General features: G+C 65.0%; 50 protein-coding genes (2 of these 50 running past the window's edge). 23 read left to right on the top strand and 27 right to left on the bottom strand.

Annotated elements, in window-relative coordinates; translation table 11 throughout:
- The 4 genes from H9639_RS13580 to H9639_RS13565 form a co-directional block, all read left to right on the top strand.
- Positions 1-150: the 3' portion of a heparan-alpha-glucosaminide N-acetyltransferase domain-containing protein gene (locus tag H9639_RS13580; protein ID WP_318242093.1), read on the top strand. It extends 1,134 nt beyond the left edge of the window; only the last 150 of its 1,284 coding nucleotides appear in the window; its start codon lies off the left edge, out of view; its stop codon occupies positions 148-150.
- A 125-nt stretch (positions 151-275) separates the two neighbouring features.
- Positions 276-1,250 (top strand): hypothetical protein, encoded by a 975-nt coding sequence (locus H9639_RS13575; protein WP_191808609.1) that lies wholly within the window; start codon positions 276-278, stop codon positions 1,248-1,250.
- 69 nt (positions 1,251-1,319) lie between these two features.
- Complete coding sequence (locus tag H9639_RS13570; protein WP_191808608.1) at positions 1,320-1,538, top strand: hypothetical protein; 219 nt, start codon at positions 1,320-1,322, stop codon at positions 1,536-1,538.
- 78 nt (positions 1,539-1,616) lie between these two features.
- Positions 1,617-2,972 (top strand): M1 family metallopeptidase, encoded by a 1,356-nt coding sequence (locus H9639_RS13565; RefSeq protein WP_191808607.1) that lies wholly within the window; start codon positions 1,617-1,619, stop codon positions 2,970-2,972.
- A gap of 13 nt (positions 2,973-2,985) precedes the next feature.
- Here the strand turns inward: H9639_RS13565 and H9639_RS13560 are convergent, their stop codons facing one another.
- The 3 genes from H9639_RS13560 to aceA all read right to left on the bottom strand — a co-directional run bounded on the left by H9639_RS13560 (position 2,986) and on the right by aceA (position 7,675).
- Positions 2,986-4,410 carry an amino acid permease gene (locus H9639_RS13560; protein ID WP_191808606.1) on the bottom strand — a complete coding sequence of 475 codons (1,425 nt, stop codon included), beginning with the start codon at positions 4,408-4,410 and terminating at the stop codon, positions 2,986-2,988.
- 231 nt (positions 4,411-4,641) lie between these two features.
- A complete protein-coding gene (gene aceB, locus H9639_RS13555; protein WP_191808605.1) occupies positions 4,642-6,273 on the bottom strand; it encodes a malate synthase A in 1,632 nt (543 codons plus the stop codon).
- Between the two features lie 91 nt (positions 6,274-6,364).
- Positions 6,365-7,675: an isocitrate lyase gene (aceA, locus tag H9639_RS13550; protein ID WP_191808604.1), complete on the bottom strand. Its 1,311-nt coding sequence runs from the start codon at positions 7,673-7,675 to the stop codon at positions 6,365-6,367.
- Between the two features lie 121 nt (positions 7,676-7,796).
- On the opposite strand from aceA, the gene H9639_RS13545 reads away from it, so the two are divergent.
- Complete coding sequence (locus H9639_RS13545) at positions 7,797-9,320, top strand: helix-turn-helix transcriptional regulator (protein WP_191808603.1); 1,524 nt, start codon at positions 7,797-7,799, stop codon at positions 9,318-9,320.
- A 26-nt stretch (positions 9,321-9,346) separates the two neighbouring features.
- Here the strand turns inward: H9639_RS13545 and map are convergent, their stop codons facing one another.
- Entirely contained in the window at positions 9,347-10,120 is a 774-nt protein-coding gene (map, locus tag H9639_RS13540; protein WP_191808602.1) for a type I methionyl aminopeptidase, read from the bottom strand.
- A 60-nt stretch (positions 10,121-10,180) separates the two neighbouring features.
- On the opposite strand from map, the gene H9639_RS13535 reads away from it, so the two are divergent.
- From H9639_RS13535 to H9639_RS13495, 9 genes are all read left to right on the top strand, one after another.
- Positions 10,181-10,477, top strand: a complete 297-nt coding sequence (locus H9639_RS13535) for a helix-turn-helix domain-containing protein (protein WP_191808601.1) — start codon at positions 10,181-10,183, stop codon at positions 10,475-10,477.
- A 52-nt stretch (positions 10,478-10,529) separates the two neighbouring features.
- On the top strand, positions 10,530-11,417 hold the full coding sequence (locus H9639_RS13530) for a DNA-formamidopyrimidine glycosylase family protein (protein WP_191808600.1): 888 nt from the start codon (positions 10,530-10,532) through the stop codon (positions 11,415-11,417).
- A gap of 117 nt (positions 11,418-11,534) precedes the next feature.
- A complete protein-coding gene (locus H9639_RS13525) occupies positions 11,535-12,554 on the top strand; it encodes a VOC family protein (protein WP_191808599.1) in 1,020 nt (339 codons plus the stop codon).
- Between the two features lie 4 nt (positions 12,555-12,558).
- Positions 12,559-13,545, top strand: a complete 987-nt coding sequence (locus tag H9639_RS13520; protein WP_191808598.1) for a fumarylacetoacetate hydrolase family protein — start codon at positions 12,559-12,561, stop codon at positions 13,543-13,545.
- Between the two features lie 68 nt (positions 13,546-13,613).
- Positions 13,614-14,555, top strand: a complete 942-nt coding sequence (locus H9639_RS13515; RefSeq protein ID WP_191808704.1) for a cyclase family protein — start codon at positions 13,614-13,616, stop codon at positions 14,553-14,555.
- Positions 14,556-14,587: 32 nt separating this feature from the next.
- On the top strand, positions 14,588-15,715 hold the full coding sequence (locus H9639_RS13510) for an FAD-dependent monooxygenase (protein ID WP_191808597.1): 1,128 nt from the start codon (positions 14,588-14,590) through the stop codon (positions 15,713-15,715).
- A 71-nt stretch (positions 15,716-15,786) separates the two neighbouring features.
- On the top strand, positions 15,787-16,851 hold the full coding sequence (locus H9639_RS13505) for an amidohydrolase family protein (RefSeq protein WP_318242092.1): 1,065 nt from the start codon (positions 15,787-15,789) through the stop codon (positions 16,849-16,851).
- A 22-nt stretch (positions 16,852-16,873) separates the two neighbouring features.
- Complete coding sequence (locus tag H9639_RS13500; RefSeq protein WP_191808595.1) at positions 16,874-17,899, top strand: fumarylacetoacetate hydrolase family protein; 1,026 nt, start codon at positions 16,874-16,876, stop codon at positions 17,897-17,899.
- On the top strand, positions 17,896-18,696 hold the full coding sequence (locus tag H9639_RS13495; RefSeq protein ID WP_318242091.1) for an SDR family NAD(P)-dependent oxidoreductase: 801 nt from the start codon (positions 17,896-17,898) through the stop codon (positions 18,694-18,696). The genes H9639_RS13500 and H9639_RS13495 overlap by 4 nt, the downstream gene beginning before the upstream one ends.
- A 104-nt stretch (positions 18,697-18,800) precedes the next feature.
- Here the strand turns inward: H9639_RS13495 and H9639_RS13490 are convergent, their stop codons facing one another.
- The 6 genes from H9639_RS13490 to H9639_RS13465 form a co-directional block, all read right to left on the bottom strand.
- The gene (locus H9639_RS13490) at positions 18,801-20,018 is read right to left on the bottom strand and encodes an MFS transporter (protein ID WP_191808594.1); all 1,218 of its coding nucleotides are present in this window, start codon (positions 20,016-20,018) and stop codon (positions 18,801-18,803) included.
- 101 nt (positions 20,019-20,119) lie between these two features.
- Entirely contained in the window at positions 20,120-20,929 is an 810-nt protein-coding gene (locus H9639_RS13485) for an SDR family NAD(P)-dependent oxidoreductase (protein WP_191808593.1), read from the bottom strand.
- A 49-nt stretch (positions 20,930-20,978) separates the two neighbouring features.
- Positions 20,979-21,953, bottom strand: a complete 975-nt coding sequence (locus H9639_RS13480) for a LysR family transcriptional regulator (RefSeq protein ID WP_191808592.1) — start codon at positions 21,951-21,953, stop codon at positions 20,979-20,981.
- 81 nt (positions 21,954-22,034) lie between these two features.
- Entirely contained in the window at positions 22,035-23,105 is a 1,071-nt protein-coding gene (locus H9639_RS13475) for an ABC transporter permease (RefSeq protein WP_191808591.1), read from the bottom strand.
- On the bottom strand, positions 23,105-24,766 hold the full coding sequence (locus H9639_RS13470) for a sugar ABC transporter ATP-binding protein (RefSeq protein WP_191808590.1): 1,662 nt from the start codon (positions 24,764-24,766) through the stop codon (positions 23,105-23,107). The genes H9639_RS13475 and H9639_RS13470 overlap by 1 nt, the downstream gene beginning before the upstream one ends.
- Positions 24,766-25,959, bottom strand: a complete 1,194-nt coding sequence (locus H9639_RS13465) for a substrate-binding domain-containing protein (RefSeq protein WP_191808589.1) — start codon at positions 25,957-25,959, stop codon at positions 24,766-24,768. The genes H9639_RS13470 and H9639_RS13465 overlap by 1 nt, the downstream gene beginning before the upstream one ends.
- Before the next feature lie 311 nt (positions 25,960-26,270).
- Here H9639_RS13465 and H9639_RS13460 point away from each other — a divergent pair, with 311 nt between their 5' ends.
- Entirely contained in the window at positions 26,271-27,476 is a 1,206-nt protein-coding gene (locus H9639_RS13460; RefSeq protein WP_191808588.1) for an MBL fold metallo-hydrolase, read from the top strand.
- 111 nt (positions 27,477-27,587) lie between these two features.
- Here the strand turns inward: H9639_RS13460 and H9639_RS13455 are convergent, their stop codons facing one another.
- The 4 genes from H9639_RS13455 to H9639_RS13440 form a co-directional block, all read right to left on the bottom strand.
- Positions 27,588-31,223, bottom strand: a complete 3,636-nt coding sequence (locus H9639_RS13455) for a S8 family peptidase (RefSeq protein ID WP_191808587.1) — start codon at positions 31,221-31,223, stop codon at positions 27,588-27,590.
- 375 nt (positions 31,224-31,598) lie between these two features.
- Positions 31,599-32,432: a bifunctional hydroxymethylpyrimidine kinase/phosphomethylpyrimidine kinase gene (gene thiD, locus H9639_RS13450; RefSeq protein ID WP_191808586.1), complete on the bottom strand. Its 834-nt coding sequence runs from the start codon at positions 32,430-32,432 to the stop codon at positions 31,599-31,601.
- Between the two features lie 63 nt (positions 32,433-32,495).
- On the bottom strand, positions 32,496-32,975 hold the full coding sequence (locus tag H9639_RS13445) for a hypothetical protein (protein WP_191808585.1): 480 nt from the start codon (positions 32,973-32,975) through the stop codon (positions 32,496-32,498).
- Positions 32,968-33,747 (bottom strand): TetR/AcrR family transcriptional regulator, encoded by a 780-nt coding sequence (locus tag H9639_RS13440; RefSeq protein ID WP_191808584.1) that lies wholly within the window; start codon positions 33,745-33,747, stop codon positions 32,968-32,970. The genes H9639_RS13445 and H9639_RS13440 overlap by 8 nt, the downstream gene beginning before the upstream one ends.
- 228 nt (positions 33,748-33,975) lie before the next feature.
- Between H9639_RS13440 and H9639_RS13435 the strand changes: the two genes are divergently transcribed.
- Positions 33,976-34,707, top strand: a complete 732-nt coding sequence (locus H9639_RS13435) for a queuosine precursor transporter (protein WP_191808583.1) — start codon at positions 33,976-33,978, stop codon at positions 34,705-34,707.
- Positions 34,708-34,757: 50 nt separating this feature from the next.
- On the opposite strand, the gene tgt is transcribed toward H9639_RS13435, so the two are convergent.
- Positions 34,758-36,023 (bottom strand): tRNA guanosine(34) transglycosylase Tgt, encoded by a 1,266-nt coding sequence (gene tgt, locus H9639_RS13430; RefSeq protein WP_318242090.1) that lies wholly within the window; start codon positions 36,021-36,023, stop codon positions 34,758-34,760.
- Between the two features lie 237 nt (positions 36,024-36,260).
- Between tgt and H9639_RS13425 the strand changes: the two genes are divergently transcribed.
- The gene (locus tag H9639_RS13425) at positions 36,261-37,310 is read left to right on the top strand and encodes an FUSC family protein (RefSeq protein ID WP_191808582.1); all 1,050 of its coding nucleotides are present in this window, start codon (positions 36,261-36,263) and stop codon (positions 37,308-37,310) included.
- 46 nt (positions 37,311-37,356) lie between these two features.
- Here H9639_RS13425 and H9639_RS13420 read toward each other — a convergent pair whose 3' ends face one another.
- Together H9639_RS13420 and H9639_RS13415 are read right to left on the bottom strand one after the other, a co-directional pair.
- Positions 37,357-38,229 (bottom strand): DUF6707 family protein, encoded by an 873-nt coding sequence (locus H9639_RS13420; protein WP_191808581.1) that lies wholly within the window; start codon positions 38,227-38,229, stop codon positions 37,357-37,359.
- Between the two features lie 58 nt (positions 38,230-38,287).
- Positions 38,288-38,827, bottom strand: a complete 540-nt coding sequence (locus H9639_RS13415) for an NUDIX hydrolase family protein (RefSeq protein WP_191808580.1) — start codon at positions 38,825-38,827, stop codon at positions 38,288-38,290.
- 116 nt (positions 38,828-38,943) lie between these two features.
- On the opposite strand from H9639_RS13415, the gene H9639_RS13410 reads away from it, so the two are divergent.
- On the top strand, positions 38,944-39,537 hold the full coding sequence (locus H9639_RS13410; protein ID WP_191808579.1) for a YdeI/OmpD-associated family protein: 594 nt from the start codon (positions 38,944-38,946) through the stop codon (positions 39,535-39,537).
- A gap of 9 nt (positions 39,538-39,546) precedes the next feature.
- On the top strand, positions 39,547-40,419 hold the full coding sequence (locus H9639_RS13405; protein ID WP_191808578.1) for a class II glutamine amidotransferase: 873 nt from the start codon (positions 39,547-39,549) through the stop codon (positions 40,417-40,419).
- A gap of 133 nt (positions 40,420-40,552) precedes the next feature.
- On the opposite strand, the gene H9639_RS13400 is transcribed toward H9639_RS13405, so the two are convergent.
- On the bottom strand, positions 40,553-41,692 hold the full coding sequence (locus H9639_RS13400; RefSeq protein WP_191808577.1) for a glycoside hydrolase family 76 protein: 1,140 nt from the start codon (positions 41,690-41,692) through the stop codon (positions 40,553-40,555).
- Between the two features lie 143 nt (positions 41,693-41,835).
- Here H9639_RS13400 and H9639_RS13395 point away from each other — a divergent pair, with 143 nt between their 5' ends.
- Positions 41,836-42,612, top strand: a complete 777-nt coding sequence (locus H9639_RS13395) for an SDR family NAD(P)-dependent oxidoreductase (protein ID WP_191808576.1) — start codon at positions 41,836-41,838, stop codon at positions 42,610-42,612.
- Between the two features lie 9 nt (positions 42,613-42,621).
- The gene (locus H9639_RS13390; RefSeq protein ID WP_191808575.1) at positions 42,622-43,845 is read left to right on the top strand and encodes an acyl-CoA dehydrogenase family protein; all 1,224 of its coding nucleotides are present in this window, start codon (positions 42,622-42,624) and stop codon (positions 43,843-43,845) included.
- Positions 43,846-43,898: 53 nt separating this feature from the next.
- Here the strand turns inward: H9639_RS13390 and H9639_RS13385 are convergent, their stop codons facing one another.
- The 4 genes from H9639_RS13385 to H9639_RS13370 are packed head-to-tail and all read right to left on the bottom strand — an operon-like array spanning position 43,899 to position 49,289.
- Positions 43,899-45,791, bottom strand: coding sequence for an IucA/IucC family protein (locus H9639_RS13385; protein ID WP_404799759.1), 1,893 nt, complete (start codon positions 45,789-45,791; stop codon positions 43,899-43,901).
- Positions 45,788-46,375, bottom strand: coding sequence for a GNAT family N-acetyltransferase (locus H9639_RS13380; protein ID WP_191808574.1), 588 nt, complete (start codon positions 46,373-46,375; stop codon positions 45,788-45,790). The genes H9639_RS13385 and H9639_RS13380 overlap by 4 nt, the downstream gene beginning before the upstream one ends.
- Positions 46,372-47,739 (bottom strand): lysine N(6)-hydroxylase/L-ornithine N(5)-oxygenase family protein, encoded by a 1,368-nt coding sequence (locus H9639_RS13375; RefSeq protein ID WP_191808573.1) that lies wholly within the window; start codon positions 47,737-47,739, stop codon positions 46,372-46,374. Before H9639_RS13375 ends, H9639_RS13380 begins: the two co-directional genes overlap by 4 nt.
- A 5-nt stretch (positions 47,740-47,744) precedes the next feature.
- Positions 47,745-49,289 carry a pyridoxal phosphate-dependent decarboxylase family protein gene (locus H9639_RS13370; RefSeq protein ID WP_191808700.1) on the bottom strand — a complete coding sequence of 515 codons (1,545 nt, stop codon included), beginning with the start codon at positions 49,287-49,289 and terminating at the stop codon, positions 47,745-47,747.
- Between the two features lie 464 nt (positions 49,290-49,753).
- Here H9639_RS13370 and H9639_RS13365 point away from each other — a divergent pair, with 464 nt between their 5' ends.
- Together H9639_RS13365 and H9639_RS13360 are read left to right on the top strand one after the other, a co-directional pair.
- Complete coding sequence (locus tag H9639_RS13365) at positions 49,754-50,200, top strand: hypothetical protein (RefSeq protein ID WP_191808572.1); 447 nt, start codon at positions 49,754-49,756, stop codon at positions 50,198-50,200.
- A gap of 90 nt (positions 50,201-50,290) precedes the next feature.
- Positions 50,291-50,596 carry a hypothetical protein gene (locus H9639_RS13360; protein WP_191808571.1) on the top strand — a complete coding sequence of 102 codons (306 nt, stop codon included), beginning with the start codon at positions 50,291-50,293 and terminating at the stop codon, positions 50,594-50,596.
- Here H9639_RS13360 and H9639_RS13355 read toward each other — a convergent pair.
- The 5 genes from H9639_RS13355 to H9639_RS13335 all read right to left on the bottom strand — a co-directional run.
- Positions 50,538-51,233, bottom strand: a complete 696-nt coding sequence (locus tag H9639_RS13355; RefSeq protein WP_191808570.1) for a hypothetical protein — start codon at positions 51,231-51,233, stop codon at positions 50,538-50,540. The genes H9639_RS13360 and H9639_RS13355 overlap by 59 nt on opposite strands.
- Positions 51,234-51,970: 737 nt before the next feature.
- Positions 51,971-52,888, bottom strand: a complete 918-nt coding sequence (locus tag H9639_RS13350; protein WP_191808699.1) for an RluA family pseudouridine synthase — start codon at positions 52,886-52,888, stop codon at positions 51,971-51,973.
- Positions 52,889-53,049: 161 nt separating this feature from the next.
- A complete protein-coding gene (locus H9639_RS17290) occupies positions 53,050-54,990 on the bottom strand; it encodes an HNH endonuclease signature motif containing protein (RefSeq protein WP_191808569.1) in 1,941 nt (646 codons plus the stop codon).
- Between the two features lie 409 nt (positions 54,991-55,399).
- Positions 55,400-56,209, bottom strand: a complete 810-nt coding sequence (locus H9639_RS13340; RefSeq protein WP_191808568.1) for an Fpg/Nei family DNA glycosylase — start codon at positions 56,207-56,209, stop codon at positions 55,400-55,402.
- Positions 56,210-56,250: 41 nt separating this feature from the next.
- Positions 56,251-57,491, bottom strand: the 3' end of a protein-coding gene (locus H9639_RS13335) for a DNA glycosylase AlkZ-like family protein (RefSeq protein ID WP_191808567.1). The gene runs 3,853 nt beyond the window's last position; only the last 1,241 of its 5,094 coding nucleotides appear in the window; the start codon falls outside the window, past its right edge — the gene reads right to left on this strand; it ends in the stop codon at positions 56,251-56,253.

Below are 57,491 nucleotides of genomic sequence, written 5' to 3'. Positions count from 1 at the left end.
CGTGCAGGCACCCAGGCCACCAACCGTGCGGGCGCTCCGGCCACTGACCGTGCGGGCCGCGCTAAGCACAGCACCGGCACACGTACCCCTGAACCCGGCCAGCACCGGACCGGCGACGGGGATCCCGACCCACCCCTCCCCGGTCCGTGAAAGCGGAACTGCGCGGGATTCCGCGCATCAGTGCGGCCTTGAGTGCCGCTGCGGCGCTGCTCCTTCCGGGGGCGGCGCCGGTTCTTGCGCTGCCCCCGGAGAAAACAGCAACGGCCACTGCTGGTGTGACAACAACGGCCACGGCGGGCGCCGCAGCAACTGCACCAGCGGCTGTGCCGTCCCCGACAGCAGCCGCAATCAGCGGTGTGTCGCCCAATCCCTGTGCCCGGCTGGCTGCAGATGAAGTGAAGTTCGACGTCGGTACGGCCGACAGGGTCACGTTCGCCACCGCCCGCGCCTACGGTGAGTCGGAGGTGCTGATCACCGGGTGCGTTGCAGACGGGGACGGAGGGTATGAGCAGGAGTGGCAGGCCACCGGGTTCGCCGGCCGCAGCGGGTTCGCCCCTGCAGGCCGGATGTGGGAGAACACGCTGTACTCGCCCACCGGGACCTTCACTGTTACCGAGGCACTTGGCCGGAAGAATCCGGGAACCGAACTGGCGTACTACACCGTAAACGAATCATCACGCTGGGGCGGTGAAAAAGGGCCAACGTACAACCAGTATTTTGAGGGCACTGGAGGTCCGGCAGATGAGAACCTGTGGCGGTATATGAACAGCGGGCTCTACGAGCAGGCGGCGGTCATCAACTGGAACCGGCCGCCGGACATGCCCGTCACCCAGGGAGCCTCCTTCGCCATTTTTCTGCATGCCGGCAACGCCAAAACCTGGGGATGCATCTCCACCGATCTTGCGACGGTGACAACCTTCCTGCGCAGCGCTGTCCCGGGGGACCGGATGGTCATGGGAATCCAGGACGACGTGTTTATCGCCTCCACCGCACGCTCCGACGCCGCTGCAGCAGCCCGCGAGGCAGCGAAACAAGCAGCGGAAGAGCGGGCAGTGGAGGAACGCGCAGCGGCCAAAGCCGCTGCGGCACGGGAGGCCGAAGCGGCAGATCCTCACTGGGAACCGTACGCCGTCGCCGGGTTCTCCGTTGCCCTCTTCGCGGCTTACCTCGTTGCCAAGCTGCGCTCGTCACGGGCGGAACGGGCGGAACGGGCTGAAGCAGCCGAACGGGAAGCCCAAGTGCCCCAATAGCTTCCTTCTGTGACCCACCCGCAACCGACCGGTTCGGCACCGGCAGCGGCACGGCTAGACTTTTACATCATGGGAAACAGCTTCGGAGACCTCCCGGGAACGGGCCAGAGTGACTCTTCGGCAGGTTACCCGGAGGGAAAAGCCTTGTACGAGGAACGGATGCAGCTGCTTCCGGGACTCTGGATGCCCCCGGCTCCGCCGTGGGAGGAGCTCCCGGAGGCGACTCAGGCGCGCTGGCAGCGCACCGCTGAAGACGCAGATAAAACCGCCGAAGACGCAGATAAATAAGCGCCGGCGTTGGAACCGGGGCAACCAGTCAGTTACTACGGCTGACAAAAGCCCGCTGGGCTGGCAGGATCAGGCCCCATGCGCGCCGCCGACCCCTCCCTTGAACATTTTCAGCAGGCACAGTCCGCTGACATCGACTATGCGCCCGGCCACGGGCACACTGAATATGCTGTCACCAGGTACAGCCTTGATCTGGACTACTCAGTAACCGCCAACCTCCTGACCGGGACAGCCGATCTTGAGCTGGTGGCGCGGGAGCCGCTGGCCGGCGTCGTCCTTGATCTCCAGGCCCAGCTGGCAGTCAGCCAGGTCGAAGCCGGCGGTATGCAGCTCCCCTTCACCCAGAACAGGCAGCACCTGCAGATCACGCTGCCGGCCCGGCTCACCTCCGGCGCGGTATTCGCGCTGCGGATCCGCTACACCGGATTTCCCCAGCCGCTGGACGGTCCGTGGGGGAGCATCGGCTGGGAGGAACTGACCGACGGCGCGCTGACCGCCGGCCAGCCGGCAGGCGCACCCACCTGGTTTCCCTGCAATGACCACCCGGCAGACAAGGCGTCCTACCGGTTTGCGGTAACGGTGGAGGAGGAATACCGGGTGATTGCCAACGGCACCTGCAGCGGTGAAACGGCGCAGGCCGGGCGGCGGACCTGGATCTTCGATCAGCCCGAGCCTATGCCCGCGTACCTCGCCACGGTGCAGATCGGTAGATATGAGCAGGTGCGCCTTGGCACCCCGGGCCCAGAACTGACGAGCCCGGTGCAGCTGCTCGCCGCTCCAGACCGGCTGTTATCCAAAGCCCGGGCAGCTTTGGCGGAGCAGGACCGGATGTTCGCGGCCTTCGAGCACTGGTTCGGGCCGTACCCATTCGGCAGTTACACGGTGGTGGTCACCGAGGACAAGCTGGAAATCCCCTTGGAAGCGCAGACCGTCACCGTCCTGGGACGGAACCATCTTGGCCGCAAATCCCGGCGGCTGCTGGCCCACGAGCTGGCTCACCAGTGGTTTGGCAACTCGGTCACTGCGGCTGGCTGGCAGGACATCTGGCTGCACGAGGGGTTTGCCACCTATGCGGAGTGGCTGTGGTCTGAAGCGGCCGGACGGCAATCCGCGGACGAGCTGGGCATGGAGGCCTGGCAATGGCTCTCACGCCGGTCGGAGAACCTCTGCCTGGTCTCTCCAGGACCGGAGCGGATGTTCGATGACCGTCTGTATGTCCGCGGGGGACTGGCACTGCACGCGCTGCGGCGCTCGGCTCCGGACAGCCTGTTTTTTGGGCTGGTGCGTTCCTGGACCGAAGAGTTCCGGTACGGGAATGCCTCTACGACCGAGTTTCTGGAACTGGCCGGCCGGAGATATGCCGGAACCGGAATAGATCCCGCTGCGGTGCTGGCGCCTTGGCTGGTGGACAAGGCGCTGCCGCCCTGTCCCTGACACGGCCGGTACGTCAGCCGTGCAGGTCCGCCGCGTCCAGCTCCACTCCGGTTTCATCGGCCAGCACGGCGCGTTCGCGGCCGGCGCCGCGGATCCAGAGCCGGTAGGCCGCGAAGAGCAGCACGATCCAGCCCAGGCCGACAACCAGTGCGATCCGGGTATCCGGCATAACGCCGAGCAGCACCACGATGAAGACCATAAACCCCAGCGCGGCGTAGGACGCCACAGGCCAGAACGGTACGCCGAATTCCGACGCCGGCAGGTTGCGCCGCTTGATGTCGCGTTTCATCGCGATGTGGGAGAGCAGGATCATCAGCCAGACCCAGACGGTCGCGAAGGTCGCGATCGACGCGATCACCAGGAACAGCGACTCGGGCAGCACAGCATTAAGCACGACGCCGACGAGCAGTACGGCTGCCATCACCAGGACCGTCATCCAGGGCACCCCGTGCCGGGAGATCCGCGCAAATCCAGCCGGTGCCTGGCCCTGTTTGGCCAGGGCGAACATCATCCGGCCTGCGCCGAAGGTATCTGAGTTGATGGCAGAGAGTGCGGCGGTGATGACCACGGCGTTGAGGATGTGTGCCGCCGCCGGAATGCCCAGGGCATCGAAAATCTGCACAAAGGGGCTGGTCTCGCCATTAATGTCCTGCCACGGGAAGATCATCATCAGGACGGAGAGCGCGCCGATGTAGAAGAGCAGGATGCGTACCGGCACGGTGTTCACCGCGGCCGGGATGGCTTTCTTGGGGTTGTCTGCCTCACCCGCGGTGATGCCGATCGTCTCGATGCCGCCAAAGGCAAACATCACCACCGAGAAGGAGGCCAGCAGACCCCAGAACCCATTGGCGAAGAAGCCGCCGGAGCCCAGCAGAGTGTCCAGGCCCGGGTTCGCCCCGCCCGGCAGGCCAAAGCCGAAGATGATAATCACCGCACCGCCGGCGATCATCGCGATGATCGCGGCGACTTTGATGATTGAGAGCCAGAACTCGGTCTCCCCGAACACCTTCACCCGCATCAGGTTCAGTGCTGCAATCAACAGCACGACGGCGAGGATCCAGATCCAGCGTGGAACATCCGGGAACCAGAACCCCATGTAGATGCCGAAGGCCGTGACGTCCGCGATGGCGACGATGGCCATTTCAAAGGCGAACGTCCACCCGGTGATAAAGCCGGCGAACGGGCCAAGGTAGCGGCTGGCGTACTGGCCGAAGGATCCGGAGACCGGATGCCGCACTGCCATTTCCCCGAGCGCCCGCATGACCAGGAAAACGGCTGCTCCGCCGATGATGTAGGCGAGGAGAACTGCGGGGCCGGCGGCCTGGATGGCTGCGGCGGATCCATAAAACAGGCCCGTGCCGATGGCCGAGCCGAGTGCCATAAAACGGATGTGCCGGACGTTCAGCCCGCGGGCCAAAGCCTGGGCAAATGAAGACATGCAAGAACACCTTGGGGGTGGGGGAGGCGCCGGAATGGCGGCGCACCCATTCTACGCCTTGCCACCGGGGTGTTCTGATGCTGCCGGTCCGGGTCCTGATGCCGCAGGACCCGGCACGCACTGGTGCCGGACCCCGCAGCCTGCACAGCAAAGAAGCCGGGGCTGGACGCCTGTGCGTCCAGCCCCGGCCTCGTCGCGGGAGATCCTGCCGTGCCCCGCCTTGGAGACCGGTTACGCAGCCGCCGGTTCACGCGATTCATGCAGGAACCGTGCGTAGGCGGGGACGGTCAGGAAGGTGGGGAAGTGTTCCCCGCAGGCCACTTCCTCGAACAGCTCCAGGGCGTCGTCGAACCGGTCGCCGGGGAAGCGCTCCAGCTGCCCGAACTCTTCCTCCAGCAGTTCCTGCACCCAGTGCGCGGTGATGATCTCGCCGTCACTGGTCACGGCGGAGGAGTGGATCCACTGCCAGATCTGGGACCGGGAGATCTCCGCGGTCGCAGCGTCCTCCATCAGGTTGTTGATGGCGGCCGCTCCGTTGCCGCGCAGCCAGGACTCGATGTAGCGGATGCCTACCTCGATGTTGCTGCGGATACCGGCCTCGGTGATCATGCCCGGGGTGGCGGCGATGTTCAGCAGGTCCTTGTCATTCGGAATCACGTCCTCACGCAGGCGTTCGCGCTGGTTCGGGCGGTCACCGAGGACGCCGTCGAACACCTCAAGGGCCACGGGCACCAGATCCGGATGCGCCACCCAGGAACCGTCAAAACCGTCTGCGGCTTCGCGGGTCTTGTCCGCGCGCACCCGCTCCAGGGCGACGTCGTTCGCTGCCTTGTCCCGGCGGTTGGGGATAAACGCGGCCATGCCCCCGATCGCGTGGGCGCCGCGGCGGTGGCAGGCCCGCACCAGCTGCTCGGTGTAGGAGCGCATGAACGGAGCCGTCATGGTCACCAGGTTGCGGTCCGGGAGGATAAAGCGCGGCCCGCGGGTGCGGAAGTTCTTGATCACCGAGAAAATGTAGTCCCAGCGCCCGGCGTTCAGTCCGGCGGCGTGGTCGCGCAGTTCGTAGAGGATCTCCTCCATCTCGAACGCGGCGGTGATCGTCTCAATCAGCACGGTGGCGCGGATGGTGCCCTGCGGAATGCCGAGCAGATCCTGGGCCAGGATGAAAATGTCATTCCACAGCCGGGCCTCGAGGTGGTTCTCGATCTTCGGCAGGTAGAAGTACGGGCCGCGGCCTTCGGCGATGAGCCGGTGCGCGTTGTGGAAGAAGTACAGGCCGAAGTCCACGATTCCGCCGGCGATCGGGGTGTTGTTCACCAGCATGTGCTTCTCCGGCAGGTGCCAGCCGCGGGGCCGGACCACAATGGTGGGCAGCTCGGTCAGGGTTGAGCCGGTGACCCGGTACTCCTTGCCCTCGGGGGAGGTGAAGGTGAGCCGGTTGTCCAGGGCGTCGCGGAGGTTCAGCTGCCCGTTGATCACGTTGGACCACGACGGCGTGGAGGAGTCCTCCATGTCCGCCAGCCACACCTTGGCGCCGGAGTTCAGGGCGTTGATGCTCATTTTCCGGTCCACCGGGCCGGTGATTTCCACCCGGCGGTCTTCGAGGCCCGGGGCAGTGGGCGCCACGCGCCAGGAGTCGTCCTCGCGGATGTGCCGGGTTTCGGGCAGGAACGCCGGGTCGGCGCCGTTGGAGATCTGCTTCCGGCGGGCCTGGCGGTCCTGAAGCAGTTCCTGACGGCGGGTGTGGGTGGCCTGGTGCAGCGCCTTGACGAAGTCCAGGGCCTGCGGGGTGAGGATTTCCTCCTGGCGCCGGATCGGCGCTGCTGTGAGGGAAATGCCGTTCAGGGTGATCGGATCATTCATGGCGTGCTCCTTGGCGGGTGTCAAAACTCTGGGGTGCTGGCTGGTCCGGGTACCGCGGGTAAACCGCGGCACCCGGACCGGCCCGGTGGGTTTAGTGGAACTGGGCGGTTTCGGTGGAACCGGCCAGTGCCAGGGTGCTGCCCTCGGGGTTCAGGGCGGTGGCGATGGCGTCGAAGTAGCCGGTGCCGACTTCGCGCTGGTGCTTGGTGGCGGTGTAGCCGCGGTCCTCGGAACCGAACTCGCGTTCCTGCAGTTCCACGTAGGCGCTCATGCCGTTGCGGGCGTAGCCGTGGGCGAGGTCGAACATGGAGTAGTTCAGGGCGTGGAAGCCGGCGAGGGTGATGAACTGGAACTTGAAGCCCATGGCACCGAGCTCGCGCTGGAACTTGGCGATGGTGTCATCGTCCAGGTGCTTCTTCCAGTTGAACGACGGCGAGCAGTTGTAGGCGAGCATCTGGTCCGGGAACTCGGAACGGACGGCTTCGGAGAACTTACGCGCCAGTTCCAGGTCCGGGGTGCCGGTCTCCATCCAGATCAGGTCGGAGTACGGTGCGTAGGCCTTGGCCCGGGCGATGCAGGGCTCGATGCCGTTGCGGACCTTGTAGAAGCCTTCAGCGGTGCGCTCGCCGGTGATGAATTCCTGGTCCCGCTCATCGACGTCGGAGGTGATCAGCGTGGCCGCTTCGGCGTCGGTCCGGGCGATCACCACGGTGGGTGTGCCCGCGACGTCGGCTGCCAAACGGGCAGCGTTCAGGGTGCGGATGTGCTGGCTGGTGGGGATCAGGACCTTGCCGCCGAGGTGGCCGCACTTCTTCTCCGAAGCGAGCTGGTCTTCCCAATGAACGCCGGAAGCGCCGGCCTGGATCATGGACTTCATCAGCTCGTAGGCGTTCAGCGGGCCGCCGAAGCCGGCTTCGGCGGCGGCGGCGTCGGCCACGATCGGCACCAGGTAGTCGTCAACGGACTGGATGCCCTCGGCGAATTCGATCTGGTCTGCGCGGAGCAGGGCGTTGTTGATCCGGCGGACCACGGTGGGCACCGAGTTGGCCGGGTAGAGCGACTGGTCCGGGTAGGTGTGGCCGGAGTTGTTGGCGTCGGCGGCGACCTGCCAGCCGGAGAGGTAGATGGCCTTCAGCCCAGCCTTGACCTGCTGCACGGCCTGGTTGCCGGTGAGGGCACCCAGCGCGTTGGTGTAGCCCTCGTCGCCGGCATTCCGGAGCTGGTCCCAGAGCTTCTCCGCGCCGCGGCGGGCCAGCGTGTGCTCTTCCTGGACCCGGCCCCGGAGCTTGACGACGTCCTCGGCGGTGTAGTCCCGTTCGATGCCGTCCCAGCGGGGATCGGTGGCCCATTCCTGGGCGAGCTGCTCGGCGGTGCGTGCTGCGTTGCTCTGTTCCTGCGTCATGGCCGTTGGTCTCCTCGGTTGCGGTGCGAGCTCCGGGCTAGGTGAATCCGGCGCTTCCTTGCTGTGGAATCAACACTCCGGCAATAACAACCCCCTTTCTAGGGGTTTTCTCTGGAAAGAAATGCACTTCTTCGCTTATTGTGAATTTGTGACCAGCGCAACATGGAACCGGCCCGTTCCCGCCGGCAGAACAGAGGACGACGGCGGTGCGGAGCCCGCCCTGGACGTCATCAGCCTGGGCCGCCGGGTCCGCCACCTGCGCAAGGGCAAAGGCATGACACTCGATGACCTGGGGGCCGCCGTCGGGACCGTGGCCTCCCAGCTGTCGCTGATTGAAAACGGCAAGCGGGAGCCGAAACTGGGGCTTTTGCAGTCCCTGGCCAAGGCACTGGATGTGAGCATCGACCAGCTGCTGGGGGCGGAGCCGCCGAGCCGCCGGGCAGCCCTGGAAATCGAACTGGAACGCGCCCAGCGCGGCCCGCTCTACCAGTCCCTGGGCCTGCCGAAGGTTCGCGTTTCTTCGCGTTTGCCCCTGGACGTGCTCGAGTCCCTGGTGGGTCTGCAGTCCGAACTGGAGCGCCGGCTCAATGAACAGGTGGCCACGCCGGAGGAGGCCCGGCGGGCGAACGGCGAACTGCGGGCCATGATGCGGGAGCGGGACAACTACTTTCCGGAGTATGAGCAGGCGGCCCAGCAGGTCCTGGATTCAGTGGGCCACACCACCGGGCCGCTGTCCCAGCACGTGATTGCGGATATCGCCGCGCACCTGGGCTTCAGCCTGCACCACGTCTCCGACCTGCCGCACTCCACCCGCTCCGTCACGGACCTGAAGAACAAGCGGATTTACCTCACCCAGTCACAGCGCTCGGAACATGATCCCCGCTCGGTGCTGCTGCAGGCGCTGGGGCACTTTGTGCTGGATCACCAGACGCCGCGCAGCTACGGTGAGTTCCTCAGCCAGCGGGTGGCCACCAACTATTTTGCCGCTGCGCTGCTGCTGCCGGAAAAAGCCACGGTGGAGTTCCTGCAGCGGGCCAAGGCCGCCAAGGAAATCGCCGTCGAGGACATCCGCGATGCCTTCGCCGTCTCCTATGAGACCGCCGCGCACCGCTTCACCAACCTGGCGACCCGGCACCTGGACATCCGGACGCACTTCCAGAAGGTGCACGAGAGCGGCATTGTCTACAAGGCCTATGAGAACGACGGCGTGACGTTTCCTTCCGATCACACCGGCGCCATCGAGGGCCAGCCGATCTGCCGGTACTGGACCAGCCGCGAAGTGTTCTCCGTGCCGGATAAGTTCAGTGCCTACAACCAGTACACGGACACCCCGGCCGGCACCTTCTGGTGCACCGCCCGGACCGAGCGCAGCTCCGGTGGACTCTTTTCGCTGAGCATCGGGGTGCCGTACGCGCATGTGAAGTGGTTCCGCGGCCGGGACACCACCGAGCGGTCCAAGTCCCGCTGTCCGGATCCGGACTGCTGCCGCACACCGCCGCAGGAGCTGGCCTCGGAATGGTCGGGGATGGCCTGGCCGAGTGCCCGGGCGCACTCGCATCTGCTCGCGGCGCTGCCCCCGGGTGCGTTCCCCGGCGTGGATGAGACCGAGGTGTACTCGTTCCTTCAGGCGCACGCCGGGGACTGAGTCGGCCCCAAATCTCCCGGAGCGGTTTACCGGGACGGAAGGGTGAGGATCTCCGCGCCGTCCTCCGTGATGGCGATCGTGTGCTCGCTGTGCGCACTGAGGGCACCCGTTGCGCTGCGGAGCGTCCATCCATCCGGGTCCATGGCGAGCGTGGCGGTATCCGCCATGACCCACGGTTCCAGGGCGAGCAGCAGTCCCGGGCGCAACTCGTAGCCCCGGCCGGGCCGTCCGGTGTTCGGTACGTGCGGGTCCTGATGCATGGTGGAGCCGATGCCGTGCCCGCCGAACTCGGTGTTGATGGGGTAGCCCGCCTCGGCCAGGACCGACCCAATGGCGTAGGACAGATCGCCGATCCGGGCACCCGGCTTGGCGGCAGCGATGCCCGCGGCCAGCGCACGCTCGGTCGCGCTGATCAAAGCGAGACTCTCCGCCGGCTGGGAATCTCCCACGACGAAGCTGATGGCCGAGTCCGCCGCGATGCCGCCCTTCAGGACCGCGAGGTCAAGGGACAGCAGGTCGCCGTCGGCCAGGGTGTAGTCATGGGGAAGTCCGTGGAGCACGGCGTCGTTCACGGCTGTGCAGATGTAGTGGCCGAACGGACCCCGGCCGAAGGACGGCTCATAGTCGACATAGCAGGAGGTGGCGCCGGCGTCGTGAATCATCTCTTTAGCCCAGCCGTCGATGTCCAGGAGATTCGTCCCGACCACCGCCCGCTGCTTGAGGGACTGCAGGATGTCAGCAACCAGGGCGCCCGTGACGCGTGCCTTGGCTACTTCGGCTGGATTCAAGATTTCGATCATGCGGTACCTTCCGGTTTCCAATAACTATACCGGCCATATTATCCCGGTAGAGTGGGCGCTATGGTCAGACTGCCGCTTACAGCAGAAGAGGTCCAGCGCGGACAGCGTTTAGGGGCCCTGCTGCGCCGTGCCAGAGGTGGGCGCACGATGCTCGAAACCGCCCTGGACGCCGGGATCTCCCCGGAAACGCTGCGGAAGATCGAATCCGGCCGCGTGGCAACGCCGTCCTTCCCAACCATCGCGGCGCTCGCCGAAGTCCTGGGGCTCTCTCTCGACGAGGTATGGGCTGAAGTCCGTCAGCCCGAGCCGGGCTTAGATCCCGCAGATCGCCTCGGGCGTGGACGGCTGGTCTCCTAGCATCCCAGCCCGGGTCCTGCCCTGAGCCCACCGCAGCGTCTAGGGTGTAGCCATGCCTGAGATGCCCGAGGTGCAGGGACTCGCCGACTTCCTGCGGAGCAAGCTGATCCCGGAGGATGCGCCGCCTGCGGTCATTTCCGACGTCGAGGTGCTGTCCTTTTCGGTCCTGAAAACCGCCGGCGTGCCGCTGGATGCTTTGAAAGCCGGTCCGGTGACCGCCGTCGAGCGCCGCGGAAAGTTCCTGATCATCACCGCTGGGGGAGTGTGCCTGGTGATGCACCTGGCCAAGGCGGGCTGGCTGCGCTGGTCTGATGCACTGAAACCCGGTCGGCTTCGGCCGGGCAAGGGCAGGATGGCGCTGCGCGTGCGGTTCGAACCGCGGGAACCCGGCGGTGACGAGCCCGGCTTCGATCTCACCGAGGCGGGCACCAAAAAATCCCTGGCCGTGTACGTGGTCAAGGAGCCCGGTGAGGTGCCCGGTATTGCCCGGCTGGGACCGGAAGCGTTCGACGTCGACTTCGACACCTTCGCCGGGCTGGTTGCCGCGCACCGGGGCCAGATTAAGGGCCTGCTGCGGGACCAGTCGGTGATCGCCGGCGTCGGGAACGCCTACAGCGACGAAATCCTGCACGCTGCGCATCTTTCCCCCTTCGCCAATGCTGCCAAGCTGAAACCGGAGGAAGTCCAGCGCTTATTCGAAGCCATGGGGGCAGTGCTGGAATCGGCCATGGCTAACGCCAGCGGACGCCCGGCTGCCGAGCTGAAGGATTCCAAACGGCGGGCAATGAATGTCCATGGCCGGACCGGCGAACTCTGCCCGGTCTGCGGCGACACCGTCCGGGAGGTGTCCTTTGCCGACTCCTCACTGCAGTACTGCCCGACCTGCCAGACCAACGGGAAGCTGCTCGCGGACCGCAGGATGTCGAGGCTGCTGAAGTAGCTCCGATATCGGTTACGCAAATACCTGACATCAAAAAATACGCCTTCCCCGGATAGGTGACACGCGCCACAGTTATCTCAGATCAACTTGGCAACTACTCGAAGGCGAGCATCCACCGTGGAAAAACTCCTCTCCCACCTGGCACACCTGGAAATCACCACCCCCGACGTCGAAGCGTCCACCCGTTTCTACGTGGAGAAATTCGGCATGCGGCTGGTCGATTCCATTGACGGCGCGTCCTACCTGCGCTGCTGGGGTGATCACTACCGTTACAGCCTGGTAGTGCGCCACGGGGACGAACCGTCGCTGGCGAACATGGCCTGGCGCACCGCTTCCGCCGAGGCCCTCGACGCCGCGGCGGCGAGCATTGAAGCTGCCGGTGTTCAGGGCGAATGGGTCCCCGGCGGACACGCCCACGGCAAGGCCTACCAGTTCACCGGCCCCTACGGACACTCGATGAAGCTGTTCTACGAGGTGGAGAAGTACGTGGCGGAACCCGGCTTCGAATCCGTCTACCCAGACCGCCCCGAACGCCGCAGCAGCCATGCCGCGGCACCCCGCTTCCTGGACCACGTCACCGTGGCCACCAGCGACGTGCGCGGCTTCGCCGACTGGTACAACCGGGCGCTGGGCTTCCGCATCATGGCATTCACCGATCTGGACGAGGCTCCGATCACTGTGTTCTCCGTGCTGACCACCAACGAGAAGTCGCACGACCTCGGGGTTGTCCTGGACACCTCGGACCGTGCCGGCCGCGTCAACCACATCGCGTTCTGGGTTGATACGCATGAAGACCTGCTGCGGACCGCTGACGTGATGATGGAAAACGGCACCCCGATGGAATACGGTCCCTCCATCCACGGCATCGGCGAGCAGAACTTCCTGTACTTCCGTGAGCCGAGCACCCTGCGGGTTGAGCTGAACTCCGGCGGCTACCGCAACTACGTGCCGGACTGGGAAGCCAAGACCTGGAAGCCGTCCGAGGGCTCCAACAACTTCTACCGCAACGGTGCCATGCCGCACTCGATGACCGAGTCCTTCCCGGCCGCGGAAGGATTCACCGCCACCGAAGAGGGTGCCTCGGAAGAAATGAAGCAGGCCCTGCTCAACCCGTACGCCGAGCAGGGCCGGGGCTAATCCGATGACCTACGCACTGATTACCTTCGCCGACCCCGCCAGCGGGGAGTCCCTGACCGGCCTGGAAACCGGCGGCCGCGTCCTGCCGCTGACAGCGGAGAACCTGGCCCTGCCCGGAAGCATACCGGTCAGCATCGAAACCATCATTGAACACTGGGACACGGCTGAGCCTCAGCTGGACCGACTCGCGGGAGAGGCCGGACAAGCCGGCACCGCCGCGGCGGGCTGGCTCGATTTCGCGGAACTGAAGGTACTGGTCCCGCTGCGGCCGCAGCAGATCCTGCAGGCCGGCGCCAACTACCGCAAGCACGTGATCGACCTGGCGGTGGCGCACCGCGACGGCGGCGGAACCGATGAGGAAATCCGCGAACGGACCGCCGAGATCATGGACAAGCGGGCAGCCGAGGGCACACCCTACTTCTTCATCGGGCTGCCGACGGCCATGGCGTCAGCCACCGAGGACCTGATCCTGCCCGCCTCCGGCAAGAGCCACGACTGGGAACTGGAAGTTGCCGCCGTCATTGGCAGCCGCGCCTTCCGGGTCAGCCCGGAGGAAGCCCTCGACCACGTTTTCGGTTACACGATGGTCAATGACATCACCACCCGGGAGTTCGTCTTCCGGAAGGACATGCCCGCCATTGGCAGCGACTGGTTCCGGGCCAAAAACGCCCCGGGCTTCCTGCCGACCGGACCGCTGGTGCTGCCGGCGAAGTTCGTTGAGGACCCGCAGGATCTGAAGGTCACCCTCCGGCTCAACGGCGAAACCATGCAGGACGAGTCGACGTCGGACATGATCTTCACCGTCGCCCAGCTGGTGTCCCACGCCTCGCAGCAGATGCCTCTGCTGCCCGGGGACCTAATCCTGACCGGCAGCCCGGCCGGTAATGGCGCGCACTGGGGCCGGTTGCTCCGCGACGGCGACGTGATGGAAGGCGAGATCACCGGACTCGGCACGCAGCTGGTCCGCTGCAAGGACGAGGTGGCCCAGTGACTGAAATCCAGGACCAGGCCGGCGAGACGGTGATCCAGCGCGGTAACGCCCTGGCCAGCATCGAAGCCATGGCTGCCGCGCACAACAACTGGGGCCGGTGGGGTCCGGACGACGTGCTGGGCACGCTGAACTTCATCGACGAGGCCAAGCGCGTCGAGGCAGCCCGGCTGGTCCGCTCCGGCCAGAGCTTTTCCCTCTCCCAGCCTTTTGACACCAACGGTCCGCAGAAGGGCTGGCGCCGCCGTACTAACCCGGTGCACACCATGACCGATACCGGCACAGATGCGGAATTCGGCGACCAGGGTTTCCCGCACGGCATTGGCGGCGCGGATGACGTCATCTCGATGCCGCTGCAGTGCTCCACCCAATGGGACGGGCTGGGCCACATCTTCGACCGCGGCAAGGCCTGGAACGGCCGCCGCGCCGGCCAGGTGGTAACCAGCGAGGGAGACCAGGTCACCGGCATCCAGACCGCGGCCTCACGGATCGTGACCCGGGGCGTGCTGCTCGACGTCGGCCGTGCGCTGGGACCTGAACTGGGCAACGGCGACGGCGAGCTGCCGGACGGATTCGCGATCACCGCCGAACACCTGGAGGCAACGATTCAAAAACAGGGAGCCAGCTCAGCGGTCCGCCGCGGGGATGTCATAGTGCTGCGCACCGGCCAGTATGCCCGTACGCTGCGGGAAGGCTGGGGCGACTACGCCGGCGGAGCCGCACCCGGGCTTTCCTTCACCACCGCGCCCTGGCTGCACCGCAGTGAAATTGCCGGGATCGCGACTGACACATGGGGCTTCGAAGTCCGGCCGAACGAATTCGACACCGCATTCCAGCCGCTGCACCAGATCGCCATCCCCAACCTTGGGCTGTTCCTCGGGGAAATGTGGGACCCGGAAGAGCTGGCGGCGTCCTGCGCCGCTGACGGGCAGTACGACTTTCTGCTGACCGCGGCACCGCTGCCCATCACCGGGGCAGTCGGATCACCGGTCAACCCCATTGCCGTCAAATAATCCGCCGGACTGAAAACAAAGGAGTTTGCACCATGGCAGCTGTGAGCAAGGTAGGCATCGTCGGCTCGGGCGCGGCAGGATTGACGGCGGCCGCGCTGCTGGCTGATGCCGGCGTCGACGTCGAAATCCTGGAAAAGGCGGATGGTCCCTCCCCGCTGGGTTCCGGCATCACCTTGCAGGGGAACGCCCTGCGGATCTTCCGGCAGCTCGGCATCTGGGATGAAATCGCGGCAAAGGGCTTCGCCTTCAGCGAGCTGGGCCTGCGTGCCCCGGACCCGGCCGGGACGGTACTGGCGGTAATGGATGATGCCCGCACCGGCGGTGCGGACCTGCCCGCGACGCTGGGTATGTACCGCCCGGACCTGGCCGAGGCACTCCGGCGCCGTGCCGAGAGCGCCGGAGCACGGATCAGCTACGGCCGGACGGTCAAGGGGGTGGAGCAGGACAGCGGTTCGGTCACCGTGATCACCGACGACGGCGACCGGCTCAGCTATGACCTGCTGATCGGCGCGGACGGACTCCACTCGGTGGTGCGCTCCGCCATTGGAATTGACGTGGCGCCGGAACCCACCGGGATGGGTATCTGGCGGGCATTCGTGGAGCGCCCCGCAGACGTGGTCCGCACGGACCTGGTGTACGGCGGCCCCTGCTTCATTGCCGGCTACTGTCCCACCGGCCAGGACACCATGTACGCCTACCTGGTGGAAAATGCCCAGGAACGCAGCGTGGAAGACGGCCCCCGCATTATGGCCGGTCTTGCCGCGGCCTACGGCGGTCCGTGGAAGGAGATTCAGTCCAGCCTGGACCACAGCGCCCGGGTCAACTACACCCGGTTCACCAAGCACTTTGTGGATGGGCCGTGGAACCGCGGCCGGGCAGTGATCATTGGCGACGCCGCCCACAGCTGCCCTCCCACCATCGCCCAGGGTGCTGCCATGGCCGTGGAAGACGGTGCCGTGCTCGCAGAACTGCTGGTGGAGCATGAGCGGCTGGACGACTCGCTGTGGGAAGAGTTCACCGAACGCCGGCTGGAACGCGCCCGGGTTGTCGTTGAAAGCTCGGTCCAGCTGGGCCAGTGGATGCTGGACGGGCAGATCCGGGACGCCGATGTACCGGGTCTGATGGGCAAGGTTGCCGCCACTGTGAGCTCTCCGGCATGACCGATACTCAGTCTGCTCCCGTGCCTCAGTCTCAGCCAACGTCTCAGTCTCAGTCAGCGTCTCAGTCCCCGGTGGTTGACGTTCATGCGCACGTTCTGCTGCCCGCGCTGGCACAGTACGCTGCCGAGTCCGCGCCGGAGGAATTTGCCGCCGCGCAGGCACTTGATGCCCGCCGCCAGGGCCCGGAGTCACTCGCGGCCTCCGGCGCCATGATCAAGCAGCGCTGGCCGCAGCTGGTGGATCTTTCCCGCCGGCTGGCGGACATGGATGCTGCCGGCGTTGACGTGCAGCTGGTCTCGCCGTCGCCGTCCCACTATTACTACTTTGCCGAACCGGAGCTCGCAGCGGACATCGCCCGCCGTGCCAATACGGCCGTGCAGGAACTGGTGGCTGCCGCTCCAGACCGGCTGGCAGGGTTGGGACTGGTTCCCCTGCAGCACCCGGACCTGATGGTGGCTGCGCTGGAGCACGCGGTGCTGGAGTGCGGGCTGCTGGGTGTGGGACTGGGTTCCTACGCCCCGGGCAGTTCCGGCACCGGAACGGATACCGGACCGAATGCCGGAACGGTGGAACTCTCGGACCCACGGCTGGAGCCGTTCTGGGCCCGTGCCGAAGAACTTGGGGCGCTTGTTTTCCTGCATCCCTTCGGATGCTCGCTCGATGAACGGCTGGACCGGTTCTACCTTTCCAACACCGTGGCCCAGCCGGCGGAAAACGCGGTGGCACTGTCCCACCTGATTTTCGCCGGGGTCCTGGACCGGTACCCCGGGCTCAAACTGATTGCCGCCCATGGCGGCGGTTACCTGCCCACCACGCTGGGGCGCTCCGACCGGGCCTGGAAGGTCCGTCCGGAAGCGCGCGGATGCGCCGCACCGCCGTCGTCCTACCTGCGGAAGATCTGGTTCGATTCGCTCATTCACAGCCCCGCGGAACTCCGGGTACTGGCGGAGACCGCAGGGGCCGGCCGGGTTTTGCTCGGCTCCGACTACCCGTTCGATATGGGCACGGAAGACCCGGTGGGTGAAGTCCGTGCTGCCGGCCTGACCGGTGAGGACGAGCACCTCATCCTCGCCGGCAACGCCGCTGCCCTCGGCATCCGCGCCGGACTGGCCGCTGAACACACCCCGGCTTCCTGAGCCGGGAAGGAAAGGAATCACCATGGTCAAGATTGCACGCTGGAATGACGACGGCGAGGTCCGCTCCGGCTTTATCCACGGGGACCGTGCATACCCGCTTCCTGACGGGCAGACGACCAACGATCTGCTGGCCGCCGGGCTGGAGGAAACCCTGCGGATCGCCGAGCGCACCGTCGCGGGCGTGGCCAGCGCGGCTGGAGGTGCCCTTGCACCCAAGCCGCTTTCCGCCGTCGTGCTGCTGGCGCCGTTGGTTCCCGGCACTCTCCGCGATTTCGTGGCGTTCGAAGAGCATGTGGAGGGCATGCGGATCAGCATCGATGGTGCAGCCGGGGTAGTGGAGGAGTGGTACCAGGCGCCCACCTTCTACTTCACCAACCCGCACACCATCCGGGCCACGGGCGAGGACATTCCCATCCCCGCCGGCTGCAGCCAGCTGGACTTCGAGACTGAGGTGGCGGCCGTCATCGGCCACGTGCCGGGAAGCTCCGGCAGCAACCTCACCGTGGAGGAAGCACACCGGCACATCTTCGGGTACACCATCTTTAACGACTGGTCCGCCCGTGACCTGCAGCGCCGCGAAATGAAGGTCAGCCTGGGCCCGTGCAAGGGCAAGGACTTTGCCGGCACGCTGGGCCCGTGGATCGTGACGGCAGACGAATTCGAGGACCGGCACGACGCCGAGGGGTTCCTGGGCCTGGGGATGAGGGTGGAGGTCAATGGAGTCCGGATCGGGGAGGACCTGCTTTCCAACATGGGCTGGCCGTTTGCCGAGCTGGTGGCCTACGCCTCGCAGGACTCGCGCGTGGTCCCGGGCGACGTCCTGGGTTCCGGCACCTGCGGCAGCGGCTGCCTGGCCGAGTTGTGGGGACGCAACGGCGCGCAGACCCCGCCGCCGCTGCAGACCGGCGATACCGTCACCATGACAGTGGAGGGAATCGGCAGCATCACCAACACCATCGGCGCCCGCCGTGAGGCCCAGACGCTGGTCCGGGCCCGCCCCCGGCCGCGGCTGCAGCGGAACTACGCCGCCGCGGTGGCTGGTCAGTGAACCCATCCGACCCGCTGCATCCGGCCGTCCGGGCCAACCCTTTCGGCCTGGACGGCCGGGTTGTGGTTGTTACCGGTGCGGCGCAGGGGCAGGGTGCAGCTGCCGTGCGGCTGCTTTCTGCCTGCGGTGCGCAGGTGGTGGCCACCGACCTGGCTGCCGGGCTGGCCGCCGCACCCTCACCGGGACCCGGCACACTGGACTACCACCAGCTGGATGTGGCCGACGAGGGCGGGTGGGCGGCGCTCGCCGGGCACCTGCGGGAGAAGTACGGCCGGGTGGACGGCCTGGTGAATAACGCGGGCATCACCGAACGCAAACGGCTGGGGGAACTGTCCCCGGCGGATCTGCACCGGGTTTACGACGTCAACGTGGCCGGAGCGCTGCTGGGAATCCAGGCGCTGGCACCGCTGATGGAAAGCGGCAGCTCAATTGTTAACGTGGGGTCCGCCGCCGGCCTGACCGCGCACTATCCGCTGGCCTACACCGCCAGCAAATGGGCGCTTCGCGGAGTGTCCAAGGTGGCAGCGGGGGAGCTGGGGGCGCGCGGCATCCGGGTGAACATGGTCCACCCCGGCTTCATCGAAACGCCCATGACTGCCAGTGCCAAACCGGCGTTCCGGGAAGCAAACTTGGCCGAAACTCCGCTGGGCCGGACCGGGCAGCCGGACGAGGTGGCCAGCGTGGTCGCCTTCCTGCTCAGCCCGCTCTCCTCTTATGTCACCGGAGCTGAAATACCGGTCGACGGCGGCCAGACCTCCCATGGCGGCGCGAAGTCCATCTCGGACGCGCTGCGCTGAACTGGTAGAGGGTCGCTGAACCCCAGCCGCCCGGCGTAACCGGGAAACCCGAAAAGCGTGGGCCCGTCCCAAAGAGGGGCGGGCCCACGCTTTTCGAATCTGTTCTATGAACCGCTGGCCACTGCTGCCTGATCCTCGCGCCCGGCGACGGTGCCGCCGTCCGGAACGCGGTCAAACCGCGGCAGCGTCAGCAGTACCGCTGATCCGAGCACCAGGAACGCTGCGGCAATGATCAGGGGAATGTTGTAGGACTGCCGGGCATCGAACAGGTAGCCGGCCGTAACCGGCCCGAAGGCGCTGCCGATCATAAAGGCACTGTAGACGTAGCTGTAGAGCGCCCCGAAGTCCCGTTGACCGAAGTACCGGGAGCTGAGATAGGACATCAAATCGATTTCCGCGCCAAAGCCGATTCCAATCAGCACAGCAGTCAGGGGAGCGAACCCGGCACCGCCGAAGAGGAGCAGCAGGCACCCGGCTGCTGCTGCCAGGAAGAGCGGCACTGCTACATAAGTGGCATAGAACCGGTCCAGGAGCCAGCCAACAATGGGCCGGCCGATAACCGTTCCCACGCCGATGAGTGAGGACAGCAGTGCTGCCTGCACCGGGGCGACGCCGTTGTCGATGAGCATCGGCACGAAGTGCGGCACCATGGTCAGCAGCGCCCACCCGAGAACGAAAAACGCGGCGATCAGCGTCCAGAATTCCCGGTTGCGCAGCGCCTGACCGCGGCTGAGCCCTGGCAGGTGACCAGCGGAAACGGCCGACGGGGTGGAACCGGCGTCGGAGGGGGTGAGCCGGATAACCGCCAGGATGAGCAGCGGCGCGAGGGCCAGGACGCTCATGGTGAGGTAAGCGCCGCGCCAGCCGTAGGCTGCGATCACGGTTCCCATGAGGGGCGGCAGGAGCAGCCCCGCGGCCCCCAGCCCGGTTGCCATGATGCCCAAAGCCAGTCCGCGGTGCTTATGGAAACGCTCCACTACTGCCTTGGAGTAGGTCACTGCCGAGGTTCCGACGCCGATGATTCCGGCCAGCGCGTAGAGCGTCAGGAAGAGCAGCAGCGTCGAATCGAACCGGCTGAGCAGGAACAGCACTGCGGCGAAGAGGGGCAGCGAGATCCAGGCAATCCGCCGGACGCCGTAGCGGTCCAGGAGCCGGCCCAGCAGCGGGAGGGCAGCGGCCATGCCCAATGAACTCCACAGGCTGGTTTGGGTGATCTCTCCGCGGCCCCAGCCGAACTCCTCCTGCAGCGGGACCACCAGCGGGCCGAGGATATAGCCCAGACAGCTGAACCCGACACCTGCTCCCACGGTAGCGAACAGCAAGGCCGGCCAGCCCCTGGTAAATTCAGGCCGCGCGCTATCGGTGCGCGGAAACGCTGGTTTCATCCTTGAAACCCTCTCTTTTAATGGAAAGCCGCCCGGCGTCAGCCGGGCAGCACTGCCGACCAGCCGCCGTCCACCATCAGGTTTACCCCGGTGACGTAGGAGGCCTCATCCGAGGCGAGAAACAGCGCACAGCTGGCAACCTCCTCCGGGGAGCCGATGCGGCCCAGCGGAATGTGCCCGGCGATCGCGTTCATCGGGTGGTCTGCACTGAGCAGGTCCCCCTCGGTGGCGGGCGTGCGGATCATGCCGGGGCTGACGGTGTTGACCCGGATGCCCAGCGGTGCGCCTTCCGCCGCAAGCTGTTTGGTAATGGCGACGACGGCGCCCTTGGTGGCGGTGTGCGCCAACCGGCCGTTGGTCACGGACCCGGTGACTCCTGCGGTGGAGCCGACCAGGACAACCGCGGCATTCCCGGAGGACGCAAGGTTCCTCCAGAAGTATTTGACCGGAAGGAACACCACATCCATCTCGTGGGCAACGTTCCATTTCCAGTCGGCGAACGTGAGATCCTCGACCGGTGCGAACCGGGTGGCCGCCGCATTGGCGTAGAGAATATCCACGGCCGGGTGCTCCGTGGAGACCTGCGCGGCCCAGGCGGCCACGGCGTCCTCGCTGGTGAGGTCCACCGGGTGGGTGCTGCTCATCCGGCCGCCTGCCTGGTGCACCTGCCGGACGGTCTCTTCGGCGCCGTCGGCGTCAATATCGCAGCCGATAACGACGGCGCCTTCCGCGGCGAAGGCCAGAGCCGCGGCGCGGCCCTGACCGCTGCCGGTACCGGTGATGATGGCGGTTTTACCGGTCAGGCGGCCACGGCGTTCCGGTCTGCCGGAACGCAGAAAATCGGTCATGTGCGCAACTCTGCCAGCACTCAGGCATCCGGTGAACGCCGTTTTTGATCTACCGGGTATCGACGCCGTCGATAGTCGCGGAACGAATGACTGACCTGTCCCGGTGGGAGATTGCCAGGTTTTCGTGCAGCTGCGCGCAGGCCCGCTGGACCACCGAACGGAGCCACAGGTTGGCTGGATCTTCGGTGCGGCTGGGATGCCAGAACATGGCTTCGACCAGCACTGGTTCGGATTCCACCGGGAACTCGATCAGGGAGATGTTCGCTCCGCGCTGCGCTTTCAGGGCAAGCATTTTGGGCAGCAGAGCCACCAGGTCCGTCCCCTCGACCAGCAGCGGCAGCGCCAGCAGTCCGGAGACATGCGCGGCGACCTTCCGCTCGATCCCCAGGGTTTCCCAGAAGAGGTCCGCCGGGGTTTTGATGGACTCCCCGAAGTAGCCCACCGCGTGCGGCAGTCCGCCCAGATCCGCTGCGTGCAGCGGGTCCCGGTCCAGGACCGGGTTGCCGGAATCAACCACCGCCACAAAACTGTCGCGGAACACTGCTTTTTTGCTGCCGGGAAAGGAGTACCCGGTGGGGCCCACAATCAGATCCCAGCGGGTGAAGTCGGACTGGTCCACCCGCACCATGGAGGTGGGGATGATGTCCACGCTGACCCCCGGCGCCTCAAGCTGCAGGACCCGGCGCAGCGGCTCGGCCACCATGGCGGCAACATAGTCCGAGGCGGCGATGACGAATTCCCGGTCGCTGGTTGCCGGTTCGAACCGGTTCCGGATGCCGGTGACCCGGTCCAGGCTCAGCAGCGCCTCATCCACCAGGGGAACCAGGTCCTGGGCCAGCGGCGTCAGCTCGTAGTGCCTGCCGGAGCGGACCAGCAGCTCGTCGTCGAAATACCGGCGTAGCCGCGAGAGCGCAGCACTGGTAGCCGGCTGGCTGAGCTGCAGATGTTCCGCGGTCCGGGAAACGTTGCGCAGCCGGAGCAGGATCTGAAGTGTCGGCAGCAGGTTCAGATCGATGGACTTCATGTCTGCCAGCTTAGGTGAGCAGCTGCCGGGTTCCTCCAGTGTTGCGCCGGTGGGCGGGACCGGACTGATCCGGGCAGCCAGTTACGTTCCCTGCCCGGACCTGCGCCGGCCAAGGTAGCTGGAGAGCCCGACGGCGACGAGCAGCGCCGCGCCGTTGAACACCTGGTCCACCCAGTTCGCCGCGCCGCTCAGGGTCAGTCCGCTGACGCTGACGGCCACAAACAGCACCCCGAAGACGGTGCCGACCACGTTGAAGCGGCCGGGCAGGATCGCCGTCGCGCCCAGGAAGACGGCAGCCAGTGCGGGGAACAGCAGGTAGGTGCCGTTGTCCGCGTTGGCGCCGCCGGTGCGTGCCGCCAGAATTACTCCCGCTAGTCCGGCCAATGTTCCGGAAAGGATGAAGGCGGTCTGGGTGTACCGGCGCAGCGGCAGGCCCACCAGCACTGCCGCGCGGTTGTTGGAGCCAATGGCGTACAGCGAGCGGCCGAAGGGGGTGTGGGTGAGCAGGTACCAGGCCAGGAACACCAAAACCGCGACGACGAACACCACCCGGGGCAGGCCCAGCCAGGTGCTGCTGCCGAAGGTGGTGAAGGCCGGATCGACACCAATAATCGCCAGTCCGCCCGTGTACCACTGGATGAGTCCGCCCAGCAGCGTAGCCATGCCCAGGGTGGAGACAAACGCGTTCATTTTGAACCGGGCAACCAGCAGTCCGTTGACGGCGCCCACCACCGCGGCGGCGGCCACCCCCAGCAGGCAGGAAAGCCACAGTGGAAGCGAAAAATGTGCCATCGCGGCGGCAGTGACCACGCTGCTCATCACGGCGATGCCGCCCACGGAGAAGTCGAAGTGACCGGCTACCAGGGGAAAGATCAGGGCGACGGCGACCAGCGTCACCACGGACTGGTTGGCCAGGACCACCGAGACGTTGGCTGTGCTGAGGAACAGGGCGGAACTGGCCGGAAAGACACCGAAGAACACGATGATCAGGACCAGCAGCAGGGGCAGGGCGAACCGTTCAAGCTGCGAGCCCAGCGGGGTGCGGGCTGACCTGCGCCGGTCCGGTGCGGGACGGGAATTTTCCGCAGCACCGGGGTGTGGGACCTGCCGGGTTTCGGGGGACTGGGCCGGGGGCGTGTGGGTGGCGTCCATCAGTTTTGAGATCCTTCGTGAGGGGCAGGGCGGGCAGGGGCTGCGGACATCACGGCCGTTGCCAGTTCGCCGCGCCCGGCTTGATCGGGGCTGAACTCTGCGGTGATCCGGCCATCAACCAGGACCAGCACGCGGTCGCAGAGTTCGACGAGTTCATCCAGGTCGCTGGAAGCCACCAGAATTCCGCAGCCCTGCCCGGTCAGGCCGCGCAGGGTGCGGTAGATGTCCTGCCGCGACATCACATCCACCCCCTGGGTCGGCTCATCCAGCAGGAGCAGCCTGGGGTTCCGGCGCAGCCAGCGGGCGAGGATCACCTTTTGCTGGTTGCCGCCGGACAAACGGCCGATCGGAGCTTCCGGTCCGTCCGTCCGGACGGAGTGCTCGGTGATGAGATGCTCGGTGTCGGACCGTTCCAGCCGCAGGTTCATAACGAGCCTGCGCCAATACCGCCCGATCACGGTGGCGGACGCATTCTCCCGCACCGCAAGGTCCAGGAACGCGGCGTCGCGGTGGCGGTCTTCCGGCACAAAGGCGATTCCGGAGCGGATGGCGTCCGCCGGTGAGGACGGGGTGTGCGGTGAGCCGTCCAGGGTCATGCTGCCGGAGGTGAGGGAGGTGTCGCCGAAAATGGCGCGGAGCACAGTGGAACGTCCCGAACCTGCCAGCCCGGCCAGCCCCACGATTTCCCCCGATTCCACGGTCAGGTCCACTCCCGCCAGCGGATGCCGGGTCAGGTTGCTGCCCGTAAACACGGGGGCGCCGGTGGCATCGGACGACGACGGCGGCGCCGCCGGGCGGGTATCGGTGCCGGCCGCAGGGGTGCCGGGAGCGGGCGGGCGCGAAGGATCGGTCCCGGACATCATCGAGATGATGACAGGCGTGGTCATTTCTGCCACCGGCCCCAGCCCCGCGACGGAGCCGTCCCGGAACACCGTCACGTCGTCAGCGACTTCGGCTATCTCACCGAAGCGGTGCGTCACCAGAACGATCGTCTGGCCAAGATCTGCCCTGGTGCGCAGGGCCGCCATCAGCTCCCGGGACTCGTCCTCCGGCAGCGACGCCGTTGGCTCGTCCAGCAGCAGAATAAATTCGCTGTCCCGCTGATCCGCCAGGGCGCGGGCCACGGCAACCATGGTTTTCTGGCTCGGGCGGAGGGATCCCAAAGGATCACTGGCCCGCGCCGAAATGCCGTAGAAATCCAGGAGTTCATCCGCACGGCTGCGCAGTTCCCGCCAACGGATGCCCTGAACCGGGTTCGTGGGGAAGCCGGAATCCAGCGCAAAGTTCTCGGCGACGGTCAGCGAATCGAACACCGCAAGGTCCTGGTGGACAAAGCGCAGTCCGGCTTCGCGGGCCCGGCGCGGAGTCATCTGGCGTGCGGGAACGCTTTCCCCGTGCACGGATATGGTTCCGGCGTCGGCCTGGTAAACCCCGGCGAGGCACTTGATCAGGGTGGATTTGCCGGAGCCGTTGCCGCCCAGGAGGGCGTGGATGCTGCCGCGTTCCACGGTCAGGTCCACTCCGGCCAGGGCCGGTGCACCGGCGAAGGTTTTGGTGATTCCCTGCGCCGCCAGAGCGGCTGCCGTCTGTGGGGTCCGCGCACCTCCCGTGCCCGCGGAAGCCGCGGACACGGGAGGACGGAACTTGTTTGTTGCGCTCACTACTTGCCCCATGCCTCCAGGTAGGCCTGCTTGAAGTCGATGACCGGGTTGTAGGCGAATGCGGCGCCGTCTGCCGGCATGTTCGTCTTCGCATCGATTGCCTGCATTCCGACGCCGGACGGCAGGATTTCCTGGTCAGCCAGCAGGCGCAGGGCGGTATCCACGCCCGACCAGCCGTTCCATTCCAGGCTGAAGGCCACCGAGGCGTCCTGGCCCTGGCCGGCGGCAATCAGATCCAGGTTGCTGCGCTGGCCGAAGGCGCCGACGACGGCGAGGTCGTCAGAGCGCTGGGAGGAGACGATTGCCTGGGAAAGTCCGGCCATAAACCAGCCGTCCAAGGGAACGGAAATGGCGTTCGCATCCGGGGCCTGGAGGAGTGCGGTGGAGAGCTTCTGTGCCATCGCGCCGCTGGCAGTATCCTGGTTGCTCAGCTGGAGGGTGCCAACCACTTCACAGGTTTCGCAGTCTTCGAGTGCCGCGTTCAGGCCGTCACTGATCCAGGGGCCGAACCGGGTGTCGGCAAAGGTGACTTCCAGCAGCTTCAGGTCGCCGTCAGTCTGTCCGATCAGCCAATCGGCCTGCAGCCCGCCGAGCGTGTTCCACCACTGCTCGTTATCCATGCCCTCGAGCTGCTTGGTGATGCCGGTGAACAGCGGCTCGCCGCCGTCGACGTCGCAGTCGTTGGCTCCGACACCAACGGTGGTGATTCCGGCTGTGCGGGCTTCCTCGAGCGGACCCTGGAAGCTGGAGCAGTCCTGACCGATCACGAAGATGACATCTGCGTTGGCGGCGACACCCTGACGGATGCAGTTGGCCCAGCCATTGGGGTTGAGCTGGCCGTCGCAGATGTTGCTCTCCCAGCCGATGGCTTCGGCGGCATCTGCGGCGCCCTGGGCCGGAGTGGAACAGGTGACCTGGGACTGTCCGCAGGAGACGACCCAGGCCGAGAGGCCTTCGGGAACCGCCACAGACTCGGTGGGCGGGGCTCCGACGATGCCTTCGTATGCTGCGGCGAGGGCTTCGGTGCCGCCTGCGGGAGCGGACGCTGCCGCCGAAGCCGTACCCGACGAGGCGGAGGCTTCCGGGCTGGGGGTGTCCGCGGGGGAGGAGCTACAGGATGCCAGTGCAAGGCTGGCAATAAACAGGGCGCAGAGGGCGCCCCGGGCCTTGGTGCTCGAAGTTCTGCTTCTCATCAGGTCTCCATTGACAGTCAAAGGGTGCGGCGAGTGCTGTGATTCACATCACGCTGCCTCCACTCTGAGGTGGACTGAATATTTGGGGAAGCGAGTAATTGGGATAGTTGCTATCCATGCCGTTGATACCCGGCTGGGTTGGCGCGGTATCACCGTGGTGGATATGGGGTATATGAATCTTCCGCGTTCTGCAGCTGCGGCTCATCGCATACTTGACCCGATGGGCCGTGCTGGACGCCGATGTCCACACCCGAGGCACCCAGATAGTGCTGCCCGAAAGCGGCCTGCGGATGCGGGAAGAGAGTTACACAATGTGCGATGTTGTAGGAAAAGCCCTGAACCAAGTTCCGGAAGCCTCGAGGCGGCGCTTCCTCAGCGGTGCCGGAGCGATGGCAGCGCTCAGCGGCCTTGCGCTGGCGGGATGTTCAACACCGGAAGCGAACAGCAGCCAGACGAGTGCGTCTGCTTCGGACGGAGGTGGCGGGAACACCCGGACCAGTCTTGTCCTGCTGGGAACAGCGGGAGGTCCCACCGTTCTGACCGACGAACGGTTCGGCGTTGCAACAGCAGTTACATACGAGGACCGGGTTTATCTGGTCGACCTAGGGCACGGGTCGCACATGAATCTCATACGGGCAGGGCTTGGCGGGGAGGGCTTTGGCGGTACTTCGATGGCCAGGATTCGGGGAATCTTTTTCACGCATCTGCACAGCGACCACATCGTTGAATGGCCGGCTGTCTATGCCACGGCAGGTATGAATTCCGTCGGCCGGACGATTGACGGACCCATTGAAGTTTTCGGTCCGGGCGACCGCGGAAGTCTCGTGCGGGTCTTTCCACCCAACCGGGCGGAGCCGCCGGTTTTCAACCCGGACGACCCTACGCCGGGTATTTCGGGAATGACTTCCTACCTGCGCCAGGCTTTCGCTGCAGATTTCAATGATCGGGCACGCGACAGCAACTTCGAGAGCCCGGATGCCACGTTCAATGTCCAGGACCTGGACATCTCTTCTCTGTGGACGGTAGATCCGGAAGGCGTTCCGCCGCGGCTGACAGCACCGATCGAAGTGTGGGAAGACGATGATGTGAAGATCACTGCGACGCTGGTGGATCACCGCCCGACAGCGCCGGCCTTTGCCTACCGCTTTGACACCCCGGATGGTTCAGTGGTCATTTCCGGGGACACCGGGGTCAGTGCCAACCTCATAGACCTTGCCCAAGGCTGCGATTACTTGGTCCACGAAGTCATCGACCCGCAATTTGCTGAGGATCTGGCCGCCGTGCTGCCGCCAGAGATTGCACCGGCGGTCAAGGAACATCTTCTGATTTCCCACACGACCATTGAGCAGGTGGGGCGGGACGTCGCAGAGCCTGCCGGAGCGAAAAACCTCGTTCTGTCCCATCTGGTGCCGGGAAATAACCCCGACAGCCGCTGGGAGGAAGCCCGGAAAGGCTACAGCGGAAACCTGATCGTGGGGAAGGACCTGATGCGGTTCGGTGTGGGGGCGAAAGCCTGAGTGCCATCTGGGAAAACCCCGCTTTACTGAGACGTGAACGCGGCAAACTCAAAGCAGCGGCCCCTGGAATGCTCCGGGGACCGCTGCTTTGTGTTTGCTCAGTTTAGGGAATTAGCGGCTGCACGTCACCGCGCCGTAAGACGCCGTGTAATCGACCTTCTCCGCCTTGCCCTTGCCAAGGAACTTGTAGGAAGCGGTCACCTCGCCTGCCTGAAGAGCAAGCTGGCGCGTCTTGATCACAGCGGTTGTGCTCTCACTGGGCTGCAGCTTCATCACTTTCGCGCTGCCGTACGGTGACTTGATGTCGATGTCCGCACGGCGGTCGCCGTTGTTAGTGAGCGTTACGGTGATTTCAGCCTTAAATCCATTGCACTGGCTGACGGCCGACACCGGACTCACCGGAGCCGGAGCGGGAACCGTGACCGGCAGGATTTCAGCCCGTCCCCCCAGCCCGGCCGTGCCGCTCAGGTCCCCGGTGCCGTTGTGCAGGTGCAGGAACAGTGCCGAGGCCCCGGTGGTGTCCATGCTCCGGTTCACGGTGAGCTTGCCGCCGTCGACGTCGGCAAACAGGGCATCCGCGGAGCCGCCGGAGAACCACAGTGCAGGATCCGCGGCGTCGAACTCGATGAAGTCCGTGGAATCCACCGGAACGGTGGTCCCGGTGTCATCCACGTTGTACAGGCTCCAGGTCACCACCTTGTACGCCAGGGGCAGGGATTCCGCGGCGGGATCCAGTCCCAGTGCCGCCACGGAAACCGGAAGCGTCACCGTGTTGGAATCGAAGGTGTTGGTGTCCGTGCTGCCCATCCGGCCGTTGGCACCGGTCTGGTCCACCAGGGCGGCCGTGCTTCCGTCCGGGTTCAGGCGGTACGTGTTTACCAGCACCAGGTCCAGGTCATCGGCGCGGCCGGTGACCACCCGGTAATCCGCGGTGCCGTCCTTATTGGTGTCGATCTCGACGTTGACCTCGTTGTGTCCACCGAGGATCGGCCAGTTCTCCCACGTGCTCAGGCCAAAGTTCAGCGCAGCGTCCGCAGGGTCGCCGCCGGCAGCCTTGAGCGCCGGCAGCGTGGAGGAAGCCCCCACCGCAGAGAGGTCCATGGCTTTCATGGAATCCAGCGCGAGGTTGTCCAGCTTGGGACTTTGTCCGCCCAGCACCAGCGGCGACACCAGCGACAGATAAGTGGAAGCACCCGAACCCTGCAGCAGGTCACGACCCGTGAGGGTTACGTCCGCTGCCAGTGCCTCCGCATCAGCGAAGTCGACGCCGGTGCCAGCGGTCATGTCCGACGTCGGCTTCGGAGCCGAGTACACCGGAACGCGCAGTGTGGGAACGCCGTCGCTGGCCAGCTGGACGCGTCCGGAAACATCGGCCAGGAACTGGCGGGGCAGGCCCAGCTGCTCGGTGTCCGCGGCCGGATCAATGGTTTTGGCCAGGGCGGCAGGATCGGCAATCGTCAGGGTGACGTCCACGGTGGCCTGGGCATTTGCCCCCACGCTGACGCTCGGAGCCGTGGTGATTTCCACCCCGGGCATGGTCGACGCCGGCAGGTAACTGACAGCGAAGGTCCGCGGCGAATCCGAGGTGTTCTGCACTGTCACCTTGCGGGTCACGGTGAGGGCGTCGGCGCCGAGTTCCAGGACTCCGAAGTTGACACTGGTGAGGGTCTGGTCCTCGGCGTCGTAGGCTAGGGCCTGGTTGTTCACGGCGTCCAGGACGTCCACGCGTCCGGAGCCGACCCGGTTGGGTCCGTGCACGGCGCCGTTGGCAGCGAGGACATCATGGGTGGCGGTGTTCATGATGGTGTTCTTGACCTGGTACGGCGTGTAATCCGTCGCCGCGTACAGCAGCGCCGCCAGTCCGGCCACATGCGGGGTGGCCATGGACGTTCCGCTGCTCACCGAGGCGCCGTTCCCGGAGCCCACATTGGCGGAGCCGATCGAGGAACCCGGAGCCGCGACGTCGGGCTTCACCACGCCGTTGGAGCCGTGCAGCCCGCGGGAGGAGAAGGAGCTCACCGTATCGAGGGAGTTCGACTGGCCCGCTGCGGTGCCCATGTAGGCGGGATCCAGGCGGACTGTCAGGGTGCCGGCGACGGCGGCGGGCCGCAGCCGGTCAGAGGATTCACGGTTCAGCTGGATGCCGGGGATTCCGGCGTTGCCGCCGATTCCGGCGTCGAACACATCCCGCGGGGAGTCCAGGACGACACCGGTGGCACCCGCGGCCTGGGCGTTGTTGAACCGTGCGCCCGAACCGCAGGGGAACGCGCCGTTGGAGTCTTCCCACTGGATCCAGACCCATTTCCCGGTCAGGGACCCGGCCGGGAAGGCCGAGCAGCCAAAGGCGTTGTCCGCCGGAGCGGCCACCACCTCGCCGGTCAGCCGTTCCGGTGTGAGTGCCGGGTCGGAGTAGTTGAAGTTGGCGGAGTACTGGCCGGCGGCGGAGCCTTCGAGCCCGGCCGGAGCCAGGACATCGGCACGGTCCAGCGAAATCTGCGAACCGATGGTGCTGGCCACGGTCAGGGCAGACCTCGCGTTGCCGGGGGAGCCGCCCACGTTGTAAACGTCGCCGGCGTTGCCGGAGGCCACCACGGACAGGATGCCCTGCTCGGTCAGCTTGTCCACAATGTCGTTCTCGGGATCATCCACCGGAGCGTAGTCGGAGCCCAGGGACATGTTGACCACCTGTGCGCGGTCGGAGAAATCGCCGTCGCCGTTGGGATCCAGGACGTAGTCCAGCGCCTGCCCGACGACGTCGGAGGAGCCGGTGCAGCCAAATACCCGGATTCCAACCAGCTGGGCTTCGGGAGCCGAGCCGGGACCGATCCGCAGGGCATTGACAGTCTGTGTAGTCAGCGAGGCGTAGTCCCCGTCGAAGGTGGTGCCGTCGGTGTTGGTGCCGTAGCCGGCAGCAGTGCCGGCCACGTGGGTGCCGTGGCCCTGGCAGTCCATGGGGTTCAGATCAGGTTTCGGGATGGGCTGGTAGTTGGCCGCGGACGGATCCGCGTTGTAGTCATCACCCACCAGGTCGTAGCCGCCAATAAACTTGGCCGGATCGAGCAGGCCGCTGTCTGCGGCGGGAATGGTCGGCGAAGCCTGGGCTGCCTCAAACGCTTCGATGGTTCCGGGTCCGCCGAAGTCGCTGTGCGTGTAGTCGATGCCGGTGTCCAGCACGGCGATGGTGATGCCCTTGCCGGTCTGCTGGCGTTCCACCCAGGTGTTCAGCGCCCGGGTATCGATGTCTGCACCCTTGTTGTCGATCGTCTTCGGAACGATCCGGGTGATTTTGGCGACGTCGCCGCGCTCTGCAAGTGCCTTGATCGCCTCGGCGTCGCCGATGATCGCCACACCGGGAAGGGAGTTGGTGGTGGTGTAAATGGTGTTGGCTGCGGCTTCCCGGGCAACGGACTCGGCCTGGGATTCGATCTCCGCCCTGATCTGGCGGACCCGCGGCGCATCCACGACGGGGTCCTGTTTACCTGCCTTCACGGCCTCCGGCTGCGTCTGTTCAAAGGCCCCTTCGCCGGTGAACTGGACAAAAACCGAAACCTCTCCGCTGACGCCGCGGAGACTCGGAGACACCTTCTGCTCCGCGAATCTCTCGACCCCAAAACCCTGGACCGCGTTCCCGCCGGCGCGTGTGCCTTCGGTGGCCTGGGCCGGAAGCCCCAATCCTGCTGTGAGTGCCAGGCCGGCGACGGCGGCAGTTGCCACCACTCCGGGCCTGCGATGAATGGACCGTCTCATTGTGCTCCTTGAACATTCCCGCCGCGTGCTGCCGGAGGAACGCCGTCAGAGACCTGTTGCACTAGAGACCTGAACCGCCGCCTGCCGGCTGCTGACACACGTGACAGCTTTCCGTTTGTGCCCCCAAACCCCCGTTGTTGTGGGGTGTCAGCTATGCACCTTCGGCCCCCAATTGCCCGCAGCCGTAGGCATACCCTAAGCGAGCATTCCGGCAGGTCAAAGGTTCACGGTTTCGGGCCGCGATTCGTTCAGAGGCTCTTGACGTGGAGGGTTATTCAGGGCTTGAATCGCAGGCTGATCCGGCGTCTGTAAACAAGAACGGACGGACGCACCGTTTTCGGTGCGTCCGTCCGTTTGCATTAGGGTCTGGGAAAGTTAGAGTGCCGGACCGTTCCCGGCGCCGCCCTGCCAGAGGGCATCGAACGGGGTGTGGGAGGAAACCCGGTTCCGGATGCCCTCCGTGACGAAGGCCTTGGCCGTGCGGGCAGCTTCCAGCGGCGTTGCGCCCTTGGCCAGTTCCGCAGTGATTGCTGCGGCGAGGGTGCAGCCGGCGCCGCTGACCGCAACGTCGCCCACCTTGGGTGCACGCAGCACCTCCATGGTCTGGCCGTCATAGAAAACGTCGACGGCGTCCTCGCCTTCCAGCCGCACTCCGCCCTTGGCCAGCACGACGGCGCCGGAGGCCTCGTGAATGCGGCGGGCCGCTTCCTGCAGGTCCTCAACGGAATCGATGGAGTCCATGCCGGAGAGGGACATGGATTCGAAGTGGTTCGGGGTCACGAAGGTGGCCAGCGGAAGGATCTGCGCCTTGAGTGCCTGGTCGGTGTCCAGTGCGGCTCCGGGCTCCTGTCCCTTGCAGATCAGGACCGGGTCCAGCACGATGTTCTTCCAGTCCTGGCTCTGCAGTGCCTTGGCCACGGTGTCGATGGTTGCCGGCGTTCCGAGCATGCCGATCTTCACGGACTCCAGGTCGTAGGCGGTCTGGATGGCTTCGAGCTGATCCGCAATGACCTGTGAATCCACCGGAACAAAGCGGTGGTTCCAGTTGTCCTTCGGGTCGAAGGAAACAATGCAGGTCAGGGCAGCAATGCCGTAGGAGCCCAACTCCTGGAACGTCTTGAGGTCTGCCTGTGCGCCCGCTCCGCCGGTGGCTTCCGAGCCGGCAATGGTGAGCGTGACTGACGGTGCCGAATGTGTGTGTGAAGACATGTTTCCATCTTCTACCCTGAGCGGTGCGGGTTGCCACCTGCGACGCGGCCGGAAGCAAACGTGTCAGGTGCGGATGTCCATCAGGCGCCACACCGCGAGGCGTCCGATGGCAGCGGAACAGCCGATTGCCAGGGCCATAAGCAGCGGTACTCCCACGGAGCCGGCGATCAGCCCGATGACCAGCCAGGCCAGCAGGAACGGCACCACAAAAAACGCGAGTACGTGCAGCCACTGGTTGGGGGTGTTCCGCAGCAGCAGGCCCAGCGTCAGTCCCACCGGCGCTGCCGTCAGCAGGCCCAGGCCTCCGGCGTAGAAGGCCGCAATCACAATGATCCAGAGGTAGCCCCAGAAATCACGCGAGGTTCCCCACCCAATCGCGATGGTGGCCATAGCCGCCACGAGCAGGCTGGCAATCGCGTAGCCGGTGACAAAGGCGATCGGTCCGAAGGTCACGCGCGGGGTCAGGACTATGCGCCCTTCCGGTGTGCGGCCGCGCGACATGCCGGCTGGATCGACGTCGTCGTCGTCCGCAGTTTCAGTCATGTGATCGCGCTCCTCGCAGCAGCTTCACCACATCTTCCACAATATTCCGGACAACCGGTAGACGGGAGAGGATCACAAGCTTGGCGACGAGGGGTGCGGTGTTCGCCACCAGCCGTTTGGAGCGGATTTGGCCGGGCGAGGAATCGTAGACCCAGAACAGGGTGACGCCCATGTGCACAAGCCACAGCAGCTCCGGCAGGTCATCCCGGATGGCGAGTGGTGGTTGCGGGCGGGCGGCCTGGACAGCCTGACGGTAGACGGCAATCGACTTTCCGCGGCCCACCTGTGCGGCGTCCGGGGCTGGGGGCGGGGCTGGAACCGGCGCTGCCGCCGACGTCGCACCCGGCGCTGCCGCCGACGTCGCACCCGGCACTGCCGCCGACGCCGCATGTGGCACTGTGCCCCGGGCGTAGCGGGTGCCGCCCGGAACCGGCAGGGCGGCGTTCTTCAGGAACTGGTGGCCCAGCCCGTGGTACGGCGAAAGCACCTCGAGGTTGGCCAGCAGGATGACGCGGAGGTGCTCACCGAGGTTGTGTCCTTCGCGCAGCAGCGGCAGGGCAGCGGACCGGTGTTCGTCCTGCAGGGAGCGGTAGAGCTCAGCCACGAGGGCGTCTTTGGACTCGAAGTAGTAGTACGCATTGCCGACGGATACGCCCGCCGCCTCGGCGATGCCGCGCATGGTGGTGCGCTCATATCCCTGTGCGCGGAAAAGCGCTGTTGCTGTCTCGACCAGCCGCTGCCGGGTGGTTTCGCTCTTTGCCCCGGCGGCCATCGAACTCCTGTTCCTACTTCGTCATCGACGATTAGAACACAGTTTTGAACATGTTCAGAATTGTGACGAGGCGGGCGAAGATGTGGCAGGGCACGGGATCCGAGGGTTGTGCGGGGGCGAAACATGGCAGAATGAACGCTGGCCCTTTTGGGCCGCCCGGGACAGCGGGCAAGTGCTAATACAGCCGGCGAGACCGTCGGCGAACCACTACACCGAACGGGAATACCCATGTCTTCACCAACCCCGGGCGCTGCCGTCCAGGCAGCGCAGGCTCCCAGCTACGCCTCGCGCGGCAGCTCCCATTTCGACTTGATCCTCACCCTCATGTGCGTGGTGATCATCATTTCCAACATCGGGGCAACCAAGGGCGTGGTCCTTGGTCCAATTTTCGGCGACTTCAGCATTGTCACCGATGGCGGGTTCTTCCTCTTCCCGCTGGCCTACATCCTGGGCGACGTCATCAGTGAGGTGTATGGATTCAAGGCCGCCCGGCGGGCCATCTTCATGGGCTTCGCGATGGCCGCTTTTGCGGTGCTGGCGTTTGCCGTGATCATTGCGCTGCCCGGCTTCGACGACGACTACGGGTTGGAGAAGCAGGCGGCACTTGAGTCGGCACTCGGTCCGGTCTGGCAGATTGTCGTGGCTTCGCTGCTTGGTTTCCTTGCCGGGCAGCTGCTGAACTCGCTGGTTCTGACCCGCATGAAGGCCAAGTTTAAGGAACGTGCGCTTGCTGGCCGGCTGATGGCCTCCACCGGTGCGGGCGAGTTCGCTGACACCCTGATTTTCTGCGCGATTGCCGCACCGGTGATCGGCATCAGCGACGCCGGCCAGTTCGCGAACTATGTCATCTTCGGTTTTGTCTACAAGACTGCGGTCGAGTTCCTCTTCGTGCCGGTGACGTCGGCTGTGATCAAGGCGATCAAGAAGCGTGAACCGACCTACGGGCAGGTTTCCGCGTAGCTGAGGAACGGGAAGGGGCTGAGCACAACCCCTTCCCGTTCCGGTTCCGCTTAGCTGTAGTACTTGCCCAGGACCTCGTCCTTGAACTCAAAGAACGTGCCGTCCTCGATGGCCAGCCGGGCGTCGTCGACCAGTTTTACGGTGAAGCGCTCGTTATGGATGGAGATCAGCGTGTGGCTGACCATTTCATTGGCCTTGAACAGGTGCTGGATGTACGCGCGGGAGTAGTTAGTGCAGGCATAGCAGTCGCAGCCGTCCACCAACGGGCCGAAGTCGCGCTTGAACCTGGCGTTGGAGAGGTTCTTCCGGCCGTACGGGGTGTAGAACGCCGAGTTGCGGGCCACCCGCGTGGGGGAGACGCAGTCGAAGGTGTCGGCACCGTTCTCGATGGCCGTGAAGATGTCGTCCGGTTCGGAGATGCCCAGCAGGTGCCGCGGCTTGTCCTCGGGAAGTTCCTCGGTGCACCAGCGGACAATCGTGCCCAGGTTTTCCTTCTCCAGGGCACCGCCGATGCCGAAGCCGTCAAAGTCCATGGCCCCGAGATCCCGTGAGGCCTTGCGGCGCAGATCCTCATACTGGGCTCCCTGCAGTACACCGAACAGCGCCTGGTAAGGGCGGTGCGAGCGTTCCTCAGTGAGGCGCCGGTGCTCGATGATGCAGCGTTCGGCCCAGAGCCGGGTGCGTTCCAGGGACCGTTCCTGGTAGCCGCGCGAGTTGAGCAGGGTGGTCAGCTCATCGAAGGCGAACATGATGTCGGCGCCGATTTTGTGCTGGACCTGCATGGAGATCTCGGGTGTGAAGCGGTGCTTGTCCCCGTTGAGGTGCGATTTAAACCACACGCCGTCGTCGTCAATGTGGGCCAGGCGTTCCTTGCCGGGCGCGACGTCGTCATCCGCACCGGTGGCGTGGGTGGTGCCGTCGGCGTTCATGTTAATGACCTTCTTGAACCCGGCACCCAGGCTCATCACCTGGAAACCGCCGGAGTCAGTGAAGGTCGGACCGGACCAGTTCATGAACTTGCCGAGGCCGCCGGCCTCGTCCAGGATGTCCGCGCCGGGCTGCAGGTACAGGTGGTAGGCGTTGGCCAGCACGGCCTGGGCACCCAGCTCAGCTACGGATTCGGGCAGCACCGCCTTGACCGTGGCCTTGGTGCCCACGGCGATAAACGCCGGGGTCTGGATTTCGCCGTGCGGGGTGGAGATGGTGCCGGTACGGCCCTGGAACTCACCGCCGTTGGCCTGGGTGCGGGATGCAGAGTCGGGGGTGGTTTCGCGCAGGCGCTTACCGAGGGCAAAGGAAAAACCAGTGGTGGACACCCTTCCATTTTGCCTTACCCGGGCAGCCGGCCGTCCGGGTAGGGCAACTGGTCCGGCCGAGACTGCGGGGAACCGGAGTTTCCCAAGGAGACTTGTCCCACAGAGCAAGCGCCCTGTCAATGGCGAAGCATAAGGTTGGTTGGTGGGATTTTGGGTCCTGTTCCGCTGCCGTGCCACCGCCGGCCGACCCCCGTAATTCCCGGACTCCCGGATGACAGAAAGGCCGTTGAAGCCCCCTTGAAGTACCTGCGCGAAATGTTCAGCATGGCCCCGGCCCACAATGACCACCACGTGGGGATCCGCTGCGGCATCGGTGTTGCCGTTCCGCTGCTGACGCTGCTGGCTTTTGGGCGGATCGACCTGGCTATTTACGCCTCCTTTGGCGCCTTCACCGGAATCTACGGCCGCAATGAGCCGCACCGGCAGCGGTTCGGCCACCAGCTGCGGGCGGGTGCCCTGATGCTGGCGGTGATCCTTGCCGGTGCGCTGTCCTCCCGGCTTGGCTTGGACGCTTGGGGAATCGTCCTGGGAACCACCGTGGTTGCGGGTCTGGGAACGCTGGCCACCGGGTTCTGGCGGCTGCGGCCTGCCGGATCCCTGTTCCACATCTTCGCGTATGCCGCGATTTCCTCGGTGCCAAACCAGCCTCCGGTCTGGCAGGCCATGGCCGTGGCCGCAGCGACCGTCAGCTTCGCCATTCTGCTGGGACTCTCCGCCATGCTCTGGCCCAGGTACCGGACCGACTGGGTGCGGCCGGTCCACCCGCGGTTCTCCGCCGCGCAGCGCCGGGCTGTGTGGCACGACGCCGCCCTGTATGCGGCTGCTGCTGCGGCGGCGGGATCTGTGGCGACAGCCCTGGGGATCGGCCACAACTATTGGGCGATGGTGGCGGCTACCGTGCCCCTGGCGGGGGCGACGCTGCGCAACCGGATTCACCGGGGGCTGCAGCGCGTGCTGGGAACCTTCGGCGGGCTGGCGGTTACCGCCGTCATTCTGCTGGCCGCTCTGGCACCCTGGCAGCTGGTCCTGGTCATCGCGGTACTGCAGTTCGGTGCCGAGATGTTCATCGCCCGCCAGTACGCACTGGCGCAGGTGGTCATCACCCCGCTGGCGCTGATCAGCACCGAACTCGCCCATCCCAGCGATCCGGCCATTCTCATCCAGGACCGGGCCGTGGAAACCGTGATTGGTGCCGTCGTCGGCATGGCGCTGGTGTTTCTGGTGCACCGGCACACCACCCGGCTGCAGGCCCGGCAGGCCAGGGTCAACGAAAGCCTCCCGGCTTAGCGCTCCGCCTGAATCCTCCGCGGGACTCCCAGCTCAGAGATCCTGCTCAGAGATCCAGATTCAGCCCGCGGATGGCGCTGAGTTCGTTGCGGATCCGGCGCTGGAGTTCGGCGTCGCTGTAGGCTTCCGATCCGCCGTGCGCGCGCAGGTACAGCAGGGTATTCAGCCGAAGCACCCGCCAGTCGCGTTCGGCCTGTTCATCGCTGGCTTCGGCCGCCCGCTGGACCTCCCGGTCATAGAGGTTCGGTTCGTTGAGCTGGCGCTGCAGCAGCTCCGCAGAGAGCTTGGCCTTGAGCGGATCAGATTCGGCGTGGTCGCCGGCCCGCACTGCCTGTGCGTACGCGTTGGACGCATCCAAGTCGCCGGTCTCGTGGGTAATGTGCGCAGCCAGTGACAGGGCACCCTGGATCCAGTTCCACCGCCCGTAATTTCCGTCGAATCCCAGCCCGGTGATCAAGCCGCAGACCGCCAGCGCGTTGCGTGCATCCCCGAGGTCGACGTAGAGGGTGTAGGCCAGATCCCGGACATCCTGCAGGTTGCTGCCGGCTTTGACGTTCAAACCGCGCCTGAGGCGGGTGATGAGTTCCTTGACCGTGCGGTCATCCGGATGGGCAGCCTGGGCAGCGGCCAGCACCGCGGCATAGGTTTCCTCGTCCGTAGGGACGCTGCGGACGGCTTCGGACGCGTTCTGTTCCGGTGCCGGGGCAGCCACGCGCACTGCCGAACCGTACGCGATGCGGACCGTGCCACCGTCTTCCAGGTCAGCAATAACCAGAGCAGGGGTGCCGAAGTCGTCTTCCTCGATGCGCAGCTCCGTCAGCGGTGCCAGGGTCAGCTCATCCAGCACCAGTTTCTGGCCTGGAACGAGCAATTCGGCATTGACCCGGAACGCATACGTTTCCGGCACACTCTCTGACATGGCTGTTCCCTTTGCGGTTGGAGCATCGGCCCCCAGTATATAAAGACTTGGTAACGCCCTACCGGCCCCAGCCGGCTGAGGCGAGTGCCTGGCGCAGCAGGTCGCCGCGGCCGCCGGAAAACTCCGCGTACACAGCGGGGCTGAGCGCCTCTTCAGGTGTCAGCCAGGACAGCTCCAGTGCATCCTGACGTGGATCACACTCACCCGTGACGGGGATCAGGTACGCCAGTGCGACGGCGTGCTGGCGTTCGTCGGTCAGCCCGGTCTGCGACGGGGAGGGGAAGTACTCCGCCACCGTGAAAGGAGCCAGGCTGGGCGGGAGCTGTGGCAGCGCCATGGGGCCGAGATCCTTCTCCAAGTGGCGCAGCAGAGCCGCGCGGATCGTTTCGCGGTACATGACCCGGCCGGAGACGAAGGTGCGCACCATCTGTCCTTCCGGCGTCGCCTGCAGCAGCAGTCCCACCTCCGTGACGTACCCGAGGGGGTCGCACCGGACCGGTACCGCTTCCACATAAACCATGGGGAGCCGCTGTCTGGCTTCGTGCAGGTCCTCCTCCGAAAGCCAGCCGGGATACGGGTCAGGAGTGCGTACGTTCATAGGAGTGTTCTACCGCAAAGTCTCAGCGAGAGTCATTCGACGCGCTCTGCTTTGGCCGAGGGCTGAACTGGCTCCGAACCTTTCAGCCGGTACCACCGGGGCCTAGGATTAGGCGCATGAAGACCGAGCTCCCGGAACTGCTGCTCCCCGATGCAGCAGCATGGCGGGACTGGTTGGAGGAACATCATTTGCTCTCGGCCGGAGTGTGGCTCGTCGTCGGGAAACAGGGCGGCAGTGTCACCTCCCTGACCCGCCAGAGCGCTCTCGACGAAGCGCTTTGTTTCGGCTGGATCGATGGGCAGGCAGCGCGCCGCGATGAAGAATCCTACCTCCAGCGCTACACCCGGCGGGGGCCGCGCAGCATGTGGTCGCTGCGCAATGTGGGGCATATTGGCCGGCTGGAAGCCGCGGGCCGGATGCATCCCTCGGGACGCGACGCCGTCGAATCTGCCAAGGCGGACGGACGCTGGGATGCGGCCTACGCGGGGCCGGCGGCTACTGAGCTGCCGCAGGATCTGCTGGACGCCATTGCTGCCGATCCGCAGGCACAGGAAATGTTCAACGTGCTCACTTCACAGAACCGTTTTGCTCTGGCCTTCCGGCTGAGCCGGCTCAAGACCCAGGAGGCCCGGGAGCGCAATATTGCCGGTTTCGTGGAGATGCTCAGCCGCAGGCAGACGTTCTATCCGCAGAAGCAATTTCCCGACTAGGAGTCCACCATGTGCCGGCTTTTTGGAATGCATGCAGGTCCTGCCCCTGTCAGTGCAACATTCTGGCTCCTGACGGCGCCGGACAGCCTCGCGGAACAGAGCCGCAGGATGGCGGATGGTTTTGGCCTCGGGGTTTTCAATCCGGAGGGTCAGGCGGTGGTGGACAAGGCTCCGATTGCCGCTTACGAGGACCGTGCGTATGCGGCTGCGGCCCGTCAGCTGCGGGGCACCACGTTCATCGCCCACGTGCGGTATGCCAGCACCGGGGGCGACACCGCGGTGAATACGCATCCGTTCCTGCAGGATGACCGCCTGCTGGCCCACAACGGGGTGGTGGAGGATCTGGATCAGCTGGATGACCGGCTGCGGCAGCTTGAGGTTATGGACCTGGTCAAAGGCCAAACGGACAGCGAACGTGTCTTCGCGCTGATCACCGGCCTGGCCCGGCAGAACGGCGGTGATGTGGGAGCGGCGATCGAGGAGGCGCTGACCTGGATCGCGCAGAACCTTCGCCTGTATGCGGTGAATCTGGTGCTGACGACGGCGACGGATCTATGGGCGGTCCGCTATCCGGATACCCATCCGCTGTACGTCCTGCAGGAGGGTGCCGATTCGCCCCACCACGGCAAGCACACCACCCGGATCAGTGTGAAGAGCGACGAAATGGAGCAGAACCAGGTTCCCGCGCTGCTGGTAGCCACCGAACGGATGGACGAGAATCCCAACTGGCGGCTGCTGGATGCCGGCGAGGTGCTGCATGTGGACCGGGATCTGGCTGTCCAGAGGTCTTTTCCGCTGCCGGAGCATCCCCAGCACCTGCTCACCCTCGCGGACCTGGATCCCCATGCCGCCGCCTCGCAGCATCCGCTGAAGGTGGCCTGACCTGACCCGTTTATCCGGTCTGGCTGGAACGCGCCGTCCTTGACGACCCTGCCCCGGAAAGCGCTGTCCCGGCACGCGCCGGGACCCGCAGCTCACTGTGCGTAGACCATGCCGTGCCTGGACCATGCTGTGCCTAGACCGTACTGTCCAGCCGGGCCACGCGCACTGCGGCTTCCAGGACCATCCAGGCCTGGAGCTGGGTGGAAAGTTCGACGCCGGTTCCCGCCGGATAGCTCTCATCTGCGGTTTGGCGCGGGTCGGCGGAAAAGACGGCGAGGTTGTTCCTGGTGGCGCGGCCTTTCCACAGTCTCTCCGCCAGTTCGGTGACCAGTGTGCCCGCCAGTTCCCGGGTCTTCCGGTCCAGGGTGGGTGCTGCCGCTGCCTCGGCGAGGTAGCGGCAGAGGATGCCGGTGAAAAGTCCGCCGTCACCGCTGCCGTGCGTGCGCAGCAGCCGCGCGTCGTCGGTGTCGTATCTGTCGTCGTCGTACACCAAATGTGCGGCCGTGGCCTGGATCAGCTCTGTGGCCCGGCCCAGGTTGGCCGGGCCGCCGAGTTCCAGCAGGGCACCCAGCACCGGGCCCTGGTTGTAGGTGTAGATCGGGGTTTCGACGAGCGGCCGGGAACCGTCCATCCTGATGCCGTCGAAATACAGGCCCGTCTCCGGGTCCAGCAGGACCGTGTTGAGCCAGTCGATGAGGGCCTGGGCACGCTCACGGTCCCCGCCGCGGGCGAAATACAGGGCGGCAGGGGCGGTGGCCGGAGTGTTCTTGAATGTCCGGCTGCGGTTCCAGAACAGGCCTCCGCCGAAATCCCGGGTGTGGGCTGAACGCAGTGCCGAGCCCAGTGACTCCCGCAGCCGCTGATGGCGGGGCTTCGATCCGCGCGGCGGTCCCGGAAGGGAATCCACGCGCAGCGCCGCCAGAGCCAGCCACGCCATGTCGTCGTAGAAACTATTGGTGATCCGTCCTCCATTGCGCAGCCTGATGGTGCGGATCAGGGTGTCCGCCAACCGGATCGGATCGACGCCGGTGAAGTCCTTTCCGGAGAGCGGGGTGCGGCTGCGCAGACCGGTATCCACCAGCAGATCGACGTAGTGGGCCTGCCACCAGTAGTGCCACGCGCCGGCTCCGCGCGGCAGGGGCTGCGGAGCCCGGACGGCGCCGAGGTGGGTGCCCGGGATACCGAACAGCCGGCCGCCAAAAGCGGTGGTGACCGATTGGGCTGCCGTATCGGCGCGCAGTTCGGCGGTGCGGACAGTCTGTGCGGCAGGCATGCGCACCACCCTAGACCCGCGGGGCCGTGCCGTCACGGTGGCCGGGCTCCGGATAACCCGCCTGTGGGGTGCGGCGTACTGTCCGTCACAGTAGGCTCGGGGGACCGCACGAGCACCCGCGCACCAGATTCTCAGGAGGACAGATGCAGCTATCCGGCACTTCGGCCATTGTCACGGGAGCCGCTTCGGGGCTCGGACGGGCTACCGCCCGCCGCCTGATCGATGCCGGAGCCGAGGTGGTGCTGGTGGATCTGCCGCAGTCCGAGGGCCTGGCGTATGCGGGGGAACTGGGAGACAGTGCCCACTTTGTTCCGGGAGACGTCACTGACGCCGGACAGATGCAGGGAGCGGTGGAGGCTGCCGTGGCGGCGGCGCCGCTGCGGGTGGCGGTTAACTGTGCCGGCATCGGGACGCCGGGCAAGGTCCTGGGCCGGAACGGTGTCCTCCCGCTGGAGGACTTCAGCCGTGTCATTCAAGTGAACCTGATCGGCACCTTCAACGTGACCCGGCTGGCCGCGGCGGCCATGGCGGAGACCAGTCCGGTAACGGACGACGGCGGAACCTCCGAACGCGGCGTCATCGTCAACACTGCTTCGGTGGCCGCCTTCGACGGCCAGATTGGGCAGCCTGCCTATGCCGCTTCCAAGGGGGGAGTCGCTGCGATGACCCTGCCGCTGGCGAGGGAGCTTGCACGGCACCAGATCCGGGTGATGACTATTGCGCCCGGGATTTTTGAAACACCGATGATGGCAGGCCTGCCGCAGGACGCCCAGGATTCGCTTGCCGCGCAGATTCCGCACCCCTCGAGGCTGGGCCGTCCGGAGGAATATGCGTCTTTGGTCAGCCACATCATCGCCAATCCCATGCTGAACGGAGAGACTATCCGGCTGGACGGGGCCATCCGGATGGGTCCGAAATAGGGTGTGCTGATGCTTCCGGACGTCGATTTCTTCTCCTTCGAACAGCTCCTGAGTCCGGAGGAAACAGCCAAACTCGCCCAGCTTCGGGCTTTCCTGGCGGCCGAAGTCACTCCGCATGCCGTCCGCTGGTGGAATGAGGAGCATTTCCCCACTGAGCTGCTGCCCGGGCTGGCCGGCCTGGAACTTTCCACTCCGGTGCAGCGCGGCTACAGTCCGCTGTTTGCCGGTCTGGTGATTGCCGAAATGACCCGGGCGGACACCTCGATTGCCACCTTCTTCATGGTCCACCATGACCTCTTTGTGGAAGGGCTGCATGCCTTCGGCTCCCCGTCCCAGAAGGAGCGGCTGCTGGCTGATGCGCAGGCCCTGCGGATCACCGGAGCCTTCGCCCTGACGGAACCGGACCATGGTTCCGATGTTGCCGGGGGAATGGCCACCACTGCGGTGCGCGACGGCGGCACCTGGATACTGAACGGGACTAAGCGCTGGATCGGCAACGGTACCTTCTGCGACTGGATGCTGCTCTGGGCCCGGGAACCGGCCACCGGGAAGGTGCGCGGTTTCCTCCTCGACGCCTCACTGCCCGGGATCAAACGTTCCAGGATCGAACACAAAACAGCGCTGCGGACAGTGCAGAACGCGGACATCGGACTCACCGAAGTCCGGGTTTCCGAAAGAGACCGGCTGGCCGGAATCGATAGTTTCGAGGACACCAAGCATCTGCTGCGTGGCTCGCGGATCATGGTGGGCTGGCAGGCGGTGGGCCAGCAGCTGGCGGCGTTCGACGTCGCGCGCGCCTACGCTCTGGAGCGCCGGCAGTTCGGCCGGCCACTGGCAGGTTTCCAGCTGGTGCAGGAGCAGCTGGTGCGGATGCTGGGAAACACGGTGGCGTCGACTGCGATGCTGGCACGGGTCAGTGATCTGGAGCAGGGCGGGTACGGCGGTTCTGCCGGTGCTGCTGGTAGTGGTGGTGGTGGAGCCGGCAGCGCAGGCGGGGATGCGTCGCGCGGGGAGATGGCACGTGCTGCACTGGCGAAGTCCTATGCCAGCCGATTGATGCGTGAGACGGTGGCTCTGGGGCGGGGCCTGCTGGGCGGCAACGGACTTGTCACCGACTACCGGATGGCGAAGATCTTTGCGGATGCCGAGGCCATCTACACCTATGAGGGTTCCTTTGAAATCAACAGTCTGATCACCGGGCGGGAGATCACCGGGATCTCGGCCCTGCGCTGAACCGCCGGTCCTGAGGGGCGGTTCAGTGCAGGACCGCGTGCCTGCTGACCCGCCTACGCGGTCCCTCGGCTTTCGCCTGAAGACTCTCGCCCCCGGCCGGCCAGCGGGTTCACCAGTCGTCCGGAGAACTGCAGCCCGCCGGAGGGATCGCTGATGTCCAGCATCTGCTGGTTGTTGCGCAGCTGCAGCCGGTTCAGGCAGGACCGCGCGAAATCCGGCGCGAAAAGGTCGTGTGCGGCAAAGTCTTCCGCCAGCTCCGGGTGTCCGGCCTGATACGCGGTTATCACGTCCGAGGTCACCGCCCAGAAATCCTCCTGCGGCAGCTGTCCGTCCTCATGCAGCACAGCTGCCAGGAAACGGAAGAAGCAATCCAGCACGTCGGTAAAGACAGAGAGGATCTGTTCGTCTTCCGGAACATCCACCCGCACCCGGGACACTTCGGCCGGCAGTTCCACCTTGTCCGCCATAACTATGATCTCTTCACCGATGTCCTTCATCAGCACCCGTTCCGGAACACCGTCCTTCAGGACAAGGATCAGGTTTTCCCCGTGCGGCATAAAGGCCAGCCGGTAGGCATAAAAGCAGTGCAGCACCGGAACCAGATAGGCCTCCAGATAACGGACTAGCCAGTCCCGGGCTGGGAGCCCCGAGCGGTGGATCAGCGCGGAGACGAACGGGGCGCCGGCGGGATCGGTGTGCAGCAAGGAGGCCATGGTGGCCAGCTGCTCCCCGGCTTCCAGCTTTGGCAGCGGACTCTCCCGCCACAGTGCCGCCAGCATTTTGCGGTACGGGGAACCCTTGGGGGCAGCGGCGTCGTAATACGAGTTCCGGTACCCGATTGCGGCGGTCTCCCGCAGGATTCCGAAGCCTTGGCCCGCCAGGGTGGAATCGGATTTCACGAGGTAGTCCACCCACTCGTTGATAGCGGGAGTGGACACCATATACTCGGCCGAGAGTCCGCGCATAAAGCCCATGTTGACCACTGACAAGGCGGTTTTGACGTAGCAGCGGCTGGGTACGTCCCGGTTAAAGAACGTCCGGATGGACTGCTGTGCCTGGTACGTGTCCGGGCCGGGTCCCAGATGCACCACGTACTGCTGGGCAACGTCTGCCGCGAAGGTGACGCTGAGCTTGTTCTCCCACTGCCAGGGATGCACCGGCATCAGCAGGTAGTTATCCGGGGCCAGACCCTGGGCGCGCAGGTCTGCTTCAAATCCGGCCTGCACACCTGGATCCAGTTCCGCGGCCACCAGCGCTGCATAGTCCAGGCCGGAGATTGCGGTGAACCTGGCCTTGTCCTTGGCTACTGCTATCCAGTGCAGACGGATGGCGGCTGCGGTTTCCGGCGCATAGGCGAGGTAATCCGCCGAACCGAAGCCCAGCCGTCCGTTGTTGGCGACGAAGCAGGGATGGCCCTCAGTCATGGAAGCCTCGATCGCCTGGAAATCCGCGGCCGGGTCGCGGCCCTGCGTGATTCCGGAGGCAAGCTCTCCGGCGGTGTGGAAAGTTCCGGTGTGTTTGAACGCATGCGAGGCCAGGGTGCTGGAAATTTCCTCCAGATAAACCGGAAGCATCTGGCCGTTGATGCCCAGGGTTCCGGCGAACTCGGTGATAAACACCAGTGCGTCGAGCCCGGTTTCCTCGTCCCGCTCCGTGCGGACGATGCTCTCAGCCCGGATGCTCCAGTGTTCCAGCGCCAGGATGTCCGCCTCGAAGCGATAGGTGGCGCTGCCATCGTCGGAGGTTAGTTCATAGCGGCCCGGCCCGATCGCGCGGGGAAGCAAAATGCGTTCGTGGGCGAATTCGGCGATCGCTTTCCGGAGCAGATGGCGGTTGGCTGCCGCCCATCGCTCCGGGTTGAGGTGTGCCGTGCCATCTGGAATAGTTCCCGTGCCGGGGTCTGCAGGCACGGCGTCGCGGAGGAAGTTTTCTACGGTAGTGCTCACAGGGTGGCTCCTTCGGGGGATATCTGTTCGGGGGAATGCTGCTGGCTGCCGGGCTGCCCGCTGCTGGCAGCGGCAACGCGGAACTGGTCGCGGGTACAGAAAGACAGCAGCGCGGTTTTGTCCGGCAGCGTGATGCGTTCCCGGGTCTCGAATCCCATCCGGGCATTGAGGCGGTGGATTTTGGTGTTGCGTACGTCCGGTTCCACTACCACTCGGTCAACTGCCGGATTGGCGAACAGGAACACCATTACCGCGTGGAAAGCTGCCGCTGTGTAGCCTCGGCGGGGCGCATCCGGCGGGCCCATCAGCAGGTGCATCCCGCGGTCACCGGGTTGTACAGGGTACGTTCCGGCTAGAGGCGAGTGGGCGGGAGCATAGCTCTCCATCAGGAAGGCCGGTGTACCGGCGTCCTGCACCAGCCACGCATCGTGGTGCGGGTTCGCGGCAATGCCGGCGTACTCGGCCCGGACCTCCTCCACAGTGGAGGAATTCATGCCCCAGAAGACGGCGTACTCCTGCCGCATCCAGCCATGCAGCAGACCGGCGTCGGCCTGGGGATCGACGGGCTGGAACTCGAACCTCATGCCAGTGCTCCTTCGCTGCGAGCCGGTGCGGGCTTCGAATCATGCACGCCGGTCAGGCCGAATTCCTGGAACGTGGTGCTGGTTTCCACTGGGTAGTACTCCCAGCCCAGAATTTCCCGCAGGATGGCCGAGTTCCGGTAGGCCGCCATACCAAGGTCCGGGGAGGTGAAGCCGTGGGTGTGCAGCTCGGCGTTCTGCACAAAGATTTCTGCTGGTGCAACGCCGATTCCGTAACTGCGGTCCACGTCCAGCCTGCCACGGCTGTCGCGCCGGATCCGGTGATTGATGCCCTGCAGGAATTCCGGTTCCTGGTAGGAATAACCAGTCGCGAGGACGACGCCGCCCGTGGACAGCCGGGCGGAGGTGCCCTGCTCGGAGTGGTGTAATTCCAGCACATGCTGCCCAGTGGCCCGATCAAAGCGGGTTCCTGTTACCTCGGTGCCGGTAAGCAGCCGCACCGCGGGCGGGCCGGCGAGGCTTTTGGTGTACAGCGCATCGTAGATTTCGTTGATCAGCGCCGAATCGATGCCCTTGTAGAGGTTTTTCTGGGTGTTGATCAGACGGTCGCGGGTGGGTGCGGGCAGGGCGTGGAAGTAGTCCACGTAGTCGGGGGACGTCATTTCGAGGGTCAGCTTGGTGTATTCCAGCGGGAAGAAACGCCCGGAGCGGGTTACCCAATTCAGCTCGTATGTGTCCGGGCCGCTGCCGGGCAGCAGATCGAGGAAAACCTCAGCCGCGCTTTGGCCGCTGCCAACCACGGTAATGCTCTTCTGTGCCTGCAGACTGGCCTTGGACTTTACATAGTCACTGTTGTGCACCGCGGTGCCCGGGCCGGTCAGGAGACCAGCGCACGACGCCGGTACTTCGGGTTGGGTGCCGGTACCCAGTACCAGCCGGCGGGCCGCGTGGACCTGGGTGCCGCCGTCGCCCTCTGTTCGGACCAGGTACCTTCCGCCGTCGTGCTCCGTGTGTTCAAAGTCGATGGCGGTGACTTGACGGCCGAACTGGACGCTTGGCAGCTGCCTGGCAACCCAGCGGCAGTAAGCGTTGAATTCGGCGCGCAGCGGGTAGAAATCCTCGCGGATGTAGAAACGGTAGAGCCGTCCGGTGGACTTGAGGAAGTTCAGGAACGAATACCGTGATGTCGGGTCCGCCAGAGAGACCAGGTCTGCCATAAACGGGACCTGCAGATGGGCGGTTTCCAGCATCATGCCCGGATGCCAGTCGAAGTCGGGGCGGCCGTCCAGGAACAGTGCGTCCAGCTCTGCGATGGGCTCACTCAGCGCAGCCAGACCCAGGTTGAACGGACCGACGCCGATGCCGATGAGGTCCCGGACGGGCTGGTTGGTCTTTGGGCGGTTCATGTGGTTCATGCAGCCACTCCGGAAACCTCTGACGCTTCGGTTGCTGCGAGCCAGGCGCTGCCGGTGCGGCGGATGAGCGTGATGATGTGGATGATGTCCTCGGGCGTCGCTGTGGGGTTGAGCAGCGTGAACTTCAGATAGTTCCGGCCGTTCAGAGTGGTGCCGGCGATGACGGCGTCTCCGGACGCAGCCAGCTGGGCACGGATCTCCCGGTTCATGGTGTCGCAGGTGTCGTCATCCAGGCCATCCGGCCGGAAACGAAACACTGCCGTACTCAGCTGGACGGGCGCGGCGAGCTCGAAATCTGAGGCCTGTTCGAGTTGCAGGCCGATGTTCTGTGCAAGGTCAATCGCAGAATCGAGGAGCCGTCCGATTCCATCTGCTCCGCTCACGCGCAGGGTCAGCCAGAGCTTGAGCGCATCGAAGCGCCGTGTTGTCTGGATGCTGTGGTCCACCTGGTTGGGAATGTCCGGGTGGGCAGCGGCCTGGGGATTGAGGTAATCGGCGTAATGGCGGATATGCCGGAGTTCGTCCGAGTTCCGCACCAGCACAGCGCTCGCGGAAACCGGCTGGAAGAAGGTCTTGTGATAATCAACTGTCACGGAGTCCGCCGCCTCGATGCCGGACAGCCTGTCCCGGTATTTCAGCGACGTGAGCAGGCCGCCGCCGTAGGCCGCGTCGACGTGGAGCCAGGCTCCGAACTCGGCAGCCAGGGCTGCGCATTCGGCCAGCGGGTCGATGCTGCCAAAGTCCGTGGTGCCCGCGGTGGCCACGATTGCCATGGGAATTTCGTTTCGGCCGCGGCTCTCTTCCAGAGCCTGCCGAAGGGCATCGTGCCGCAGTCTGCGCTTGGAATCGCACGGAACTGGATATACGGCGTCTTCGCCCAGACCCAGCAGTGCCGCTGACTTGCGGATGCTGAAGTGGCTGCTCTCGGATGCGAAGATCCGCAGCTTGCTTAACAGGGCGGGGAGTCGTTCCTCGGGCAGGTCTGCGGGTTCGGTGCCGGTTCTCGGGTTGGTGGCTTCAATGCTGCCGGTGTCTGCCGTGGCGCCGGATCCAGGTTCGCTGCGTGCTGTGCCTGCTGATTCAGCCGTGGATCCTGCGGTTGTGCGCAGTCTGGCAACCGCCTGGTTCCGGGCGATCAGTAGGGCCTGCAGATTTGAAGTTGTGCCTCCACTGGTGAAAGCGCCGTCTGCTGCGGGTCCGAGCCCGAGCCTCTCTGCGGTCCAGCGCAGCAGACGGCGTTCGATGAGGGTTGCACCTGCGCTCTGGTCCCACGTGTCCATTGAGGAGTTGACCGCACTGAGGATGGTTTCGCCCACCAGTGCCGGGATGACCACTGGGCAGTTTAGATGGGCTGCATAGCTTGGGTTGTGGAAGTAGACGGCATCGCGGAGGTACAGGGGTGTCAGCTCCTCTAAGGCGGCGGACATTGTGCCGAGAGGCTGCTCCAGGTCCACGGCATTGACTTCGGGAGCGAGATCTGCGGGATGCCGTCCGGTCCAGGGGTGAATCACAGAACCGATCGTTTCCGCCACTGAGTGCATACCCAGCTGGTTTTCCTCGAGGTAGCGCTGGATCGAGCTGCCGGTCAGCAGTGCGGAAAGATCGGGAGTCTCGGATGTCATGGCCTCGGATGTCACGGCCGCGGTTTTCGCGGCCGCGGCGTTCGCCGCGGAATCTACGGGTTGCCTGGCGGAGGGTTGCCTCCGGCCAGATTTCAACCGCTCTGTGTATTCCGGCTGCTGTAAACGGCTCACGTGGCACTCCCTCAAAGGTCTCAAAAACGTAACGGAGGTAAGCCTTCCCTGACTTTGGGTATTACGTCAAACTTTTGTGTCGTAATTCAGTCGCATGCGGCAGAATGGGGGATTGGGGTGCAGAATCATGCGCCGGCACGGTAAGCGCGGCTGTGCGCGCGATGGGCGGGATGACTTCACGGATCAGCCCTCAGTATGCTTAGTATCTAGATATGACGTTTTCCGCGTCCCGATCGAAAGGTGCGACCCTGATGACTGAACAGAACCCGGACCACAGCGATAACCCGGCCCTGGCGGATGATCTGGAAGCGGTAGTGACGCCTGATGAGGTGTCCATCATTTCAAGCGATGAACTCCTGGATGAGGACGACCTCATGGCTGAAGAGGCACTTTCCTACCCTGGCGCTGCTGAGGACAACCCCGACGCCTGGCAGGACGATCCCCTGATCAATGAGGAACCGCTTGCCGGTCAGCCCGGAGCGGAGTCGGACCAGACCCTCCGGGATGAGACCGAAGAAGAACGGTTTGAAGAGGGAGATTCGCAGATCCCGCCGGATGAACCCACGATTGGCGAAGCAGCCCGCGACGTCGACTTCGGGGACCCGAGTGTGGACCCGGTGGAAGACGGCAGTGACGATCCGGCTCACGGTGGGGGCGATCCGCTGTCCTCCTTCGATCCGGAGGATCAGGAACTCTAGGCGCCCTGAGATGTGTGGGGCTGACCGGACGTTCCGCGGAGGTGGAGGCCGCCGTCATGCTCAGTTGTTCCCGCAGACTAACGTTGGAGAATGCCTTCTTTCCGAGTCCAGCTGAATATCCTTGGGCTTCGGCCCGGTAATCCGCCGGAGGCTGTGATGGATGCCGCCGTTGAGGCTCTGGAAGCGGGACACCATGTGGAGGCGAATCAGCTGGACATAGTGGCAGGTGTTCCGCGGATCACCCTCCGGTTTATGGTTCCGGCCAACGAATATGGAGTGGAAAACTCGCAGGCCAGGCGGGCTGCAATGAATATGCGGCATGCTGTGGAGCAGGTGGCTAGGTGTGAGCAGCTCCGGGTGCTGCGCCGGCAGCGGGGCCGCTGGACTCCGCTTTGAGCCTCTGGCGGTCCGCCAGTCTCCGGGTATGGTCCTCCTGATGCCGGCGTGAGCTTGCCGAAACGATGATCAGGAAAGCTGCTGCGAAGGCACCCACTGCCGGCCACACGGCGGATGGGCTTTCCAGCAGGCGGGCAATTCCTATGCAGCTGAGCCCCCAGACCACGGTGAGCGCGACGGAGAGGTGTCCGCGGTCCGTCATACAGACGGTGGTGACACCAACAACAACCGAAACCAGAGCGATGAGGGTCCAGGCCTCCTCTCCCCACCCGCCGAGGTTGGTGCCTGCCTGAGCCAGCCAGCCGCCCAATGAGGTGAGCAGCGCCAGAACGGATATGCCGAGAAACGCACCTGCGGGTATATCGGTGATGAGGTGTTCGGTCCGGGTTGATGCAGGCCAGCCATTCATCGTGTGGATCACGGCTACACCGGTTGTCACCTGAACCATTGCAATCACAGTGGCAGCTGCCGGACTGTTTTCGGTTGCGGCCCACAGCCACAGAGTTCCCAGTACGACGGCGGCAATTGCTGCCCAGCCTGTCCAACCATGGCGCGGGTTAAAGCGCTGGGCGGGCAGCCATTGGTAGACCGTGTAGGCGAGGGATCCTGCGAAAACCGGGAGCCAGGCTGCCCACATGGCGGGGACTGCGCCTAGGAACGAACCGGATTGGTTGAGGAGTCCAGAGCCTGAGGGTAGTGCCGGATAACCACCTGCATCACGCAGCAGGAAATACGTGCAGACGGCGGAGCCAGGGATCAGGACTGTGGCAGTTGCCTGACGGATCCAGTCGACGGAGCTTCTGCTTGCAGTTCTTGCAGTTCTTGCAGTTCTTGCAGTGCTGTTAGTGCTTCCAGCAGTGGTGGCCTGTTCCGTGGGCGTGGCTGGCGCCGTCGTGCTGGTTGCCTGTTGTGCGGGTGTGGATGCCGCCGTCGTGCTGGTTGCCTGTTCCGCGTGGGTGGCTGGCGCCGTCGTGCTGGTTGCCTGTTGTGCGGGTGTGGATGCCGCCGTCGTGCTGGTTGCCTGTTCCGCGGGTGTGGTTGATGTTTCGGATGCTTCTGCTGGTGCATCCGGTTCGGGTTCGGCTGGAGCAGCCGCCGTCCGTAGTGACGGTGGCTTTGCAGGCATTGCGGGCACTGGTTTTGCAGGCACTGAAGGGTGGAGATGCATGCCCACTCCTTACCTCGACGGTGAGGCCCGATTCTGCTGTCCGGGCAGGTGGCCCTCAGCCTATCTCCCACGTCAAGAGGCCTGCGATGGTCCTGTGAGGTCCGCTGCGTCCGGCGGGCGTGCCGGAGGTACTCACCGCCGGAAAGGCCGGGTGCGGATCGGCTGTGAGTACCTGCAGTGCTCAGTTCGCAGGGGTGCGGGGTTCGTTAGTGCGGAGGAAGTTTCATGGGGTAGGAGTCCAAGGTGAGTTGGCTGGTGTATTCCACGGGCTCGCGGGTGAGCGGGTCGGTGAATTTTACCGACCGAGCCAACAGCTGCATGGGTCGGCTGTAGTCATCGGGTGCCTGTTCGAGCAGGACGGGATAGAAGGGGTCATTGAGGATGCCGATTCCCAGTGATGCCATGTGAACTCGCAGCTGATGGGTTTTGCCTGTGTGCGGCAGAAGCCGGTAGCGTCCGAGCCCGTCAGACTCCTCAATGAGTTCCACTCTGGTCTCCGCGTTTGGTTCTCCGGGGACTTCCTGGGCCAGGAGGTAGGTGCGTGATTTGACCATCCGGCTTCGGACAACCAGCGGGAGGTCGAGATCCGGACGGACCGGTGCGACTGCCTCATATTCCTTTTCGATGCGTCGCTTCTCGAACATGACCTGGTACTTGCCGCGGGTCTCCGGATTCGTTGAAAACAGGAGAACTCCGGCGGTCATCCGGTCCAGCCGGTGCATGGGGATCAGGTCGGGGATGCCGAGGGCGACGCGCAGGCGGATCAGAGCAGACTCGGCAACGTACATTCCTCCCGGTGTGGTGGGCAGGAAATGCGGTTTGTCGACGACGAGCAGGTTTTCATCCTGGTGCAGGATGCTGATTTCGACCGGGAGCCGAACTTCCGGCGGAAGTTCCCGGTAGTACCAAATGAACGTGTGTTCGTTCAGGGGTGTCGTCCGCGACAGGGGGATGCCTCCGATTCCGACTACCTCTCCGCGGTCGAACCGGTCAATGATCCCGTCCGGATCCACGTGTCCGAAGCGGTCCAGCACGTAGTCCATTGCTGTTTCCCATGACCCTTCCTCAGGCAGGCGGAGCCTGGTGGCGTTGACTCCGTTGCGGACGGGAAGAGGGGATTGCATCACCCTTCTAGGGTACCGGCGGCTGTGGGCTGGCCGGAGTTCAGAGGGATCGGCGGGTGGCTTGGGTTGGTGAACGGGTGAACGGGTGAGCGGGTGAACGGGTGAACGGATGAGTGGGCGGTTTGGACAGCGGGCTGGAGGGTGCCTTCGAATTGCCGCAACTAAAACGGAGGAGGATCAGAATCTATGGGGGGTGAAGCGGAATCCACGGTGGCGTCTGCCCGGACGGGAGCATAGTGCAGCTGGGGAGACGTTCGATAAACACGTCCCAACGGGGAGATCCATTCGAGAAATCCAGGTTCTTTCTGACGGGATCTCCAGAACCCAAGTGTCTTGTATCGATGGTGCTTGGGACAGAGGTTGGCGAGATTGCCATGCTCCGTGAGGCCTCCGCTGGCCCAGGGACGCGTGTGGTCGATCTCAGTACGTGCCGGACCAACTCGGCATCCGGGAAACCGGCAGGTCCCATCGCGAGCCTGGAGCCAGCGTTTGAGTCCGGCCGGAACCTTTCGGCGCCGTCCAACCGCTAGAATCTGACCAGTCGACGGGTCCTGCACCAAACCGGTCCAGTGCAGCGCCTGCTCTGCAAGCCGACGTGCGGCCTCCGCCGAGATGGGGCCAACACCACTGAGCTCTGCGCAGTGGTCGTTGTTTCCGAACAAGGTCTCTGCGCTGATGAGGACCATGATTTCAGCCCTCATGCCGGACGAATCGTCCCAACCGGATTCCCCAGATGAACCGGTTGCACTCGCAGAGTCTCCATCTTCGGGAGAGCCACCAGCCCGTTCGTGCGCATCGACCACAGCCTGGTGTTCGCTCCCACTCGCTGACTGGTCTTTGTTCGCTAAGTCTCTGTCGGGGCCGGAACGCTCGCTGTCTGCCGGGCCTCTGCCCGAACTGTCCCTCTCAGAACTGCCGGAACTGTTGGAGCTGCCCGAACGCTCGGTGTCCGCCGGGTCTCTGCCGGAACGGTCTCTGTCTGCTGGGTCTCTGCCCGGACTGTCCCTCCTAGAACTGCCGGAACGGTCTCTGTTTGCTGGGTCGCTGTCGCCACGGTCGCGGTTCGCGGGATCTCTATCCGCGAGATGGCGGGTCCTCGACAGATAGTTTTCGGCCATGGACGGGCCAGCGGGTCGCGGACTTGATGCGGATGGCGGTTTAGAAGAGGCATCGAAATGCGTTTTGGAAGGTGGCATTCCGTTGGAATGGAGCATCAAAGACGTGAAGATGTCCGCACGCAGCTGGTCCATTGTCCTGGGATCTCCGGCCTTGCGCTCACCCTCTGCGGCAAAGGTCAGAGCATTGAAGATGGCCTGCCCCTTTTCCACTGCGATCCGGGCACAGAGTTCGCCCATTCCGTCCGCGACGGGGTCAAAGCTGACCCGCCGTCGGTCCAGAGCTGAACGGTGACGGGTAGCAATGGTTTCCGGCCACTGACGCTCCCTCAGGCGGCGGGCGGTTCGAGTGAACTGTGCGCAGGTCCGTCCTCTGGCGGCTGACAACAGCTCTGCTTCGAAACCAAGAAGCTGCGAACGCGGAATGCCCTGGAGCTGATCCAGCACGGCCCGAGCATGGCGGTGACTGATCTGTCCGTGCGACAGTGCGGCAAGCGTTGCCGTGTGGTCGCCGCAAAGTTGGGCGGAGTCGCTAACAAGTTGCAGGGCACTCATATGTGGAATGTTCAGCACCGCGCCGGCCTCGGCCGCTGTCAGCGATAGTGCCAAGCCTTCGTCCGGCCTCTGGTGCGTCTCCTCCACTTCCGCAGCAATCAAAACCTCCATCCGGTGCACAACCCGGGCTTGCTGAGCTACAGCCCAGCTAGCCAGGGCTGCTAATCGGGCGAGAACTGTTCCAACTTCTTCGGTGCCCAAACTCTCAGGGGAAATGAGGGATAGTTCGCCTTTGAATGCGGCCGGGAAGTCCGGGGCAGAGGACGCCGCGAAAGTATCCAGGCAGGACGACCTGTCCTCTGCGTCCGGGCTGGAGGCCGTATCTGGGCTGACGGGACCGGAACGGTCGAAATTCGAGTGGCGGGAACTCGAGCGGCCAGCATCAGACGTCGGTTCGAAGAACCGAAATTCAGGAGGCGCCGTCGATGTCATGCCCCAAGCCTTCCAGCAGAACCAACGCGGACAAAGCAAAAAAGGGCGTTGTGGAGGAATGGTTGCTACGGGAAATAGGTCAAAAACTACTCAATTCTGGGAGAGTTATCCACAAAAGGTGCCTAGGTGTTTGACGCCGGGCGGGGCGGCGTGCAGCTCACACCCCTCCGCCGCGCCGCACTGCGCATACCCAGGACGCTCCGCCGCCCGCGCCGCTCCCGCCGCTCCCGCCGCGCCGCCCGCGCTGCGCATACCTAGGCTGCTCCGCCCGCGCTGCTCCGCCCGCGCCCGCGCTGCTCCGCCCGCGCCCGCGCTGCTCCGCCCGCGCCCGCGCTGCTCCGCCCGCTCCGCCCGCGCTGCTCCGCCCGCGCCCGCGCCGCTCCCGCCACGCCCCCACTGCCCCGCCCAGCTACTCCACCCGAGGCTGACAATGCGGACAGAAGTACAGGTCGCGAAGCTCGAGTTCGTTATCACCAACAAGCTCATGGACAACCCTGGTACCGCAGCGCAGACACCCACGCTTCTCCCTGTTGTAGACCCACAACGGATCCCGCCCGGACGACATACCCGTAGTGATCCGCCGGGAACGAGCCTTGTTCGCTTCCAGCAGCCGCTTGGAAAGATCAACAAGCCGGACCAGATCCGGAACCTGGGCAACGGGAGTCAACGGATGGACACCAATAAGAAAGCACAGTTCGCACCGGTAGACATTCCCAATCCCGGCGAGATTCCGCTGATCCAGCAGCGCCAGACCAACGGGTCGCTCCGGAACCGAAGCCAGCCGCCGAACCGCTTCGCCGGAATCCCAATCCGGACCCAGAAGATCCGGACCGAGATACCCAACGGCCTCCTCCTCACCACTGCGAGGGAAAACCCGAAGAATTCCGAGCTCGAAACCTACGGCCTGGCAGGCAGCAGTTTCCAGAACCGCACGGGCTTTGAATGCAGGGCGACGCCACCGTTCGCCCCATGCATAAACGTGCCAGAGCCCTTCCATCTTCAGGTGGGAATGAATCGTCCACCCCTCAGACTCTGATTCCCCCGGAGCAACCCGGATCAGCAAATGTTTGCCACGGGAAACCACTTCCTCCACGGTCCGGCCACGAAGATCAGTGGTAGCGAACCGAGGCACACGGAAATCCGTCCGGATGAGCTCAGAACCGGCCAGAGCAGCATTCAGGTCCCGGGCCGCCCGCCAGACAGTATCTCCCTCAGGCATGGGTTACCCCGAAACCCCGCAGACCGCATATCCGGACCAGCTCAGACACGGTAACGCAACCCTTTCGGTGTCGAATAGAAGCCTGCAGCCATCAGCGCCGTAGCAACAGGAGTGTCGAGAACATCAACACCATTTGCCTTCTCCACAGCCATCTTTTCGGCCGCTCCACGCCGGACAATATCCACCAGGGCAGCAGCGGAAAGCAGCAGTGTCTCGGCATCGTCCGTATACGTGAGCAGAGTCTTGCCGCCGCGTTCCACATAAAGGACCAGATCGCCGTCGACCATCACCACCAGTGCACCGGCCTTCCGCCCCGGACGGTGACCGCCCTCCGAGGCAGGCCACGGCAGCGCAGCACCATATGGATTCGCCGGATCAGTGGCAGCCAGAGCCACAGCCTGCGGCTCCGGAACGGCCAGCTGGTTCTCACGCGAGAACGACCGCAGCCGGTCCACAGTGGCAGGAACAGCAAACTGCGCCGCACCAAGCTGTTCAATGAAATACCCGCGCCGGCAGCGACCCATCTCCTCCAACCGGGCCAGCACCTTGTAGAGCAGGCCGAAACCACCGGGAACACCCTCACTCATCACCGAACCGCGGGTCAGAATGCCATACCTGTCCATCAGCAGCTCAGCCGTGGCATGCGCATGAATGGTGGTATCCGCTTCGACCTCCGGCAGTAGACTCCAGCGGCCAGCAACCAGCGGCTGCGGACCACGCGCGGGCAAGTTCGTGTCCCCGGCAAGCCGCAGCGACGAGCTGCTCAGACTGCCCCGCGGCACCCGGCCCAACCGGCTCGGCCGGGCCGTCCGCGCCCGCGGCGTGGTTGCGCGCTGCTTGTGCGCCGTTTTGCCGCCGGCAAGCAGAGACCGCACGGGAGTAAAGGTGTCATTCGTAATCCGGCCCGCCCACACCAGTTCCCACAGTGCGGGAATGATCTCCGAATCCGGCAGCAGCGCACCGCCGTCCTGCAGCGGCTCCCGGTTCAGCGCTTCGGCAAGCTGCCGGAAGAAGAAAGCACCGCTTCCCGACAGCAGTTCCAGCAGCCTGGACTGCAGCTCGGTGGGGGCGAAATCAGGTTCGGGATTCAGAGTCAGCGGCGCATTCTCGGCCAAGTGAAGCGCAATCCAGCCGTCATTTCCGGGCAGCGAGCCGGTACCGGACCAAATCACCTCGCCCGTCGCCGTGAGCTCATCGAGCATCCCCGGGGCATAGTTCCGTACCCGGGACCCCAGGATCAGCGGCTCCCACGCGGACGCCGGAATGGGCACCCCGGAAAGCT

The organism is Arthrobacter gallicola, assembly GCF_014836775.1.
In the GTDB taxonomy this organism is placed as follows: Bacteria; Actinomycetota; Actinomycetes; order Actinomycetales; family Micrococcaceae; genus Arthrobacter_B; species Arthrobacter_B gallicola.
The sequence above is the reverse complement of the archived record's forward strand: the minus strand, read 5'-3'. Positions and strand labels throughout refer to the sequence as shown.

Excerpts from the sequence above, each read along its gene's own strand:
- H9639_RS13570 (WP_191808608.1), top strand. The coding sequence starts at position 1,320 with ATGGGAAACAGCTTCGGAGACCTCCCGGGAACGGGCCAGAGTGACTCT.
- H9639_RS13565 (WP_191808607.1), top strand. The coding sequence starts at position 1,617 with ATGCGCGCCGCCGACCCCTCCCTTGAACATTTTCAGCAGGCACAGTCC.
- H9639_RS13560 (WP_191808606.1), bottom strand. The coding sequence starts at position 4,410 with ATGTCTTCATTTGCCCAGGCTTTGGCCCGCGGGCTGAACGTCCGGCAC.
- aceB (WP_191808605.1), bottom strand. The coding sequence starts at position 6,273 with ATGAATGATCCGATCACCCTGAACGGCATTTCCCTCACAGCAGCGCCG.
- aceA (WP_191808604.1), bottom strand. The coding sequence starts at position 7,675 with ATGACGCAGGAACAGAGCAACGCAGCACGCACCGCCGAGCAGCTCGCC.
- H9639_RS13545 (WP_191808603.1), top strand. The coding sequence starts at position 7,797 with ATGCACTTCTTCGCTTATTGTGAATTTGTGACCAGCGCAACATGGAAC.
- map (WP_191808602.1), bottom strand. The coding sequence starts at position 10,120 with ATGATCGAAATCTTGAATCCAGCCGAAGTAGCCAAGGCACGCGTCACG.
- H9639_RS13535 (WP_191808601.1), top strand. The coding sequence starts at position 10,181 with ATGGTCAGACTGCCGCTTACAGCAGAAGAGGTCCAGCGCGGACAGCGT.
- H9639_RS13530 (WP_191808600.1), top strand. The coding sequence starts at position 10,530 with ATGCCTGAGATGCCCGAGGTGCAGGGACTCGCCGACTTCCTGCGGAGC.
- H9639_RS13520 (WP_191808598.1), top strand. The coding sequence starts at position 12,559 with ATGACCTACGCACTGATTACCTTCGCCGACCCCGCCAGCGGGGAGTCC.
- H9639_RS13515 (WP_191808704.1), top strand. The coding sequence starts at position 13,614 with ATGGCTGCCGCGCACAACAACTGGGGCCGGTGGGGTCCGGACGACGTG.
- H9639_RS13510 (WP_191808597.1), top strand. The coding sequence starts at position 14,588 with ATGGCAGCTGTGAGCAAGGTAGGCATCGTCGGCTCGGGCGCGGCAGGA.
- H9639_RS13500 (WP_191808595.1), top strand. The coding sequence starts at position 16,874 with ATGGTCAAGATTGCACGCTGGAATGACGACGGCGAGGTCCGCTCCGGC.
- H9639_RS13485 (WP_191808593.1), bottom strand. The coding sequence starts at position 20,929 with ATGACCGATTTTCTGCGTTCCGGCAGACCGGAACGCCGTGGCCGCCTG.
- H9639_RS13480 (WP_191808592.1), bottom strand. The coding sequence starts at position 21,953 with ATGAAGTCCATCGATCTGAACCTGCTGCCGACACTTCAGATCCTGCTC.
- H9639_RS13475 (WP_191808591.1), bottom strand. The coding sequence starts at position 23,105 with ATGGACGCCACCCACACGCCCCCGGCCCAGTCCCCCGAAACCCGGCAG.
- H9639_RS13465 (WP_191808589.1), bottom strand. The coding sequence starts at position 25,959 with ATGAGAAGCAGAACTTCGAGCACCAAGGCCCGGGGCGCCCTCTGCGCC.
- H9639_RS13460 (WP_191808588.1), top strand. The coding sequence starts at position 26,271 with ATGTGCGATGTTGTAGGAAAAGCCCTGAACCAAGTTCCGGAAGCCTCG.
- H9639_RS13455 (WP_191808587.1), bottom strand. The coding sequence starts at position 31,223 with ATGAGACGGTCCATTCATCGCAGGCCCGGAGTGGTGGCAACTGCCGCC.
- thiD (WP_191808586.1), bottom strand. The coding sequence starts at position 32,432 with ATGTCTTCACACACACATTCGGCACCGTCAGTCACGCTCACCATTGCC.
- H9639_RS13445 (WP_191808585.1), bottom strand. The coding sequence starts at position 32,975 with ATGACTGAAACTGCGGACGACGACGACGTCGATCCAGCCGGCATGTCG.
- H9639_RS13440 (WP_191808584.1), bottom strand. The coding sequence starts at position 33,747 with ATGGCCGCCGGGGCAAAGAGCGAAACCACCCGGCAGCGGCTGGTCGAG.
- H9639_RS13435 (WP_191808583.1), top strand. The coding sequence starts at position 33,976 with ATGTCTTCACCAACCCCGGGCGCTGCCGTCCAGGCAGCGCAGGCTCCC.
- H9639_RS13420 (WP_191808581.1), bottom strand. The coding sequence starts at position 38,229 with ATGTCAGAGAGTGTGCCGGAAACGTATGCGTTCCGGGTCAATGCCGAA.
- H9639_RS13415 (WP_191808580.1), bottom strand. The coding sequence starts at position 38,827 with ATGAACGTACGCACTCCTGACCCGTATCCCGGCTGGCTTTCGGAGGAG.
- H9639_RS13410 (WP_191808579.1), top strand. The coding sequence starts at position 38,944 with ATGAAGACCGAGCTCCCGGAACTGCTGCTCCCCGATGCAGCAGCATGG.
- H9639_RS13405 (WP_191808578.1), top strand. The coding sequence starts at position 39,547 with ATGTGCCGGCTTTTTGGAATGCATGCAGGTCCTGCCCCTGTCAGTGCA.
- H9639_RS13400 (WP_191808577.1), bottom strand. The coding sequence starts at position 41,692 with ATGCCTGCCGCACAGACTGTCCGCACCGCCGAACTGCGCGCCGATACG.
- H9639_RS13395 (WP_191808576.1), top strand. The coding sequence starts at position 41,836 with ATGCAGCTATCCGGCACTTCGGCCATTGTCACGGGAGCCGCTTCGGGG.
- H9639_RS13390 (WP_191808575.1), top strand. The coding sequence starts at position 42,622 with ATGCTTCCGGACGTCGATTTCTTCTCCTTCGAACAGCTCCTGAGTCCG.
- H9639_RS13380 (WP_191808574.1), bottom strand. The coding sequence starts at position 46,375 with ATGAGGTTCGAGTTCCAGCCCGTCGATCCCCAGGCCGACGCCGGTCTG.
- H9639_RS13375 (WP_191808573.1), bottom strand. The coding sequence starts at position 47,739 with ATGAACCGCCCAAAGACCAACCAGCCCGTCCGGGACCTCATCGGCATC.
- H9639_RS13370 (WP_191808700.1), bottom strand. The coding sequence starts at position 49,289 with ATGCACTCAGTGGCGGAAACGATCGGTTCTGTGATTCACCCCTGGACC.
- H9639_RS13365 (WP_191808572.1), top strand. The coding sequence starts at position 49,754 with ATGACTGAACAGAACCCGGACCACAGCGATAACCCGGCCCTGGCGGAT.
- H9639_RS13360 (WP_191808571.1), top strand. The coding sequence starts at position 50,291 with ATGCCTTCTTTCCGAGTCCAGCTGAATATCCTTGGGCTTCGGCCCGGT.
- H9639_RS13355 (WP_191808570.1), bottom strand. The coding sequence starts at position 51,233 with ATGTGGGCAGCCTGGCTCCCGGTTTTCGCAGGATCCCTCGCCTACACG.
- H9639_RS13350 (WP_191808699.1), bottom strand. The coding sequence starts at position 52,888 with ATGCAATCCCCTCTTCCCGTCCGCAACGGAGTCAACGCCACCAGGCTC.
- H9639_RS17290 (WP_191808569.1), bottom strand. The coding sequence starts at position 54,990 with ATGACATCGACGGCGCCTCCTGAATTTCGGTTCTTCGAACCGACGTCT.
- H9639_RS13340 (WP_191808568.1), bottom strand. The coding sequence starts at position 56,209 with ATGCCTGAGGGAGATACTGTCTGGCGGGCGGCCCGGGACCTGAATGCT.